Raw genomic sequence first — 55,587 nt, 5'->3', positions numbered from 1 at the left:
GACTACGGCATGGATCTGCGCCGGCTCAACGACGGCAGCATCGACGCCGCCTACGTCGGCAGCACCATGGCACCGGAGGCGGTGGCCGCCGAGCACGGCTGGCAGGTGCTGGCCTGGGTCGGCGACCACTTCCAGATCCCCACCGTGGGCGTGGCCGTCGACCCCACCTACATCTCACCGGACGACCCTGCGGTCCAGGCCGTCGTACGAGCCCACCGGCGCGCCCTTCAGATGATCCACGACGACCCCGACACCACGGTGCGCCACATGCAGACGTTTCTCGGCGGACAGACCGCGGAAGAGGCCCGAGCCCACTACGACACGTTCATCGCGCCGTACTTCACCACGGACGGCCAGGCCGACCTCGCTGTCGGCGACAAGGCGATCACCGCGGTCGCCGCCGAACTCGGCGTCCCTGCCACCGTCACCGCGGCCGAGTTCTACCGCACCGCGGCCACTGCCTAGGCATCAGGAGTCGAGTCGTAGGGTGCGAAGCCCTGGGCCCGCGGGCCGATGGTGTCACTCCGGTGACCGCGACCGCGGCGTGGTTCTTCTCAGGTATGGGTTTCCTCCCTCCGAGCCGCCGTCGATCAGGGCCCTCCCGCCTCCGCGGTCTTCCACCGGCGACCAGCACAACGGTCACGGACTACGCCGAGCCCGCCTCGGAAGTGCCCACGCCGGTCGTGCGGAAACTGGCCCGGAACGCACCAGGTGTCACACCCAGCTGCCGTAGAAACGCTCTGCGAAGCGACTGCGGTGAGCCGAACCCCGTGCGCCGGGCTAGCACAGCCATGGGGTCATCACAGGTCTCCAGCAGCGCCTGGGCTTCGAGCTCTCGGCGACCGCGTCCAGGACCCGGCGGGGTATCTCTTGGCGGCTGTGCGGGGCACGGGAGCGGACGCTGAACTGGGACGGGCCACCCGGTCGTTGCATGAAGACGACCATGTCCTTGGCGACCGCCCGAGCGACCTCCGCGCCGTAGTGATCTTCGACGAGCGCCAGCAACAGGTCGATACCGGCGCTGACGCCCGCCGATGTCATCATCCGCCCGTCCCGCACGAAGATGGCGCCCGGCTGGGCCTCCACGGACGGAAAACGCAGAGCCAGCTGCTGCGAGTTCCGCCAGCACGGCACGACGGCAGAAGTCCGGCCGCGGCCAGCAGAAACGCTCCCGTGCACACCGTTGCCGTACAACGGGCCTTCTCATTCAGCTGCCGGACGGCATCCAGGAGGGCGTCGTCCTTGATCAGCGTCTCCCAATCCGGACCGCCCGGGGTCACCAGAACGTCGCACGACTCACGTACCTCATCGACACGCAGGTCAGCGCTGAGGCGGGTCCCGGCGGAGGTGACCACCTCCGCCCCGTCCTCGGACGCGAGCTGCACCCGATAGCGCCCGCCGAACTCGTTGGCCGACGCGAACGCCTCGATGGGACCGGTCACATCGAGCAGCCGCACGCCCGGGAAGACCAACACGGTCACGGTGAGCGGGCCCGTTCCTGGGCGCTCGTTGACCACGACCGGCTTGTTCCCTGCTGGGAGGTGTGTTCTACGGCCAGGAGCTCGTCGGGTTCCAGGTCGAGAGCGACCAGCGTATGCACGGCCGTGCGTACTTGCCCCATGGTGGCTGCGGCGTGGATGCTCTGTCCGGCGGCTTCGCCGATCACCATCGCGGTACGGGCGCCGGGCAGGGACAGGGCATCGAAGCAGCCGCCGGCTCCCTGAGTGCCCGGCATGAGCAGATGGGCGGTTTGAATGCCCGTTCGTGGAGCCTGACACGGAGCCAGCAAATGCCGCTGAATGGTTGCGGCGGCGGTGTGCTCGCGGCGAATCGACGGACGTTGTCGAGACACACTGCCGTGTGAGCCGCCGCTTCCATGCCCAGAGCGCATGTGGCCACCGCAACACCAGTGAGGCTCGGGCCGCGGAGAAGGAGCCGCTGGCACGCTTCCGCAGTGGGAGAAGGCGTCGCTGACAGCGCAGGTACGCCACACCGGTCACCCCGCTCAGGGGCACGGTGCGGCGCAACCCGGGTGCGAAGCGCCCGCTGAGCGGGCGTCAACATGCGCCAGAGACGAGGTCGGTTGATCTGGCCGAACAGGCTAATCCAGACGGGATACCTGATAGTGGCCGATGGACCAGTCGTCCCCTGTGCGGACAACGAGGACGGAGAGTTTCACGTCCAGCGGGGGCCGGTCCGTGAACGAGAACTCGACGGCGAGGTAGCCGAGGACGAGGTCGTCGGCGTGCCGCCTGGTCTCGAGGATCCGGTATGCCGCCTTCATGCCGAGGGGCTGGGAGCCGTAGTAGTCGGCGACGCCCTGGCGTCCGACGCTGTAGGGGTGCAGCCCCTGGAAGACGGCGTCCTCGGTGAAGAGGGCGGCGACGCGGTCGGGCTGGTGCGCGTCGACCGCGGCCTTCCACTGGTCGAGCACTCCGCTCAGGATCTCCGCGTCGTCGGTCGTGGCGGTCATGTCCACTCCTTGGTCCAAGACTCGGTGTACGGTCAGTGTCCGGCGCTCATGCCTCCGTCGACATGGAGGATCTCGCCGGTGACGAAGGGCGCCTTCTCCAGGTGGAGCACGGCGTCGACGATGTCGCTCACTTCACCCATCCGGCCGACCGGGTGCAGGGCGGCGAGGAACTCATGGGTCTCCTCGGGGTGCATGGGGGTCTTGATGGTGCCCGGCGACACCGCGTTGGTGCGGATGCCACGGCGGGCGTACTCGATGGCGAGGGACTTGGTCGCGGACTGCAGGCCGCCCTTGGTCAGAGCGGCAAGCACCGAGGGCACCCTGGAGTCAGCGCTGTCCACCAGGCTGGTGGTGATGTTGACGATGTGACCGCCGCCCTGGGCGAGCATCTGCTCGACCGCCAGCTGAGTGATACGGAAGAAACCGTTCAGGTTCACGCCGATCACGGCCGCATAGTCGTCGAGGGTGTAGTCGGTGAAGGGCTTGGCGACGAAGACGCCCGCGTTGTTCACCAGAGTGTCGACCCGGCCGAACCGCTCCACCGCGGCGGAGATGACACGGCCGGCGGTGGAGTGATCCGCGACGTCCCCCTGGACGGTGACGACCTCCGCGTCGTCCGAGGGTGCGATGGTGCGGGAGGTGGCGACGACCGCGTACCCGAGTGCGCGGTAGCCGTCCACCAGTCCGGCGCCGATGCCCTGTGACGCGCCGGTGATGACGGCGACCTTCTGCTGCGCAATGCTCACGGTGATCTTCACTTTCGAGGTGGGAGGACTGTTCCGGACCGGTGGAAGAAGCACTAGCCGACCGGTCGACTATTCGACGATAGGCAGCCGTGCGCCCGTGAGGCAACGGTTGGCGGCCCCTCCGCTGGGACTCGATTCCTCCCGTCTGGGAGGCCGTGGCTCTCAGTGCAGGTGAGGACGTCGCAGGTAGAGGACCACGGATTGCGTCGGCACCCGACGGATTGCGTCGGCACCCGACGGATCGCGTCGGGACCGACGGGTTGCGTCGGTGCCGGGGAACGGCGGCTTCCGTCGGCGGGGACTCGGTCTCTACTGGCGGTACGGGTCGTCGGCGGGCAGCCAGGCGTCGGCGGCGTGTATGCCGAGGTCTACGACGCCGTCACACAGGGCGTCCATGGCAGCGATGACCGCCGCGCGTGCCTCGTCCTCGCGTCGGACGAGGGACCAGGTCCAGTAGACCTCGGGGGCGACGACGGGGCGTCGCACCAGGTCGGCCGGGAGCGCGCAGGTCTGACCCTTGGGCGAGTTGATGATCGGACGGTCGCTGCGGCGGACGTGGTCGAAGAAGGCCGGGCCGGTGATGCCGCCGTCCGATATGGGCACGGCTCGGGCTCCGGTGTCACGGGCGAGTTCTTCGGCGTAGACGTTCCAGGACGACCAGGACGTGATGTCGTCGTCGAGGAGAACCGCGGTGTCCCGGGCCCGCACGGGGCTAGTGTCGTCTCCCTTGGCGACGGCATAGAGCCGATCGGCGCCGAGGATCCGGGCGTTCAGGCGGTGCCGTTCCACGTCCTCGGCCCGTACCCAGCACACCGCGAGATCGAGGCTGCCGTCGGCCACCCGGGCTGCCTGGGTGTGGGAGGGGGCGACCCAGGCGTCGATGTGGATCTGAGCCACCGCGGAGGTACGAACGGTCAGATCTCCGGGCAGCCAGTTGACGTAGCCGAGCCGGACCGGTTCGGAGCCGGACAGCCGGCCGGCGCGGCGCTGGAGGTCATCCGCCCGTTCCAGCAGAGCGCGGGTGTGCGGGAGCAGTTCCGCACCGGCCGGAGTGAGGGACACCGAGCGGCGATCGCGCTCGAAGAGGCGCACCCCGAGGTCGCGTTCGAGGGCCTTGATCTGCTGGGAGAGGGAAGGGCCCGCGATCAGAAGCCGCGCGGCGGCCCGGCCGAAGTTCAGCTCCTCGGCCACCGCGATGAAATACCTCAGTTGGCGCAGCTCCACGCCCGTCATGCTACGCGCGCTGGGAGGTGTCACCTATCAGCAAGGAGGGAGCCGGTCGTGGCAACGTCCCTGGTGGCAGGGCCAGGATGGAGGCACGAAGGCGAGGACGGGGCACCGAACGGCCCTACGACGCGGATCCAGTGACTCCGGCGTGGATCCGAGAGGAGCGAGGAGATGCCAGAGTTCCTGGTGCAGATCACCACCACCGTCCCCGAGGGCGTCGGTGCGGACGAGGTCGGGCGCCGCCGAGCCGCCGAGGCCGTCCGCGCGGCGGAACTGGCCGCTTCCGGCCATCTGTACCGGCTGTGGCGTCCGGTCGGCGAGCTGCGCAGCATCGGCATCTGGCGGGCCGCCGACGAAGCCGAGCTGCACGAGAAGATACTCGGCACACTGCCGCTCCGGTCCTGGATGACCTTCACCGTCACCGCACTGGTGCCCCACCCCAACGACCCGGGCACGGTCGGCGCGACGCAGTGACCGGCGCCTGTGCCGGGGCCATCGCCGTCACCCATGGCTGCGGCACCGAGGCCTTCATCAACCAAGATCTGCACCGCGTCAGAGGGATATCCACATGAGTTCGCCGGACCTGGGCCTGTCGTCCGTTCGTCCGCACCGCACGCTGCACTCGCCGCGCGGCCACGCGGCCCAGGCCGCCGCGGCGCTGGCGGCAGGCATGGGCGTCGGCCGCTTCGTCTACACCCCGATCCTGCCGCTGATGCACGCACAGGCAGGGCTGTCCGCGAGTTCCAGTGCGAACCTGGCCACCGCCAACTATGTCGGATATCTGATCGGCGCGCTGGCGGGCATCCTCGTCCCGGCACTGGTCCGCTCCCGTCTGCTCCTTCGCGTCTCCCTGGTGGTGCTGACCGCCACTCTGGCGGGGATGCCCACCGTCCACAGCACCGGCGCGTGGCTTGCGCTCCGGCTGCTCGCCGGGATCACCAGCGCCCTGATCTTCGTCATCGCGGTCAACTCCCTCCTCGGCCACCTCAGGCAGCACCCCGCCCACCTGACCGGCTGGGCCTTCGGAGGCGTCGGCGCCGGGATCGCCCTGTCCGGTCTGGTCGTCCTCTTCCTGCGCGCGTTCGGCGACTGGCGCGCCGCCTGGTGGGCCTCGGCCGTGCTCTGCGCGCTCATGACCGTCGCCTGCTGGACCTTGCGTCCGGAGGAAACGCCCGCACCCTCCGGCGGCGGGGCGGGCTCGCATCCCAGGACACGGGTACACCGCTGGTTCAGCGCTCTGTTCGTCAGCTACACGCTGGAGGGCATCGGGTACATCGTCGCCGGCACCTTCCTCGTCGCCGCGATCGGACAAGGCTCCCCGGGCTGGGTCGGCAGTGGCGCCTGGGTGCTGGCCGGACTGGCCGCCGTGCCGTCCTCGGCGCTGTGGGCATGGTTCGGGCATCGCTGGTCCCGCCCCGGCCTGCTGCTCACCGCGCTGGTCATCCAGGCCGTCGGCATCGCCCTGCCCGCCGTCGTCGGCGGGGTGCCGGCCGCACTGGTCTCCGCGATCCTGTTCGGCGCGACGTTCATCGGCATCAGCACCCTCACCCTTGCCGCGGGCGCTCATCTGCGGTTCCCGCGGTCGGTCGCGCTGCTGACCGCCGGCTACTCGGTCGGCCAGATCCTCGGCCCGCTGGCCGTCACCCCCTTGCTCCACCACGGCTACCACCAGGCTCTGATCCTGGCCTCGGCGGTGGTCCTGGCCGGCGCGGTCGCCGCCGCCGTGCTCCGCGTCGGCTTCCCCCACGCGATGCCGGTCGTGGACCAGAGCCCTGCGGCACGGTCTGCCGGGCAGGTAGGGCAGTCCGCACCGGTGTACGCCTGCCCCGTGCCGGACGAGGACGAGGCCTGAGGAGACCGGCCCTCCCGGGCCGCCGCAGCCGCCGGGAGCAGTCGCGCAGGCGAAGATCGGGCCTCAGACGTCGGCCACGGCCTCCTGCGTCGGCCGTCCGCCGAGGAGGGCCAGGCAGTTGGGCCACAGGGGGCCGAGCCGGTCCGTGTCGTTGTACAGCTTGGCGAACATCACCTGGCCTTCCAGTTGGGCCACGACGGCGCGCGCCGCCTCACGGGTGTCGGCCACGGCGGCCTCGCCGCGTTCACGGGCCTCGGCGATGACGGACTCCACCATGTCGACCTGTGCGTCGAAGATCTCCTGCAGCCGCTCGCGGACCGCCTCGGTCTGGTTGCTCAGCTCCAGAGTGAGGTTCCCGAACAGACAGCCCGCCACGGTGCCGCAGCCCAGCTGGACGGCACGCTGGCCGGCCTCCGTCTCCTCGAACAGCCGCCGCAACCGCCACAGCGGCTCCGCGTCACCGGTCAGGGCTTGTGTCCAGTCGCGCTTCTGGGCCGCCCAGTGTTCGTCGACGACCGCGAGTGCGAGGGCCTCCTTGGACTCGAAGAAGTAGTAGAAACTCCCCTTCGGCACCCCGGCGGCCTTGCAGATCTCGGCCACGCCGAGCGCCGAGTACCCGCGCTCCTCGATCAGCGAGCGGGCGGCGTCCAGGATCTTCCGCCTGGCGTCAGAGGTGCGTCCCATGACATCAGCGTACGAAATAACCGACCGGTCGGCTACCTTCAGCGAGCGAACCTCGGGCGGCCGTAGGACGCCGATGCGGGAAGAGGCTCTCGGCCCGGTCAGCGCGCGAACAGAAGCACAACGGTCTCGGTTCGTCCCCACAATCACCCTCCTCCCGTCTGTCGAACTGGGCACTGGTCGGTTCCGCACGAGGAACCGCTACGCGGATAGGCCGTGTCGCGCGCGGAGGTCGATCGCATCCGCTGGCGGCCACGTCCTGGGGCGAGTGCCGCACCGCAGACCTCTCAGCCGACGTGGCGCGGTCGACTCAGCGGCTTTCTACCGGTTACGAACGCGCGACGCAGACGCTGCTTGAGGAACGGACACCAGAGTCGGTGCTGCGAGCGTTGGCTCATGGCACGCGGATGGGCAACGAGAGTCAGTTCATCGTGCACGAGGCGATCCGCAAGGCGCCGCCCGTCCACGAGGACGGCGAGGCCCTGTGGGAGCGCGCCACCGCGGACTACCGTGACGCGCTGCACACGACCGCCCGCCATATGCACACCCTGACTCCACCGCCCTCCTACCCGGTGGAGGAGGAGACAGCCGACCTGCTCTGGCACTGGTTCGGCCCCACCGGCTGGCGCACCCTGGTGGTCGAGAGCGGCTGGTCCTGGGACCGTGCCGAGGACGTCCTGTATCGCACGGCGGTCGCCGCACTGCGCTGACACCGCTTGCGGGGCGGCGGCGAGACGGGGGCGACACGTCGCCTGTCCGGCACCAGGTCGACATCGTCTGACGTTGGCCGGGCGTCGGCTCCGCGCCGCCCGCGCTTCAACGGCGGAACTCATCAGTGAGGTGCGGCCGAGGCTCATGCAGTCCTGGACGCCGGCCCTGCGCGGTTTCGGTGCTCGGCGGGCCGACGGCCGCCATGAGTATCGAGGGTCTGCGTCCGGCGTGCGATCCACCACGGCTACGTGGCTGGTCAGCCGGCTCCTCACCCGCCTTGTCGGCCGATCATAGATCGAGGACGACCTCGGTGGTCGGCTTGCTGCAGCAGACCAGGACGGTCCCGGCCTCGGGGAGTTCGAGGGGTGGGGTGGTGTAGGTGATGTCGCCTGCGACGAGGTGGGTGATGCAGGTGTGGCACACGCCGGTGCGGCAGGACCAGCGGGTGGGGATGTCGCAGGCTTCGGCAAGATCGAGGAGGGACGCGTGGGCGGGTGACCACGGGGTCGTGATGCCGCTGCGGGCGAAGGTGATGAGGGGGCCGGTGCCCGGTGGACCGGATGGTTGGTGCGGCCGCACCACGGCGGTGGGGGTGACGCCGGGGTTGATGGCCGGGAGAGCGCTGAACTGTTCCGTATGGATCCGCTCGGGGCGCAGACCATGATCGCGCAGGAAGCCACCGACGTCGTCCATGAAGGCGGGTGGTCCGCACAGGTAGGCGTCGGCGTCGGTGGGGATGCCCATGGCCGTGAGTGATCGTGCGGTCGGGCGGCCCTGGGTGATGTAGAGCTCGCCGGGATGCGGGGTTTCGGAGGTGTAGTAGATGTGCTCGTGGGCGTTGGGGAGTTGCGCCAGAAGGGCGTGGCTCTCCTCCGCGAAAGGGTGGTGGGCGCGGTCGTGGGCGGTGTGGATCCACCAGACAGGGCGTGCGTCTGTTGTGGCGGCGAGTCGGTGGAGCATGGCGAGCACGGGGGTGGCACCGATCCCTGCGGAGATCAGGAGGATCGGGCGGGTGCTTTCTTGGAGTACGAATGTTCCGCGGGGGCTGGCGATGTCCACGAGGTCCCCGGGGCGGAGCGTGGCATGGATGTAGCTGCTGACTTTCCCGTGGGGCTCGTGCTTGACGCTGATGCGGTAGGTGTCGGCTGTGCGTGCGGAGGAGAGTGAGTAGCTGCGCACTGCGGGGGTGGCATCGCCGACGGCGAGGCGGATGGACAGGTACTGGCCCGGACGGGCTTCGGGCAAGGGTGTGCCATCAGTGGCGGCGAGGTAGATCGACGAGACGGTGGGGGTCTCAGGGACGATGCGGGCGATGCGCATGGTCTTGAACCCCGGCCATTGCGGCTCTTGTCTGGGCTGCTGGCAGCTGGCGCGTTCGCCCGGCCATCCCGGTTCCTGTTTAGGCTGCTGGGCGGCGGCGAGTTCGCGGAAGGACTGCTGCCATCCGGGGCTGAGAGCGGGGATGTTCAGTGCTTTACGCAGCTTCGCGGGGTCGCGACCGGGGAGGTAGAGCAGCGCGTCGATCTCGGCAACGCTGAGTTGTTCGGGACCTTTGCGGATGAGGCTGATCTCATCGCCGGCTTCGACGCGCCCCTCGGTGAGGACGCGCAGGTAAAAGCCGGGTCGGTGGTGGGCGACCAGCAAGGAGGCCATGGTCGGTTCGCCCAGGCGCATGCCGACCCGGTAGCAGGTGACGCGGGGCTGGGAGACTTCGAATTCCGCTTCGCCGATGCGGTACCGGTCACCGATGCATACTTCGTCGTCGGGCAGGCCGTCGACCGTGAAGTTCTCCCCGAAGATCCCGAAGGTCAGGTCGTCGCGTCCGAGCTGTTTTTGCCAGTACTGGTAGGACTGCAGCTGGTAGACGAGGACGGCTCGCATTTCGCCGCCGTGCCCGGCCAGATCTCCTTGACCGTCTCCGTCGACGTTCAGCCGCCGGACCATGCGGCAGCCCTGGACAGGGGCCTTCCAGGCTCCGGTGTGCACGGTCCTTCCCTGCCAGGGCACATCCTTGGGCAGTCCTACGTTGACGGACAACAGCGTCGCCATGGTGGACCTCCTGCGCGATGGTAGCCGGGACAGCCCCCTCATGACGCTGTGCCTCGCAGAGAAGCGCGCTCAGCCGCACATCGGTCCCATCGTATGCGTGCCTTCTGACGGCAGGCCGTCAGAAGGCGGACCTGTCACTCCGTGTCGATGCATGCGGCTCGCCCTGCGAACGCTCAATCGCGCCTGACGCCCGTCCAAGTGGCGGACTGGGAGCCCTTGCCTCCCAGCAGGGAGTAATCAGGTCGTAGTCTCGGTACGACTCGAAGGCGCACGATGAGCCCAGGCAAATCCGACGGTTCGCGGCCCGACCCCTGCTACGACCGGCTCGCCGACCGCTTCGGAGCATTCACCGACCAGCGCTCGACGGAGTACTGGCCGCTGCGCCGCGCACGGCCCGGAGCCACCCGATGAACCACAAACGCCCCGGACGGGGCCCGACCACCGTGACGGTATGTCTCCACCCGGGGTGCGGCTCTCCGATGTGACCGGTCCCATCGAGGTGTTCGCTGCGGCCAACGAGTTCGGCGGTCAGTGTCAGGTGCGGATCGCGTCCGAGGGGTACGGACGTGATCACCTCCGCCGGGACCCGCCTCGGCGCCGATGTGCGGGTCGATGATGTACAGAAGCCATGCGACGTCCTGCTGATCCCGGGGGTCCGGACTGGGAAACGCTGATCAAGGACGTCGCAGTCGATCTCGCCCGCTGTAGGTCACGGGCTGGATTCGCCGCAGAAGCCGCGCCCAGGTGCCGTCCGCCGACCACAGCCGGTGGCGTGGAAAACGAGCAGATCAAGTGACGTCACACGATCGGCCGGACGGCTCCTGGGTGTCCAGTGCCGAACCGAGGTGCTGGCGCATCAGCGCCTGCGCGGTCGTCTCGGCGGCGGCGAACCTGGAGCGTCCTGCGTCGGTCAGGGTGGCCTCGACCGTCCTGCGGTCTCCGGCACGACGATGGCGATCAATCAGTCCGGCAGCCTGCAGCCCCCTGAGGAGGTAGGACATCCGGTCCCCCGATTCCTGGAGGAACGCCGCCAGCTTGGCAACGGGCACAGATCCGCTCGCGGCCTCGGCGAGCGCGCCGAGAATGAGGTAGTCATGGAGCGACAGTCCGTGCCGCACCCGCAACTCACCATGCACGAGACCCAAGGTCCGCAGGACCCCTGGAAACTGCCACCGCGTGGTGTCCGACAAATCGTAGTCGATCATATTCCTTCCCAGGGGTCGGTTATCCGGCCGCAAGCCCGCGGCCGCAGCATCACAACCAGATTCCATACGACGTCGATCCCGGGCCGGACGGACACGAAGCCCTCGGATCAGGACGGCGTCACCCGCCCGCACTCCGAATATGCGACGACGGCAGGCAGCAGGCCGCCACCCGTCCGATGTCCTGATGTGAGGCCCTCGTGGCGCGCCCGGCCATCCGTCTCCGCACTCCCGGCGTCCTAGTGTCGTCAGTGCGACGCGGTCGAACTGGTCGGTCTCCGCAACGGTTGCGAAGTCCTCGAACACCTGACACGCAGGCGGACGACCGCCGTAGCCGCGTCCGCCATCCCAAGGCTTCACAGAGGAAAGAAGGCGTTCGCGCCATGGCGTCGCAATCAGACACCGCTCGAGCAGCGTCTCACGGGCTGGACTTCGGGCTCAACGAATGGGTCGTGGACGAGCAGCGACGGCGTTACCTCCAGGACCCCGGCTCGGTCGACCAGACGTGGAGGAACTTCTTCGCCACTCTGGTGTCCCCGGCCGCCGCGGCCTCCCTGACCGCCTCAGCCCAACACCACAAGGGCACCGACGAGGCGGCGCTCAAGGCGGTCCGGGTCGCCGCGCTCATCCACGCCTATCGCGTGCGCGGGCATCTGATGGCCGGAACGGACCCGCTCATGGCCCGGCCAGCCGCAGCACATCCGGAGCTCGACATCGCCGCGTTCGGACTTGACGACGCGGACCGGGCGGAGGACTTCGCCGTGGACGGGTTCGCCGGGCGCGCCACGATGACACTCGACGAAGTGCTGGGCGCATTGCGGGAGTTCTACTGCCGCACCGCCGGGTTCGAGTACATGCACATCCAGGACGCCCGGGAACGCCGCTGGATCCAGCAGCGCGTCGAGGGCCCGCAGCGCCGCCCGGACCGTGCCGGACAGCTGCGGATCCTCTACCGGTTGGGGGCCGCGGAGGCCTTCGAGACGTTCCTGCAGACCAAGTACGTGGGCCAGAAGCGGTACTCGCTCGAAGGCGGCGAGTCGGCCATCGTGCTGCTCGACGCCCTGTTGCTCCGCGCCATCGAAGACGGTGTCCAAGAAGCCGTCATCGGGATGGCGCACCGCGGCCGGCTCAACGTCCTGGCCAACATCATCGGCAAGTCCTACGGCCAGATATTCGACGAGTTCGAGGACGCGGTGGACATCCGCTCGGTCCAGGGCTCGGGGGACGTGAAGTACCACCTCGGCGCGGAGGGCACCTACCGTGCCCTGGACGGCGGCACCATCGCCGTCTCGGTCGTGGCGAACCCCTCGCACCTGGAGATCGTGGGGCCGGTGACCCAGGGCGTGGTGCGCGCCAAGCAGGACCTGGCCGGGGACCAGGGCGAGCCCTTCCCCGTACTGCCGGTCGTCCTCCACGGCGACGCGGCCTTCGCCGGCCAGGGCGTGGTCGCCGAGACCCTGAACATGTCGCAACTGCCGGGCTACCGCACGGGCGGGACGGTCCACGTGGTCGTCAACAACCAGGTCGGCTTCACCACCCTGCCCGCCAACGGCCGTTCGAGCACGTACGCCACCCATGTGGCACGGATGGTGGAGGCCCCGATCTTCCACGTCAACGGCGACGACCCGGAAGCCGTCGACCGCGTCGCACGGATGGCCTTCGACTACCGCCAGACGTTCCACAAGGACGTCGTGGTCGATCTGGTCTGCTACCGGCGCCACGGGCACAGCGAGGTCGACGACCCGTCCATCACGCAGCCGATGATGTACGAACGCATCGACGCCAAGGCTTCGGTGCGCACGCTGTACGCCGCGGCCCTCATACGCCGCGGGGACATCGGCGAGCGGCAGGCGGACAGTGCCCGCCGCAACTACCAGGATCACCTCGAACGGGCCTTCGCCGAGACCCGGGCTCTGCCCGCTCCCGCACCGGCCGAAGACCTTCCTTGCGCCGACGCCGGACAGGCGGCCACCCAGCGCACGGCGACCGCGATCGACGAGGCGAGGGCCCGTCAGGTCATCGCGTCGCAGACCGACCTGCCGCAGGGCTTCACCGTGCACCCGCGTGTCCTGCCGCAGCTCCACCGGCGCACGGCGACGCTCGACACCGGCACCGTCGACTGGGCCACCGCGGAGACACTGGCGATCGGTTCGCTGCTGCTGGAGGGCGTCCCGGTACGGCTGGCCGGACAGGACTCCCGGCGCGGCACCTTCGGCCAGCGCCACGCCGTACTGACCGACCGGCGCACCGGCGCGGAGCACACGCCGCTGAACTCCCTCAGCCCGCAGGCCGCGAGCTTCGCACCGTACGACTCGATGCTGTCCGAACTGGCAGCGCTGGCCTTCGAGTACGGCTATGCGCAGGCCCGTCCGGAAGCCCTGGTGCTGTGGGAGGCCCAGTTCGGTGACTTCGCCAACGGCGCGCAGACGGTCGTCGACGAGTACATCGCCTCGTCCGAGCAGAAGTGGGGCCAGCGCTCCGCAGTGACCATGCTGCTGCCTCACGGCCTGGAGGGCCAGGGCCCCGACCACTCCTCCGCCCGAATCGAACGCTTCCTGCAATTGTGCGCGCAGGACAACATGACCGTGGCCATGCCCTCCCTGCCGGGCAACTACTTCCATCTGCTCAGGCAGCAGGCGCTGGACGGCCGCAGGCCACTGGTGGTCTTCACCCCGAAGTCGATGCTGCGGTCGAAGGCGGCCGTCTCCGCCCTGCCCGAGTTCACCCAGGGCGGCTTCCGCCCGGTCCTGCCGGACGACACGACGGACCCGGCCCGTGTCTCGCGCGTGCTGCTGTGCTCGGGCAAGGTCTTCTACGACCTCGACGCCCACCGGCACGCCGCGGGCTCGACCGACACGGCGATCGTCCGCGTGGAGCGCCTCTACCCGTTCCCCGACGAGGAACTCGCGGCGGAACTCGCCCGCTTCCCCGCGGCCGCGGACGTGCGGTGGGTGCAGGAGGAGCCGGAGAACCAGGGTGCGTGGTCGTTCGTCGCGCCGCGTCTGCACCGGCTGACCCGGCGCGCCGTGGAGTGCGTGAGCCGGCCCGAGGCGCCCGCGCCCGCGGCCGGCTCGGCCCGCCGGCACGGCGTGGAGCAGAAGGCTCTCGTGACATCGGCCTTCCAGTGATCAGCGGCTCGCGCGGTGCGCATCGGCTGCCCACCGCGCGTATCCGTCGACACCACGGCAGCATCGAGGAGGAGCAGCGGCATGAGCCTGCTGACGCGCATCAACCAGCCCGCGGACTTGAGGGATCTGAGCCATCCAGAGCTGGTCCGGCTGGCCCGGGAGATCCGCGACTTCCTGGTCCGCCACGTCGCGGCCACGGGAGGCCATCTGGGGCCCAACCTCGGCGTCGTGGAACTGACCCTGGCACTGCACCGGGTCTTCGACTCCCCGCGCGACCGGCTGCTGTGGGACGTCGGGCACCAGGCGTACGTCCACAAGATCGTGACGGGGCGGGCCGGTGAGTTCTCCGGCCTGCGGCAGCGTGGCGGGCTTTCCGGATACCCGAGCCGGGAGGAGTCCACGCACGACCACATCGAGCACTCCCACGCATCGGTCGCCCTGTCGTACGCCGATGGCATGGCCAAGGCCGCACAGCTCACAGGAGAGTCGGACCGGCACATCGTCGCCGTCGTCGGCGACGGAGCGCTCACCGGAGGGCTGGCCTGGGAGGCCCTCAACAACATCGCGGCGGCACCGGACCGGCCGGTGGTGATCGTCGTCATCTGACCGAACTGGGCGATCAACGGCACAAATACACAGCTGCCCGGCTTCGGGACCTGGCCCAACACCGCAGCCTCACCCTGCTGACCTCCACCCAGGACATGGACCACAGCCATACCGGTCCTGGCCGAATGGCTCACCGAACCCGGCTCTCACGATGAGCGGCGCCCCGATGCCGCCCTTCCCGAGCACGGACGTACCGCTCCCGGGTCCCCGCCGCCCGGACACCGCGCGGCCGTCTCCGCCGCGGTGGCCAATCTCAACGCGGGCGCACTCGCGTTCGTGATGGGCACCGGCATCGTCTCCACGGCCCTGTACGTCAACGGCGCCGACACCGCCTCCGCCGTACTGCTGTGGGTGGCCCTGGCCGGTTATGCCGTACTGGTGCCCGCCTACGGCTGGCGGCTGCTGCGCCGGCGCGAGCGGTTCGTCGCGGATCTCCTCGGGCCGCGTGCCTTCGCGTTCCTCCCCGGCCGGTGCAGCCGGAAGGCCTCATGACGTCCGTATGGATCTTCATGGGGCGGCGGCGATCGCCGTACTCGCCGGAGTCCGGCTGATCGCACTCCATCCAGGCACCACGATGTTGTCGCGCCCGCTCGTCATCGGGACGTCCGTCGTCCTGTGGGCGTTCTCAAGCTGGCTGATTCCGCTCCTGCTGGCTCTGGGCGTTTGGCGGCACGCGCTGCGCCGTATCCCGCTGCGCTACGAGCTCGGCTGGTGGAACCTCGTCTTCCCGGTCGGCACGTATGCGGTCACCACGCATGAGCTGGGACGCGCGACCGCAACCTCGTGGATGACGAGCGTGGGCCGCTGGGAGGTCTGGATCGCCGTGGTGTTCTGGGCTGTCGTGTTCGCCGCCATGGTGGCAGCCAGACTCCGGGCCCGCCCCACGACCGCGCACGGATCCGCCGGTGCGGGGCAGACGGCCCGCCCGCAGAGCAAGGCCTCGACGGCAACCGGGGCGCTGCCATAGGCACGTGTTGCGGTGCGGCGCGAACCCGGCTGCCCGTCGGCAGACAGCCGGGTTCGCGCGACACGTCCGTGTCATGCGGAGCGTTACACGGGCCCTGTCAGCGGCGAGCGCGCTCACGCTGCCGGACAGCATGGCGCAGGGAGTGCCAAGCGACCACCGCCCAGGCAGCGACGAGCAGGGCGTACAGGACGACGGCGATCCAGACGAACAGCTGCGAGCCGGTACGAGCAGCGAGCGCGCTCGTGCCGGTGACGCACGCACCGAGGGGGAAGATGAAGGACCACCAGGTGGCTGCGAAGGGCAGCCCTCTGCGGATTTCCCGTACGGTCAGCGCCGTGGCCAGTACCAGCCACAGCAGGGCGAAGCCCCAGATCCCGAGCCCACCCAGGAGCGCTACGACACCACTCCCGCGCGCGTACGGGGCGGGCAGCGCGCTCGGCGACGCCGTGGCCAGCGTCCCCAGCGCTGTCACCGCCTGATCCAGCGCCCCCACGCCGATCCACACCGTGGGCACCACCGCACCGCCGGGCGCGTCATGATGCACCAGGCGGCTGTACACCATGGCCAGCACCAGCAGGACCGCGACCAACCCGAGCCCGAGCATCGAATAGCAGCACAGCAGCAGGGCCAGCCGCACCTGCCCGGCCGGCGCCCGCGGGATGAGCAGCGCGCCCGTCGCGGCGGAGACCAGCGGCGGCACCACCGGTAGCAGCCAGCCGCCGAACGCCGCGTCCGGCGTGAAACGGTGCCGCGTGACCATCAGATACGGCACCGTGCAGGCGGTGGCAAGACCCAGCACCGTACCGGCCGACCACAGCACCCAGTCCGCATCCACCGCCGCACGCTCCCCGATCAGCCGCCGGCCGAGCAGCAGCGTCCCGGCCCCGACGGTGAGCAGAGCCATCGGCGGCGCCCCGAAGAACTGGGCCAGTACCGGATCACCGGCATGCACCCGCAGCGCCCGCTGCCCGGTATAGCTGACGGCAAGCACGATCAGCAGCAGCGCGGTCCCCGCCCAGACCACCGTGGCGGCCTCGCCGAGTCCGGGGAAACCGCGCGGCAGGGTGGCGGCCGCGACGGTGACGATCCCGCTGCCCATGACGGCGGCGAACCAGCCGGGACCGAGCCGGCCACGCTCCTTGCCGTTCGCCTCGTCCGGCTGGTCACGTACAAGCACGGATGATCTCGGGGCCGAGCCGACCGCGGACGCTCTCGGGGCCGGGCCGACCTGGGACGGGACCGCTCGGCTGGTACTGGGGTGGGGTGTCACGACGCGGAGTGCCCTCTCTTGGGGTGTCGGATTCGTCACCGTCCACGACCAGCCACGGTGACGGGCAGGCCGACTGGCCGGACCACACCCAGCAGCTCAGGGACGCGGCCGAGACCGTCGGCCCATTGGCGCCCTCGACGCTATGGCGAAGCGCGGCTTCCGCCACAGAACAGCACGCGCCATGACGCCCTCACACCAGGACATCGAGCACCGTGCAGGCCCGTTGCCGGGTGCCGGCCCGATGCCCCGATGTCCTTGTCCGAGCGTGTTGTGGCCACACCTGTGGCCATGACGAGACGGCAAGCGACCGCTGAACACGGGCGAGGCGCCGAAGCCCGGTGCCTCGTTCCACACCACGGAAGGCAGCAGCATGCCGCAGGGACGCGGACGACAATCGGCACGGGAGCGGCAGAGCATCGCCGGGCGGATGATGGTGTCCTCCGATGTGGGCCCCAGTCCGTCCGGGAGGCGCACGATGAAGGACAGGCCGTCAGGCAGGAAGCCGCTCCTGGTGACCGTGCTGGTCTTCCCCGGCGTACGGCTGCTCGACGTCACCGGACCGATCGAGGTGTTCACGACAGCCAACGAATTCGGCGGCCGCTACCGCGTACGCACGGTCTCCCCTGACGGCGCCGACGTGGTCACCGCAGCCGGCACCGGACTGCGCGTCGACCTCGCTGCCGCGCAGGTACAGGCGGCCAGCGATGTGGTCGTCATCCCCGGCGGCCCGGAGTGGCCCTCCCTCATCAAGGACGACGCGCTGCTGGACGCCATGAGAGGGCTCGACGCACGCGGCTGCCGCACGGCGTCCATCTGCACCGGCGCCTTCCTCCTCGCCGCGGCCGGACTGCTCGACGGACGCAAGGCGACAACGCACTGGCGCTTCGCCGACCAGCTCGCCCTGCGCTACCCGAAGGTGACCGTGGAAGCGGACGCCCTGTTCGTACGCGACGGCCACATCATGACCTCCGCAGGCGTCACCTCGGGCATCGATCTCTCGCTCGCCCTGGTCGAGGAGCACCTCGGCGCCGACGTCGCCCGCGCCGTGGCCAAGGACATGGTCGTGTTCATGCAGCGGCCGGGCGGCCAGTCCCAGTTCAGTGTCCGCACCCACACCCCGCGCGCGAGACAGGAGATGCTGCGCCGGGTCCTGGACGCGGTCGCCGAGGACCCGTCCGCCCCGCACACCCTTGCCGCCATGGCGCGCCGGGCAGGTGTGAGCACCCGCCACATGACACGCCTGTTCCACGACGAGATGCACACGACCCCGGCCCGCTACGTCGAGCAGGTCCGCATGGAGGCCGCCCAGGCGATGCTGGAAGACAGCGACGACCCCATGGCCACGGTGGCCCGGCGCACCGGCTTCGGGTCACCGGAGTCCCTGCGTCGTGCCTTCACGCGCAACCTCGGCATCACGCCGGGAGCCTACCGGGCACGCTTCCGCACCACGCACACCGGAGTCGACGGCAAGGGCGCCTGAGCCCTGGAGGTATCCGGCGAGCACGGACAATCGCCGAAATCCGACAGGCCGGCCGTGCCGGACGAGGCCAGTCAGGCCTCCTCGACAGTCTGTCCCAAGCACCGGCTCTGCGAGCGCGGCCCGCCACGCGGACGCGCTGAAAGGACCGGCGAAGTACCGCGTCTCGTGCACGAACTGCTGGTCGGCGAATTCCATGACCTCGCCAAGTACGAAGGCGGCACCGTCGTAGATGGTGACGCATTCGCTCACCCATACATGCGCGTGGCCGGTGACGCGCAGGAGGGTGAAGCGCCGGTCGGCCGGATGCCCGCCGCGTTGTCTCGCGGCCCCGGAAACGTTCGCCCGACTGCGGATAGTCCAGCATCGCGTCCGCAGCCTGGATCGCGTGCTCAGCCTCGATGTCACCTCGTCCGGAAGCGTGTTCCTTCCTCCACCGGCCTGGTGGGCGTTCCGCTCGAAGGTCCGTATCCGAGTGCCTCACGGCAGTTTCTCGGGCCATGGGGCGACGCAAGGAGAGCGCTGGGACGGTGGGGGCGTCGGATCCGGCGTCCCGGAATCTCGACAGGAGGCAGCGGCTTGGCAGAGAACCGGACGGTCCCGGGCGTGGCCGGGACCGATCACGAGCAGTTGCGGGCGTTCGATGAGCCGGCGGCTACGTCGGCAGGGCGGTCCGCCATGCGCGAGCACTTCTTCGACCGGCCCGCCCTCGAGGTGGCTCCCGAACTCCTGGGGGCTCTCGTGGTCTCGCGCTCGCAGCGCGGCGTGACGGCGGTGCGTATCACCGAGGTGGAGGCGTACGAGGGGCCCGATGACCCGGCCTCGCACGCGTTCCGGGGCCCGAACCGGACCAATCGAGCGGAGTTCGGGGCCCCGGGGACCTTCTATGTGTACCGGACGCACGCGGTGCATCGGTGCCTGAACGCCGTCTGCGGGCCCGGGCGGCGTCCCGCTTCGGTGCTGCTCCGCACCGGCACCGTCGTGGAGGGAGCAGACGTCGCGCAAGAACGCCGGGGGCCTGGGGTACGGGCGCGCGATCTGACGCGCGGCCCGGCCAACCTCGCGCGAGCGTTGGGCATCGCCGATCTGCATCATGACGGACAGTCAGCATGCCACGCAGCGGCGGAGTTGTTCCTCGCGGAACCCGCCGGGGGCGTCTCGTCCGCGCGGGTCGGCCGAGGGCCGCGGACGGGGGTGGGCGGTCCTGCTGCTTTGTACCCCTGGCGCTTCTGGATGCTGGGCGAGTCGAGCGTCAGCGCCTATCGGGCGCACCCAGGGTCCCGCCAACGGAGGCGGGCGAAGGGCTGACCCTCCCGCCGGCCTGGAACATCACGAGTGCCGACGCCGCTCCCCGGAGGCGGCGGCACCCGGAGGTGCTTCAGCCTCGCTCCGGTACCGGCGCCGGGGTCTGCGACGAACCCGCAGCGAAGACCGAATGTGCGCCTTCGCCGTCCTTATCCGCGGCCACGCACACCTGGCGCCTGCGAGTTGAAAACCTCAGGAAATGTCCGTTGGGCCGGGCCCGCTTGCTGCCTCTCCTCCTGAGACGGCGTCCGCGGGGACGGCGGCCCGACCGTATAGAAGGCGATCAGTGATGACTCCGATCAGTCCCACTCCCGAACCGGATCCGCGCAGGTGGCGCGCGCTCGGGATCATCTGCCTCGTGCAGGTGATGCTGCTCCTCGATGTGACCGTGGTCAATGTCGCGCTTCCCCCCATCCAGCACGATCTCGGCTTCACGACCACGGGCCTGGCATGGGTCGTCAACGGCTACACCGTCACCTACGGTGGGCTGCTGATGCTTGGCGGACGCCTGGGTGATCTGCTCGGCCGCAGACGCCTCTTCCTGATCGGCTTGGCGATCTTCGCGCTGGCGTCGGCGAGCGCGGGAGTGGCCCAGCAAGCCGGTGTACTGATCGCCGGCCGCTTCGTACAGGGCGTCGGTGCGGCACTCGTCAGCCCGGCAGCCCTGTCCCTGGTGACGCTACTGTTCACACAGCGGCAGGAAAGGGCACGGGCCATGGCCATCTGGAGCGGGCTGGCCGGAGTTGGGGTAGCCCTGGGAGTCGTGCTCTCGGGCATCCTGACCACCATCGCCTCCTGGCGTTGGATATTCTTCATCAATCTGCCCATCGCCGCGTTCGCGTTTTTCGCCACTTTCAAGCTCGTCTCCGAAAGCCGGGCCACCAAGCGCGGTCGCCCTGACGTCCTCGGCGCCGTCACGGTCACCCTCGGTCTGCTCCTGGTCGTGTTCGGCCTCCTGGAGAAGGACAGTCACGTATGGTTCTCGTTCCCCGTCCTGGGTTGCGTCGGGATCGGTGTGCTCTGCCTGATCGGCTTCGTGCTGGTGGAGGCTCACGTGGCCCAGCCCCTGGTGCCCCTCGCATTCCTGCGCTCACGTAACCGGAGCATCGCCAACATCGTGCGCATCTGCTACTACGTCGGGTTCGCCACCCTTTTCTTCTCACTGAGCCTGTATGTCCAGCGCATACTGCACTTTTCCGCGCTGGCGACCGGATTCGCCTTTGTACCGTTCGGGTTGGTCATTCTCTTCAGCGCCACCGTGATGGCACCACGTCTCCTTCCCCGGTTCGGTCTGCGGGCCCTGAACGGAGGAGGGCTTGCGGTCACCACGGTCGGCTACGTCCTCCTTGCCGGCCTCAGCAGCCACGGCACCTATGTGGCCGACGTACTGCCCGGACTGATCCTCGTGCCGCTGGGAGGCGGCCTCGTCCTCGTCGGATCCACTGTCGCCGGAGTGGACGGCGCCACCGGTGAGGACGCGGGCATCGCCACCAGCATGAACAATGCCTCCATGCAGATCGGCAGCGCCATCGGTCTGGCTGCCCTGGTCTCACTGGGCACCGGCCACGCCGCCGTGCTGCGGCGTGCGGGCGCCGACCAGGTGACCGCCGCCGCGCACGGTTACGCCTTCAGCTTCACCATCGCCGCCGGCGTGACGGCCTTCGGTGCGTTCCTCGGCTTCGCCGGACTCCACCCGACACCGGCCGAGACTCCGACGGCGAGGACCAACGCCAAGGAGCGCGTGGTCTGACGTGCCGCCGGCGGCGAAAGCGAGAGTCCGCGGCCGCGGCGGGCCTGGCGGAACGGTGCTGCCGCTGCGCGTCAGGGGACATAGCGAGCCTGCTCGAAGAGGCCGAGTGTGCACCAGCTGTTCGTGCGACGGCGGCATTGCCGGGTCTGAGCTTCCATCGGCCGCCTCCACTGCCCCTCCCGTGGACGCCTCAGGCCGGTCATCCGGCATGACCCTGTGCTTCTCGAACTCCGCTCCGCCATAGCCATCCCCCGGCTCGACCGCCCGGCAGGCGGGTCTCCACCAGAACACGCCGGGCGCGCACACGACCAGTACTGCTCACTTCACAGCGCAGGCAGGACCCCAGACATGACCACAAACGACCATCTCGACTACTTCAAGCCGCAACTCGTCGTCATCCCGTGCGGCAGCCGCAAACTGGGCTCGCCCGCGCGCTCCGCAGACATGTACGTAGGCTCCTACCACCGGGCATGCCGCAAGGCGGCCGACGCACTGGAACCTGACCTGCTGCTCATTCTTTCCGCACGCCACGGGCTCCTCGACCTCGACGACGTCATCGAGCCGTACGACACACCTCATGGCGCAGCCGACGCGGTAACGAGCCAGGTCCTTCTGGAACAGGCAACCGTGCGTGACATCGTGGGCCTTGACCCGGTGGTGGCCCTCGGCGGTGCACGACACATCGGCCTCGTGCGCTCCGTCTGGCCGCACGTCCACACGCCGTTGGCCGGAGCACGCGGTATGGGTGAGCAAATGGCCCGGCTTGCAGCATTGCGCGAGGGACGGGGAATGCCTCTGACATGACGCTTCGCGCGGCGACCGCGCGTTTTGAAACCGCCAGTTACCCCCGGCCTGCCTCCGAACCGCCAACTGCCGCAATCAGCTCTTCACCCCGGGGTGGTGTCAATGATCCGCCGTGTCGGCGTCGCAACGTCGTGATCGGTAAGGGCGGCCAAGGCGGCAGCGGGAGTACGGGCGCCCGGCCGGTCCTCGGGAGCCTTCGTCAAGAGTGCGACGGTCAGGTCATCAAGCCGGGCAGGGGTGTCCGGGCGCACCCTGACTTTGCTCGGATGGCATGTACGCGGGTGCGCCGACCACTTGGCCGCTCGCCGCCGGCGCCGGATGGAGGTGGTGCTCCATACTTCCGGATGCTCTCCGCCTTCGAGTGAGCCTGTTGTGCCGACTGCTTGTCAGTCGCCGACCGGTACCGGATCTTGTAGGGGTGGGGGCACTTCGGCCACCGGGACCGCGGATGCTCGCACTTCTTGAAGAACGAGCCCATCCGACGGACCAACGAATCCCGCGCCACGGCCGACCGACTCCTCGCGACTGATGCTGACCTCTTGCTGACCAGGAGCACTACGACCAGCCCCCTCCCCCTCCGAGAGAGGACCCGCCGGAGGCATGTCTTCTCTACGGCCGGCATCTCCGGCCGGACGTGCGCTACCTCGACGGCTCCCCCTACTGCACCGGCCTTTGGGCTCTAGGGGTGTCCGATGGGTCAGCGAGCCTGCCGTGCCTGGTCAGTTGACTGCGCTGACTGAGTTGACTGGCTCGACTCAGTGAAGGCTCATCAGGGGCGGCAGTCGCGTGCCCGACGGCGAAGGCGGCTGCCGGCCCTTCGTGGCCCCCGCCATGAGCACGCAAGTCCGGGGGGCCGGTGTGCCCACGCACCTTCGTGAACCATCGGGCTGCGTGCCGCGTCCTCCTGATGCGCGGCCGGTGCCGGGCGGGCACTGTGCGAGGGAGAGCAGGGACGGATGACGGGTGAAACGATCGGTATCGGGCTGGCCGTATTGGTGGGCCTGGTGATGCTGTGGGCCGGTGCCCGGGAGGCACGGCTGCAGATGCGGCTGAGCCGCTACGGGGTGCACGCCGAGGGGGTGGTGGTGGACCAGGAGCATGAGCCGGGGGACGATTATTCGACGCCCGTCGTCGAGTTCACCGACCGGCAGGGGCGGCCCGTCACGTTCCGGCCCGCCGCGGTGGCACCGAGGCTGGCCCTCGGAACCCATGTGCCGGTCGTCTACCTGCCCGAAAGGCCGGAAAGCGCAAGGGTATTCACCCGGCAGTACCGCCTGTCTCCGATCGTCGGCCTGTTCGCCGGAGGCATGATCTTCCTCGGCGTCGTGGTTGGATTCGTGCTCACACGCTGAGCTTATTCTCCCTCCTCGCTCTCACTACTGAATTGAATTCCTTGATGTCGGCTTTGCGGGGCCAAGCTGCGTCACTCAACCCTGGGGGGGCGGATGCCGTTCGCGGGTCATGTCCCCTCATCCCGGCCGACCATGGGCGCCCGCTTCGAGGGCTGCGCGAAGGAGGGCCAGGGTTGAGGCGATGCGGGCCAGGTCGTCGGGGGGAACCGCCGCGGTCAGTGAGATGAGCTCGCTTTCGACAATGGGGCGGGAAGCGGACAACTGCTCCTCACCCGCGGATGTGAGGCGGAGGACGGACGAGCGGCGGTCCTGGGGGTGCGCGACCCGCAGGCACCAGCCCGCAGCCACCAGCCGGTCGACCGCCTTGCTAACGGCCCCCACGGTGATCGCCAGTTCGCCGACGATGTCGAGCACGCGGCACTCCGGCACGCGGTCGATGATCTCCAAAAGCTCGAACTGTCCCAGTCCCAGCCCCTGTTCGGCGCGCAACCGGGCGTTCACCGCGTTGTAGAGCCGGGTCTCAACGCGGACCAGATCGGTGAAGATCCGGGTGATGTGGCTCACATTCACCTTCCAATAGATTCCCGGGAATCATCTTCCTTGGAATCCAGTTGAGGTCAGACAGATGGATTCCCAGGAATCCATCCTCGCACCCCGACCCCTGGAGGCCCCGCATGTCCCGACAGCAGCGCGACGCCCTGGACGCCATACTCCGTTCCGCCCCTCGCAGCGAGAGGCGGCCCACTCCCGAGGAGCAGCGCAGCGCTTTCGCCGCAGCTCTCACCCGCCCCGCGCCGGAGGGCGTGGTCACCCGCAGGACCATCCTGGGCGGGCGGCCGACCCTGGAGCTGGAGTCGGCCGAAGCCTCCGGCCCCGGCCGACTGCTCTACCTGCACGGCGGCGGCTACGTCATCGGCTCACCGGACACCCACGCAGGGCTGGTCGGCGAACTGGCCCGCCGCGCCGGGCTGCGCGCGACGTCGGTGGACTACCGGCTGGCGCCCGAGCACCCTTTCCCCGCGGCTGTCGACGACGGGCTCGCGGCCTACCGCGAGCTGCTGGCGTCGGGAACCGACCCACGGGACCTCGTCATGGCCGGTGACTCCGCCGGTGGCGGATTGAGCATCGCCACGCTGCTCGCCGCCCGGGAGGCCGGGCTGCCGCAACCAGCCGCCGTGGTCGTCTTCTCCCCCTGGGGCGACCTCACCCTCGCTGGAGGAAGCATCCGTTCCAAGGAGAGCGCCGACCCCATTTTCACAGAGGCCGACGTGCGCGCCTACGCCGATCTCTACGTCGGCGCAGGCAACAGGGCGCATCCCCTGGCCAGCCCGGTGTTCGCCGACCTCACCGGACTGCCCCCGCTCCTCGTGCAGGTCGGGGCGAACGAGGTGCTCCTCGACGACGCGGTCCGGCTGGCCGGCCGCGCGGGCGCCGACGGCGTCGAGGTCACGCTCGAAGTCGGCCCCGGCCTCCCCCACGTCTTCCAACACCACTACGGCCGCCTCGACGAGGCGGACGCCGCACTCGACCGCGCCGCACGCTTCCTCACCGCCCACCTGAGCGCCGGGCGCCCGGGCGCCGACCATCTCGAACCGGTCCACTGACACCAACCCCGACGGCCTCCATGTGATGTCGGCGACGGCCGCAGGAGCACCATCGCCGACATCACAGTGCGCATCATCTGAATCCAGACTTCGTGGACTGCGGCATGGTTAGGATCCCGCACGTTCTGGTGTCTGTGGTACGAGCGGGTCATGATGGGCGCATGACGTTGGCCGCGCGCCTTCACGCAACTGGCTACTTGGCCCGACCTGTTGGAGGCGGAGCCGAGCTGCGGCATTGGCCGGGCACTTGCCTCAGTACACGACGAGATCGCCCACTTCCATTCCGACCGGGACGTTGACCTGCGCCTCACGGCGCGAACCATCCGGCGGTTCGAGGAGCACCTCACAGGAGTCCGCGCCGTCCGACTGGTGCCGGGCTCGCACTGGGTGACGCTGCGCCTTGACCTGGCGGTGGACATCGAGCTGCTGATGACCCTGGTCAGCCTCGCCTCCAGGCTCATCAGTCGTGGCCAGTTCGCGACGACTGTCCGGCAGCCGAGTGCAATGAACGCACTCGGCGACCAGCTTCGCCACCGCCTCTGGGGTCGGTGAGCTCGTCGAAGCCCCCCTCGTGCGAACCGAGGCGCTGAATTCGTTGAACCATTCCATGCCGGGCGCAGACGCTGGACTGCACCGAAGCCCTGTCGGCAGACGGCCGCCGACTTCACCTGCGAGAGGTGCGAGGAAGCACCGTCTTGCGAAGTGCGCCCGGAGATCAGTCGCCAGGCCGGAACCGGAGCGCCGACCAGGTGTCGTCGATGGCGATCTGCCGCACGGGCCGCACGCCCCGCTCGGAAAGCGCGGCAGCCAACGTGTCGCGGTTCAGATCCGTGCCGAGCTTCCCGCCCTTCGGGTAGGCCACCCAGGCGAGGGCATCGCGCTGCGCGGCGGCGAGCGCCGCCTGCGCATCCGCCCCGAGAAGATCACCCGAGGTGGTCACGAAGACGAGCACCGCATCGGCCGAAGCGGCGTCATCCGTGGCCTCCTCCACCTCCAGATGGACGTCGTTGGGCTTGCCCAGCACTACGACACTCTGACCGGGCTTGATCTGCAGCTTGCTCATGACGGACACCTCCCTCATCCTGCCACCCTCAGACGCGGCCCGCCCACCGCAGCAGCCAAGCGTTCTCGCCTGTGAGTTGCCCCCGACTCGGCGCGGCGCAGTCGACGGCTGCACCGCGCCGTTGCCGACCTCGATGGCGCCGTACGAGGTCTCCGACTACGGCCGCACCCAGGCCACTTCGCCCACGCGCAGGGCGCCATGGGCGGCGGTGGCGGTGACCGAGCCCTCGGCGCGCGCTCCGGCTGCGCCAATCGGGTCCGCACCGGAAGCCACCTGCTTCGCCCGAGAGTACGGCGGAGCCACCGGGCGGTCTGTCGGCACCGCCACCGACGTTCCGGCGCGGCAGACGATCTCACCGACAACAAAATTTTTCTTGACAGGTATATCTGTCGGGTGGACCCTGGAACGGTGCTGGACGTCGCTGTGATCGAAGAACCCGCCGCGGCCGAGGCATCCTTGGACCCGATACGGTCCCGGATCCTCGCCGCCCTGGCCGAGCCCGGCTCTGCCGCCATGCTGGCCACTCGCCTGGAGCTCCCCCGGCAGAAGGTCAACTACCACCTGAAGGAACTGGAGCGTCACGGCCTGGTAGAACTCGTCGAGGAGCGGCGCAAGGGCAACGTCACCGAACGGATCTACCGCGCCACCGCCGCCTCCTACGTGATCTCCCCCACCGCTCTGGCCGCCGTCAGGCCGGACCCCTCCCGCTCGCCCGACCAGCTCTCCGCCCACTGGCTGCTGGCCCTGGGAGCCCGGCTGGTGCAGGAGGTCGGGTCTCTGCTGACCGGCGCCTCCCGAGCCCGGAAGCGGGTCGCCACCTTCGGCATCGACACGGAGGTCCGCTTCGCCTCCGCGGCCGACCGCACGGCATTCGCCGACGAACTGACGCAGGCCGTCGCGGCCCTCGTCAGCCGGTACCACGACGAGAGCGCCCCGGGCGGTCGCAGCCACCGTGTCGTCGTCGGACTCCACCAGATCCCTGCCAGGCAGCCGGGGGACGGGGGCGAGCGGAGCGAAACAGAGCAGTCCGGGGGCACCGACACGACTGAACCCGATGCAGGACAGGACGACTGACGATGACACACCCGTTCGAGATCGAGCTGGAGACGACGCTGCCGGCGAGCCCGGAACAGGTCTGGGAGGCCGTCGCCACCGGACCGGGGATCGACTCCTGGTTCATGGGGCGCAATGACGTGGAACCACGCGAGGGCGGCGTCGCCGGCATGGAGACCGGCGGCCACCGCGAGGAGGCCGTAGTCACCGCCTACGAACCCGGCAAGCGCTTCGCCATGCGCACGGCCACCGGCGCGGACGGCCGCTTCATGGCCTTCGAGTACCTGATCGAAGGCCGGGACAAGGGCAGCACCGTGCTCCGCGTCGTCCACAGCGGCCTGCTCGGCGACAACTGGGAGGACGAGTACGACGCGCTGCGCCGCGGCTGGCCCTTCCATCTGCACACGCTGGGCGAGTACCTGACGCACTTCAGGGGCCGCACCGGCGTTCCCGTCTTCGCCGTGGCCATGCCCGGCGAGCGCCCGGCAACGGACGTATGGGCGGCACTGACCAGCGCTCTGTCACTGCCGACCTCCCTCGCCGTGGGCACGCCGGTGCACGCGGAGCCGGCGGCCCTGCCGCCCCTGGACGGCGAGGTGGTCTGGGCGGACGACGAGCGCTTCGAGATCCGCACCGGGGACGGGATCTACACCTTCCACCACGGCACCAGCGGCGGACCTGTGCTGATGTTCCATCACCTCTTCGGGCCGGACACGGACGGCGCCGAGGCCGCCTGGCAGCAGTGGCTGACCCGGCTCCTCGACTGACGCCCGCACCCAGCTCCTCCGCGCCGACGGGCACTCCGATCCCTCACTCCAGACGTCGAACAACCCACACGAGAAGCCGAGGAATCACGCATGCGTACCCTGATCAGCACCGCCTTCATCTCGCTCGACGGCGTCGTGGAGGCCCCAGGCGGCGAGCCGGGCTACCGCAACTCCGGCTGGACCTTCAAGGACGTCGAGTTCGTCCCCGAGGCATTCGAGATCAAGGAACGAGAGCAGCAGGAAGCCACCGCCATCCTGATGGGCCGGGTCAGCTACGAGGCGTTCAGCCCGGTGTGGCCGGACATGGCGGAGTTCGCCCACTACAAGACGATGCCGAAGTACGTCGTCTCCACCACCCTCACCGAGGACAAGCTGGTCTCCAACTGGGGCGAGACCACCATCCTGCGCTCACTCGACGAGGTCGCCGACCTCAAGAAGACCGAAGGAGGCCCGATCATCGTCCACGGCAGCGCCACCCTGAACCACAGCCTCTCGGACGCCGGCCTGATCGACCGCTACCACCTGCTCGTCTACCCGCTGCTGCTCGGCGCCGGCAAGCGTCTGTTCAGCACCACGGACAGGGACACCCAGAAGCTGAAGCTGGTCGAGCACGAGGTCTACTCCAACGGCCTGCAGAAGCAGGTGTTCGACGTGGTCCGCTGACCAGCTCCGCCGCCCGCTCCCAGGGGCAGTTCCGGTTTTGGTAGTCGAACGCCAGATGTTCGACGCCGCCGGCTGCCACCTGCTGCGCAAGCGTGTCCTCAAGTCCTGATCGACCGGCGGGCACAGCGGAAGCCGATGGCGACAGGGACGGCGGCCGTGCGAGAGTACGTTGCTCCAGCTAACGACGAAAAAGCCGAAGCTGGACGAACTGGGACTGCTTTTCCGTCCGCCGGACGACCCACGAGCCGCGAAGTGGGCCATGGCCTACTGGATCGCCGAACAGATCGCCGACGGATCCCTCGATCCTCCCACCGGGACGCACCTCATCTGGGCGGACATCGCGTATGACCTCGGGTATCCCGAAGACCTGCAGCCACTCGTCCACTGCGCTCTCAACCTGGCCGCCTGGGAGGAATCCTGGGGCATTTCCGTCGAGGAACTCAACCGGGAAGCCATCGAGGCAGCGAAGCAACTCCTGAACAGGAAAAAGCCGGAAACCCCCGAAGGCCGACCGCCGGCGCGCCGCGCTGGCGTGGTCCGTCCCCCATCCCCGTAAACGGTGCGCTCAACACGCTCTTGGACGACGAGGACGCGGCCATCGCCACCGTCGACACCGTCCGGCTGCGGGAACAGGTGCGGCAGGCGACGGAACTGGCACTCAGGCCATGGTGGAGTTGAGGAGCGGGCGCGGCCCCCTGGCGGCGGGCCCGCTCTGCTTCGTCGCCGTCGCTTCTGTGACAGCGCCACACCCGTCGCTCGTCACGGCTGCCGTTCAAGACGGTCATCTGCTCGGGCGACACAAGGGCGCCTGTCGGCCGTGCGGCCTCCAACCGTCGAGCCGCCTGCGCACGTTCAGCTTTCACGACAGGGCGGCTCGACGGTGACGCCTGGGTGCCGGACGGATGCCGGCGAGGGGGCGCTGTCTAGTAGATGCTGACGCCGTAGGCGTTGAGCGCCTCGGGCACCGGCTGGTAGAACGTCGTGCCGCCGGTGGTGCAGTCACCGCTGCCGCCGGAGGTGATGCCGAGTGCCTTCGTCCCGTCGTAGAGGGGGCCGCCGGAGTCACCGGGCTCGGCGCAGACGGTGGTCTGGATCATGCCGTTGACCGTGCCGCCGCCCTGGTAGCGGACGCTGACGTTGAGCGCGGTCACCGTGCCGCTGTGGGTGCCGGAGGTCGAACCGGTGCGCTTGACCGCCTCGCCGACGTAGGCGTTCGCCGCGCTGTAGCCGCCGGGGTGGCTCAGAGCGGTGTTGTCGTAGCGGACCAGGGCGTAGTCGTTGCCGGGGAAGTCGTAGCCGATGGTCGGACCGATGAGAGTGGTGTGGGCCTGGTTGGTGTACCAGGTCTTGGCGACCTTGCCGCAGTGGCCCGCGGTGAGGAAGTAGTACGTACTGCCGCTGACCACGTTGAAACCGAGCGAACAGCGGTACTGCCCACCGTAGATGGCGTCACCGGCGCCCAGCAGCGGCCGGAAGACGCCGTCGGTGTGTCGGACCTGCACGGCACCCGGATCGCCGTCGGCGGCCTTCTCGATGCGGGCGATTGCGGCCTTGGTGACCGTGCTGTCGGCGGTGACGACGACGCGTCCGGACTCCCGGTCCACGTACCAGGCGGTGCCGTCGACACCGGCCCGGGCGATGTTGTTCGAAACGCGGGCCAGCTGCGCCGTGCCGCGGACCGGGGAGTTTGCGGCACCGGCGGTGGGAACTCCCGCCAGGGTGGCGGCGACGAGACCTGCGGCGACGGCGAGCAGACGGGTGCGTTTGGTTCTCACTGATCCTCCTCTTGGGAAGCGCAAGGCCCTACGGGGTGGGGGCCCGTGAGACGAGCCAGAACGGCGTGTTCCTGACATGCACCGATCAGTGAGAATGCCGCCGGAGAGCCCCGCGCACAAGAGATTCACAGCAATGGAATCCCGGCACCGATGGAGGCCGCCGCGCATTTCCCCACCTCGACCACCCGCCGAGCCGGTCGCTGAGCGGCAGGAAGACCGAGCAAGCGGTCGGCTGTGGCCTGGGAAGGATGAGGCCCTTCCCGGCCAGAGTGAAGGCGAGTTCGCCGGCGCGGGCGGGACCGCACGCGCCTCCGTCCGCGCTGCCGACCCGCACGGGTCGCGTACTGTTGCGTGCACCGCCCAGCATCGCCGTTTCAGGTGCCTCTTCAGGGGCTTCGAGACCGCGCTCAGGGCAGCAAGTACGCAGCAGTGCGGGGGCGTTTCGATGGCGGAGCCGTCGACAGTAGCGCGGATCACCGTATGGGCGCTGCCTGGGCGCGCCGACACGAAGCCGACCGGTCCGGCGGTCATGGCAGCGAAGGCGGATCTGCAAATGGCGGACCGAGCGGCCAGTCAACCAGGGCCGGCTACACCTGACCGGTGGCGTCCAACGCGCCCTCGATCCAGCGGGCGTAGCCACGGGAGTTCTCGCCGGCATCCTCGATGAAACCTTCCGCCAAGCCGACGGTTCCGCATTGTGTGCACGTGTAGTTGCTCATCCGGTGAGTTTGAAGTTCTCCCCTCTCTTCGCAAGCTCAGGGAGGGGATTCCCGTCTACCTTTCGGCGACGGGCTTGACGGTTTTACCCGCCCTACGACCGCGCCTTCCGGCGGCCGGGATCTCCATGATGACGTGGCCGATCCGATACAGGTGCAGGATGTTCCGGGCCGCGTTCCAGTCGGCGTTTCCGGTCCATCCACACTCGGTGTTCTTGCACGCGAACAGCTCTTGGGTCTCTCGGCTGCCTGGCGTGATGAAGCCGCACGCTGAGCATCGCTGGGAGGTGTACGGGGCCGGTACCTTGACCAGCTCGCCGCCGCACCGGGCGAGCTTGTACGTCAGCATCGTGACCGTCCGCCCCCACGCCTCTTGTGTGAGGGAGCGGTTCGTACCGGCCTTGGTCTTGGCCCCGTTGCGCAGGTAGTTGCCTTCGTTGTCGGGGTCGGGCTTCGGCTTGGGCGCTTTGGTCATGCCAAGGATGTTGAGCTGTTCGACCACGACCGTGCCGTAGGTGCGGGCGAGGTAGGTGGTCGTCTGGTGCTGCCAGTCCAAGGCTCGTCGCGTGGCTTTTGCTCTAAGCTGCTTGATCTGGTCGTAGGTGTGCTGCAAGCGGCGGGAGGTCTTCTCCCCCTTCTTGCGGAAAGACTTCTGGTGTGCGGCCTGCCGCTCCAGCGTGAGGAGCTTGGCCTTCTCCTTCTCGGTGAGCCACTTGTCCCGGTCAGCGGTCTGGTCCGGGAGACGGGGCGGACGTCCGTGGTCCTGGTGGTCCTCGTTGGACAGGGCGAGGGGGATGTTCACTCCGGCGTCGATGGCGACCTCCGGCCCCTGGTGGGGCTGGGGCCTGGCCTCCAGGGTCTGCACGCGGAATGCGATGTGCCAGCCCAAAGCGTCCTTGACCAGCCGGGCGCCGGTGATCCGGTTCTCCTTGGTTGCTTTCTTGCCCACGGGCAGGTCTTTGGTCCAGCGGAAGCGAACCCGGCCCACCTTGGGGATGTTGACCATGCCCCAGCGGCGGTGGACGCGGACGATGTTCAGGTCCCGACCCTGCGGGATGTCCACGGACATCGCGGAGCGGAAGCGGCTCTTGTAGTTCGGCTCGCCGGCGCGGCCTTCCCAGCAGTTCTTCCAGCTCTGCACGTACGTCTTCAAGACGGCCTGCGCGGCCTGCGCGGCCTGCGCGGCCTGCGCGGGCAGCTTGCCGAGGTAATCGAGATCCTTGCGCCCCTGCCGTATCGCTTCGTCGGCGGCGGCAAGGGTGCGCTTGCCCTTGGGGAGCATCGTCCACCAGGAGTGCAGGCAGTTCCACATCGTGCGGGCCGCGTGCGCCTGGTCGTCCAGGAGTCGGATTTCGGCAGGGATGAGTGCCAGTCGGGCACGGTGCCCGAACTGCCGTTTCACCAGGCCGAGTTCACTCACAGCGATCACCATACTACGGTTGGTCTATGTCACCGCGCTGGAACCCTCATCCTGACGTCAGGACCGGACGCCACGTCGTCCACAACCTTCACGTCCACTTGGTGTTCGTCACCAAGTAGCGGCGTAAGGCGTTCACCGACGAGATGCTGACGCGCTGCGAAGAGATCATGCGAGAGGTGTGCACCGACTTCGAAGCCGAGCTGAAGCAGTTCAACGGCGAACAGGACCATTCCACCTGCTCGTGCACTGCCCTCCCAAGGTGCAGCTCTCCAAGCTGGTCAACTCCCTCAAGGGCGTCTCTGCCCGGCTGCTGCGCAGGGAGTACGACGCGCACGTGCGCCGGTACCTGTGGGGCGGACACTTCTGGTCCGGCTCGTACGTCGCCGGAAGCTGCGGCGGGGCGCCGCTGACCGTCGTACAGCAGTACATCGAGCGGCAACAGCGCCCCGTGAGCTGAGGTAAACAGTGCCGCCCCGTGCTCACGTGCGGGTCAGAGCGGGCTTGAGATGGCCTTCACCACCGCCCTGAAGGGCGGCGCACTGGCCAAGATCAAAGGTAGAAAACGGTGCGCACGCGGTACGTGATGGAGCCGTCTCGTCCTCAACTGGCTTCCGCTGCGGCATACGCGAAGTCGTACACGGCGAAGTCGGTGATCCGTTGGTAGCCGATGCGCTGGTAGAGGGCGTTGCTGGTGGGATTGGCCGCGTTCGTGAACAGCACGACATCCGTGGCGCCTGCGGCCAGCGCGCCCCGGCTCACCTCGACCGTCACGGCGCCCGCGTAGCCGCGACCGCGCAGGTGGGCCGGCGTGTAGACGGGGTCGACCCGGACCTGGCCGGCGACCATCGGGTTCACGCCCGCCATGGAGACGGGCGTGCCGTCCGGGGTCTCCCAGAACGTATAGCGTTTCTCGGCGAAGCGTGTACCGGCCCAGGAAGCGGCGTCAATGGCGACGACCTCCCCGACGTCCGCGGCGAACTCACGGCACCAGTGCATGAGGTGCTCGTGGTCCTGCTCGCCCACGAGTCGACCCCGGCCCGCTGGGACCGGCTTCGGCGGGTTGAGCGTGCCGAGGCGGTACAGGTGGAGCCGAACGCGGAGTGTCGGCGTTGCGCCTGTATGCCGCTGCCAGGCCTCGGCGAAAGCGGTGGCGGTGCTGTGGTCCGCGCTGACGAAGGGAAGGGAGTGCCCGAGGGCGACCAGGTGGGCGGCGAGGGTGTCGGCCTGCTCGGGGGTGAGAGAGGTGAGGCTCAGGCCGCGGGGCGGGAATCGGTAGAAGATGGCGCAGACCTCGCCCGCTCGCTCCAGCCGGCCGAAGACGGGGACTCCGCCGCCGTATGCGGCCGCCCCGAGTGTGCGCAGTTTCTCGGTAACCGACAGTGGCATGGTGTGCAGGGCGGGGCGCGAGCGCAGGAATTCTCCGGCTCGGGCGAGAAAGTCGTCGACGTTTTCGGTGAGGTGCCAGTCATCCGAGCGCATGCTTCAGCATCCCGGATGGACTCGACCGCTGGAAGGCGAACGCCCGGAGATGAGTCATCGTCATGCCACGGGCAAGCTGCCAATCGCCTGTGGTCGCACGGGAGTTGGTGGGCGGCACGTGGGTATCGGCCAGTTGGCGCTGTTGTCCGGCGACGCCGAACTGGCCGTCCTCGCCGTGCTGCCGTATCTGGTGACGGCGGAGCAGACACCGGCAGTCCTGGCTCTGCCCGGGTCAGCCGGGCCGCAGGTCGTGCGGACGGCCGTGCGGACTGGTCGAACCGGGGTCGAACCGGCGGTGGCCGGTGCCGCGCTCCATCCCGCACCACCGCCCCGACGTGATCGAACCCATCGGCTACGGCTGGTGCCACAGCCCGGCCGGCGGTACCCAGGTCTTCCGGCTACCACGGCACATCACGACCTCCGAATCCCCGAACACCAGGCCCCGTACGACTTCGCCCACGACCTCGTCGTAACGATTGTCGCCAAGGCAGCACTTCAGCACCGGCCCGTACTCGGGGGTGCCGTCACTGCTTGGCGCCGAAGTCCTGCGTCCACCACGGGCCGCCCGCACCCTTGTCGACACCCACGCCGATGTCCTTGAACGAGCAGTTGAGGATGTTCGCCCTGTGACCGGGACTGTTCATCCAGGACTCCATGACGGCTGCGGCAGTCTGCTGGCCTTCGGCGATGTTCTCGCCGTACGTGGACCAGCGATAGCCGACGGCCGTGATGCGCTGTCCGGGGTCGGCGCCGTCTGGGTTGGTGTGGTCGAAGAAGTGACGAGTGGCCATGTCGTCGGAGTGACTCTGGGCCGCCTTCTGCAGTTGCGGATCCTCGGTGAGGGGGCCGCAGCCGACGCCTGCCCGCTCCTTGTTCACCAGCGCGACCACCTGGCCGACGACGTCCGTCCGGTCCGGTGCCTCCGCGGTGCGCGCCGGGGTCGCGGTCGGTCGGGTGGTGGGCTGCCGGTCGGTGGGCCCGCTCTCCCTCCCGCGGCCCGTTGCCTTCGCAGCCCGTGACTTCTTCGGCTTCACCGGGGACGGTGAGGGGGAGGCCGACGGCGAGACACCAGCGGTACTGGGCGTGGCGAGGTCCGGTACGGGGGCCGCCGCTCTTCGCTCCGCGCTCGCGCTGTCGCGGCCGGTTCCGGAATCCGTACCGAAGTACCACAGACCACCACCGACCACGCAGGCCGCAACGACGGCCCCGCCGGCCGCCCGGCGCCGCATGCGCCGACGCCGACGGGACTGGCGGCGCGAGCCGGTCCCGCCCCGTATGCCACGTCGCGCAGCGCCCGGGCCCGATCCGGTGTCGCCCTCGGTGACCCCCAGCGCTGCGGCAGAACCCGCCGGGACAGCAGTCCCCGAAGCGGCAGACACCTTGGCGAGCAACGCAGTCGACACCGCGATCAGCGCCAGACCGGCCAGCAGTCCTTCTGCGGGCATCAGACCGCTCCACAGTCCGCTGCAGCGGGTACAGCCGCGGGCGTGCCGGGCTATTCGCTTACGCCACAGAGCCGAGGGCCTGCCGTCCCAGGAAGCCAGCACGGTGCGGAGTTCCTCGCATCGTGGCCGTGCGTCGAGCGCTCGTACGACCACGCGGGCCGCCTCGAGCTGCGCCTTCATGCGCTGTACGCGGACCGCTGTGTGCTGGGGCGAGAGGTCCAAAGCCGCAGCCACTTCGGCCCGGGTGAGCTCGCCCGCACACTCCAGCCACCACAGCGACAGCAGTCCCCGGTCATCGGGCTCCAGCCAGCGCGTCGCCTTCGCTGTCTCCTGGCGTTGTCCGGCGAGCTGGAGTTGGACCACCGTCAGGTCAACGAAGTCAGCGCCCGGATCGGCCAGATCCTCGGCTTCCTCCATCGTGCCCGGGGCGAAGCGCCGGTTCTGCCAGTGGGCTCGGACCTGGTTCATCGCGATCGCCACGAGCCAGGCGCGAAAGCGCTCGGGAGTACGCAGTTCGCCGAGCCCGTCCAGGGCGCGCAACATGGTCTCCTGTACCACGTCGTCGACGTCCACCGAGCCGTTCAGAGCCCGGCCCACAATGTTGTAGACCAGCGGGAGGTAGGCGTTGACCAGCGCGTCCTGGGCTTGGGTGTCGCCCTCCCTGGCGGCCGTGACCAGTACCGCTGTCTCCACCGCGTCCTGCGTACTCATGCACATGCTTCCTGTCATCGAGGCCGAACGATTGTGTCCGATACCTGGGAGATCACTCGATGCGCCCCGGATAACAGTTCTTCGAGAGTGAGTTTCAGTTCGGCTGTCGTCGAAGACCACACGTCCGCATACTCCTGCGGCCGTACCGAGTGGACGGCAGGGGGTCGGGGCTGATGACGACGCCCGTCCGGCCGGACGGCCTTCAACTGCGGGCCGCTGTCCTCAGAAGTCCGACATCAGCGGCGTTGGTGTCGGGCTTTCCATCGCCACCTGTGTCAGGAGGATCGCGACCATGCCCTGGACGGGAGGGCATGTGCAGTCGTCCCCGTGCCTGGCCGCTACGGCCCTGGATGGGCCCAGGAAGAGGCGCCCGCGCGCTGTCCGGCCGTGAGGTGGTTGGTGATCATCCGGGGGCCTGAGTCCCGCAGCGAGGATCGTCAGACGCCCTCAGCCCGTGTCGAACCAGCCTCGCGGCCGGCCGTCGATGCAAGGTCGACGAACAGCGGCATTCTGTGCAGCGGCGGAGGCTCTCCCGGCAGGCCGAGTCGCTGCCAGGCCAGCCGGGCCGACACCTTCAGCACCCGTCGCGCCCGCACTATGAGCATGACGGCGAGGGGCAGCTCGACCAGTACGGCTGAGGCGGCACTCCACCACACATCCGCTCTTCCCCAGTCCAAGGAGACATCGAACCAGGCATCGCATATCAGCAGTGTGGCGGCCACGTACGACAGCGGGACCATGGCCTGCCGTCTCAGCCACACCGCCGCTCCCGCACCGGCCAACGACACCAGCAGCATGACATCGAAGCCGACCCACACCATGGGCCAGTACCGGGCCTCGAAGCGATCCGGCAATGACACCCCGAGGTACACGGTCCAAGGCACGAGCAAGACCACGCACACGCCGAGCTGCCGTAGAACCCGCCGGTAGCGGCGGCGCAGCGCGGCACTGTCCAGTGAGAAGGCGCCGGCCGTCATACCGGCGGGGGCAGTGGGGTCCCCCTGCTCGCTCATCTTCCCCTGTTCCTTCCGGCAGCTGATGGCCCCGCGAACCGCCGCTGTTGGTGCACCGCCCTCATGGTCGCGTCCCACATGGGAAAGCATGTACACGCCAGCAAGAAGTCCCTCCTTCGCTCTCACGGTATGCGGCAAGAGCCGTGGCCGTCTGTGTGCCAGCCCTCACTCCTGCCGCGAAGGGCGCGGCTCGCGGCGCAGGTGACAGCGTGATCTCACGCTGTTCGCGGTGCCCGCGAGGGTGCTGAGCGCCGCCCGGCCCGGGCCGCCGCGATCGGCGGCGGGCGCGGACGCCACCTCACTGACAAGTGCGACTGGGGCTGGTATGACCGTTTTGTCCTCACGCCGCACTAGGGCCTGTGTGATGTTGTGATCAGGTAGTTGCCTTCAGGAGGTCGTTGATCCAGATCGTCGAGGCACGGAGGTGGAGGCCGGCGAGGTAGCTCTCGGGCGTCTTGTCGTATCGAGTCGCGATTCCCCGCCATGCCTTCAACTTGTTGATGAGCCACTCAACGGTGTTCCGCTCCTTGTAAAGATCGCCGTCGTGGCATGTGGTACGGCCGCCCCGGCGGCCTTTCTTCTTCCGGTTGGCGGCCTGGTCCTTCTTCTCCGGGATGACTGCCTTGATGTTGCGTTTCCGCAGGTAAGAGCGGTTAGTCAGTACGAGTGACAGCGGACGGCACTTGCGGTCAGCCGCGAGATGAATCTTGCTCGTCAGTCCACCACGGGATCTGCCGAGCAGGGCTTGGTTCAAGCGGAGCTTGCGCCGTCGCCTGATACGCCGTCGCTCTTCCTGCTCGGGGTGGCGAAGATCTTGAACCACCCGCAGGCGTCGCCATCGCAGGCCCACGTGTGGAGTGAACAGCCGGGCTTGCGTTCCACGCAATGTGATGGCTTGGAGTGCTGATCCCGCGCGAGTGGAGACGGGATTGGCCGCCTCGAGACCTTTCCTGGTCACGGCCGCGAGCCTGCAGGACTCCGTCGCCGGCACCCACCTGGTCGACCAAGTGGCCGTCGCCCACCCCACCATCCGCAAGGTCTGGGTGGACGGCGGCTACCGCCAGCACCTCGTTGAGCACGCCGCCGCCCTCGGCATCGACATGGAAATCGTCCGTCTCACCCCCGGGAGCAGGGGATTCACCCCCGTGCGCAGCACACTGGTGAGCTGGGCGAACACGCCGTCCTTCTGCCACTTGGGCTCACTGACCGCAGAGGAGAGAGTTCGAGTCTTCGGCATCGGCCCACTGCCGCCGGCGCGAGCGGTGATCGCCGAAACGGCTGCTGCCCCCGCGTCCGGCGCCTCCACCGGCTGCCTCCTTGCGTCGGCGCGGAGCTGGGCGTAGGTGTGCCTGCTCCGACGTCGCCAGCGCCGGGCCGCTCGCGGAGGTGGTGATGGTGGTGGTCATCGGGCTCTCCTTCGATCAGCGGGCTTGGACGGTGAACGGCACAGTGATCACTTCACCGTCGGCAAGCCGGAACTGCGCCCACAGCCTGTAGGTCCCGGCGGTGGGGAACTCCGCGTGCACGTCGAGTTCGGGGCCAAAGGCCTGGCCGGGCAGGGCGAAGATCGGGCGACCGTCGGCGTCGGTGGCCGCAGCGTGTTCGTGGGCGAAGGTCTGCCCATCGGCACGCATGACCACGATGTGCCCGGCGGCGGCGAGGTAGGGCTGCAGGTCGTCAACCGGGCGGCCCGTAGCGGCGTCGCTGAAGGTGTAGTGCAGGTCGCTGCGCCCGCCCGCCTCGGCGTCGCCATCGAGTCTCACACGGACGCCGTCCACGACGGCGCTGCGCGGGCCCGCGGTGAGGGGCACCGGCACGGGGGCGGAGCCAGCAACGGTGAGCACCTGCCGGGAGTGGACGTCGGCCATCTGGCCCTGTCGACGGAACTCGGTGTTGACGATGTACTGCCCGGCGGTGGGGAAGGTAATGTCCACCGCGAGCTGCCCCGGCCGGCCAGTCGGCTGCGGATGCACGTGGGCGAACGTGCCGAGGTCGGCGCGGGTGGCGATCAGGTGCATCCACGCCTCGTGGCTGCGGGTCAGGTCCTGCACCGGCTGCCCTGTCCTGCTGTCCACGACGGTGACAACCAGCCGGGTCGGCACGCCGACCCGAGTACGTGCAGGCAGGTGGAGGTGGACATCGAGCCCTGCCTCAGCGGCGTCGATCGTCGGGATGTCAGCGGTCATCATCACGCTCATCGCCGGGCGCATCGGCATACCAGTGCCCTGCACCCAGGCAAGCTGGCCGTTCATGCCGCGCTCGGCGAAGTCCATGCGGCTGACTGCAGTCAGTCCCGTGCCCAGGGCCAGGGCGACGACCGCAATGCCGGTGAGGTAGGCGTACTGGCTGGCCCTAGCTTGCAGCGGCGGGTGCAGGATCTCCTGAGCCCCGGCCGGACGGCGGAAGCGGCGCAGCCGCAGCGCGTTGGTGACTACGCTGACCGAGCTCATCGCCATCGCCGCACTGGCCAGCACTGGGTCTAGCAGCAGGCCGTTCCACCAGTACAGCGCCCCGGCGGCGACCGGGATGAGCAGCAGGTTGTAGCCGAATGCCCAGCCCAGACCCTGCTTCATCGTCGCCACGGTGCGCCGCGACAGCGCGATCGCCGAGACGATCCCGCGAAGGTCGCCACCGACCAGGGTGATGTCGGACGCGGCGATCGCAACGTCGGCGCCGGTGCCGAGCGCCACGCCGATCGCGGCTTCGCTGAGGGCGCCGGCGTCATTGATACCGTCTCCGCAGAAGGCGACGACGTCCCCCTGCTCCTGCAGTTCGCGCACCTTCGCCGCCTTCTCGGCCGGCAGCACTTCGGCGAGCACATGCTCGATGCCGACTTGCTCAGCGATCGCCGCGGCGGTGGCGGCATGGTCGCCGGTGAGCATCCACACCTGCAGGCCCAGCGCCTTCAGCTGGGCAACCGCCTCGGCCGACTCCGGCTTGACCGTGTCGGCCACGGTGAGCACGGCGGTCGCGGCCCCGTCGACCGCGACGAACATCGGCGTGCGACCGGCCGTGGCCGCAGTGGCGGCGGTGGGCTCCAGCGCGGCGACGTCGACGCCGCGGGCGGCCATCAGCGCGGCGTTTCCCACGAGCACGCGCCTCTCGCTGACGACGGCGTCGATGCCGTGCCCGGGAACGGCGTCGAAGGAGTGCAGCGCTGGCAGGTCGAGGGAGCGAGCGGTGGCGGCGGTGACGATGGCCTCGCCGACCGGGTGTTCACTGCCGGTTTCGGCGGCCGCCACGAGAGCCAGGATGTCGTCCTCGGTCCAGCCACCGGTGGTGGTGATGTCGGTCAGGGTCGGCTTGCCCCGGGTGATCGTGCCGGTCTTGTCAAGCACCACGGCGGTGACGCCTCGCGCGGTCTCCAGCGTGTCCCCGTTGCCGATGAGGATGCCCAGCTCTGCGGCGCGGCCGGTGCCGACCATCACCGCCGTTGGCGTGGCCAGACCGAGTGCGCAGGGGCAGGCGATGATCAGCACCGCGATCGTGGTGCTGATCGCCGTCGTCAGCCGCCCGGTATCCGGGCCAAGCATCGCCCACGCGACGAAGGTGGCCGCGGCCAGGCCGAGCACGATAGGAACGAACCAGGCCGAGACCCGGTCGGCGAGGCTCTGCAGCGGCACCTTCGCGCCCTGTGCGTTCTCGACCAACTGGATGATCTGCGCCAGCGCGCTGTCTGCGCCGACCGCGGTAACCCGCAGCACCACCGTACCGGTGTGGTTGATCGTGGCGCCGATGACCTGATCGCCGACGGCCTTGTCCACCGGCAGGCTCTCGCCGGTCAGCATGCTCTCGTCGACCGCTGTGGCGCCTTCGGTGACGACGCCGTCGACCGGGATCTTCTCGCCGGGCCGGACCCGCACCAGGTCGCCGACGACGACCTGCTCGACCGGGACGTCGACCGCGGCACCGCCGCGCAGCACGCGGGCGGTCTTCGGAGCCAGCCCGACCAGGGCGTTGATCGCTGCGGCGGTCTGCTTCTTCGCCTTCGCCTCCATCCAACGGCCGGCGAGGACGAGGGCTAGGATGACCAGCGAGGTCTCGAAGTACACGTGCAGTGGCAGGCCCCACCGCTCGGCGGTCGCGGGCCAGAGGGTGACGAACGCGCTGTAGGCGTAGGCGACCCCGGTGCCGAGCGCCACGAGGGTGTTCATGTTCGTGCTGCGATGCCGCGCGGCGGCCCAGGCGGCTCGGTAGACGTCCCGACCGGCCCAGAACTGCACAACCGTGGCGATCACGAGGATGGCTGGCATCAGCCAGTCCATCGCGTCGAGGTAGAGCGGCACATACATGAGCACCATCAGCCCGAGGCCAATGGCGAGGGTGACCTGCCATTTGCGCTTGAGCGACGTCAGGTGGGTCTCGCTTGCCCGCTCGTCGCCCTCTGCTGCGTTCGCGGCGGCAATCGCCTGCCCGGCGGCAGACCGTGTGTCGCTGCGAGGGGTCGCGGTGTAGCCGGCCCGGTTGACCGCTATGGCCAGCTCCCGCAGCCCCACTTGCGTTGGGTCGAAGCGGACGGTGGCGACCTCGGTGGCCAGGTTGACCACCGCGTCTGCCACCCCGTCGATGCGGCGAAGCGCCTTCTCCACCCGGCCGACGCACGAGGCACACGTCATGCCGCCGATGTCGAGCGTGCAGTCGGCGGTTGCCGCGGCCGCGGTCGATGCGGTGCTGGTCATTGCTGTCTCCTGTTCGGGCGGGGTACGTGGGCTACGGCTGATGGCCGCTGGTGGCCAAGTCGGCGTACGCGCGGGGAGGCCAGGCGGCGGGATCTTGGGTCGGAGGGTGGCACCGAGGTGGTGGTAGAACCGCTGCGCGTCGACGTTGTCGACCTCGAGCCCCAGCGGATGAGGAGTCGCCCGGGTGTGGCCAGTGCGGCGAGAGCCGTCATGAGTTGTCGCCCGACGCCGGCGTCGCGGTGCACGGGGCGGACGGAGAGGTCGTCGAGGTTGAGCACGTCGCCGCCGTCCACAGGTGCAGCCGGCGGACGGAGGAGACGTAGCCGAGCGCCTGGCCGCTACGCTCGGCCAGCAGGACGTGCACCTCGGGGCGTCCGAGCAGGGCGCGCCACTGCTCATCGGTGACATGTACCTGCGCCGTCTGATCCTCGTGGGCGGCGATCTCGCAGAGCATCGCGGCCACGTCGACGGCGTCGTCCGGCGTGGCCCGGCGGATCGGGACCTGGGTCATTGTGGGCGTCCTCTCATTGAGTGAGGTGGGCGGGAGCGGGGAGGACGGCCCCCGCCGCCGCGGTCGGGTTCGCGCGATGCCCAGGTGCCACCGACGTCGCCGGGCCGGGGTCGATGCCTCAGCAGTGCGCGTACTCGTGCGGGCGCAGCAGCATGGCCACGGCCATCGCCGGGAGCATGAGCAAGTGGCCCCACAGCATCAGGGCGCTGGCGTCGATGATCTTGAGCGCCAGCGGCACGAACAGCGCCAGGAAGGGCAGGTACATGGCCGCACCCATCTCGGCGATGGGCCGCCAACGGTGGCCGCGGACCTTCATCCACGCGGACATGGCCACCGTCATGTTTGTCGCCATGATCAGCCCGCTGGAGTAAGGGCTGTGCATCAGTCCGGCGGCGCCGAGGGCGTCGAGGACGAACATCCACACTGGGTGCAGGACCGCCATGCCGACGACCATGGCCACGACCATCTCGGCGAAGTGGAGGGCGAATTTCTTGGCGCTCAGGCGGTGGCCGTTGTGCGCCGCGGCATTGGTGGGCGTGGGGACCGCGGTGGGGGTGGCGGATTGGCTGTGCACGGCTTGTCTCCAAAGATGGGTACGGGTCACGGGACGAGGGCGTAGCCGGCCTCGTCGACTGCGGCGGCGATGTCGGCGCGGTCGACGGGCTGGGAGGCGGTGACAGTGACGCTGCCGGTGGCCAGGTCGATGGTGACGGAGTCGACGCCGACGACACTCGAGATCTCCTCGGTGACGGAGCGGACGCAATGCGCACAGGTCATGCCGGTGACCTCGAAGGTGGTTGAGCCGATGAACGTGCGGGGGGTGCCGGAGAGCAAGGGAACTCCTTGAGGTGGTAGTGGCGGTGCGGTCAGAGACAAGAGTCGACCCGGCGCTGGGTGCATCTCACCGGGAAAATCGCCGGGATCGGCCACGTCAGTGGTCCTAATCGCGGGACCGTTCCCGGTGGCGCCCGTGCCGGGCTTGCCACCGGGCACGGCGAGGTGAGATGGGTGGCCGCAAGCCTTCAATCGCTGAGTCCGTCGACAGGCCGGGCGCGGGGGTCGGGCGGCGGCGGGCATGGGCATGCTCTTGGGCGGGGCGGCTAGGCCGCCTAGCCGCCGGGGCGTGGTCGTTCTGAGCGTTCTCAGCTGTTGAGACCGGGGTCGACGTCGCGGTAAGCCGCCCCAGATAAGGCGGCCACCGCGTTCCGCGGCTGGTCGAAGGCAGGGTCTCGGATCGGCCCCAGGTGCTACGCAGGGCGTCGTGGCTGGGGCCGATCGTCGGCTACGCGTCGGCACGGTCCGGTGATGTCGAAGGTGACCAGAGCCCCGCCCAGGCCTTCACCGGTCGAGCGACGAGGCCTCCGAACCCTGCATCCGCCAGGCGACCACGGCCAGCCAGATCATCCACGACACGTCCAGGACGAAGGCCAGCACGATTGCGATCGACTCCGCCCGAGAGAAGCCCACAGAGCCGACAACCCAGCCCTGCACCAGGTAGCTAAGGCCGGAAAGCCCCATCAGGTGGACTATCGGCCGCGGGATCCAAGCCGTCCGCACGGCGGCGAGCGCGAACAGGAGCACGGCAAGGCCCAGGGCGAAGTCCTGGTAGCTCCTCACGCCCCACTCAAGCCAGCGGATGGCCTCGGCGCTCGCGAAGCGCGCCGCCTTCTCGGCAGCCGGGGCGCTCGCCCAGGCATTCACGGCCTGCTTCAGGGCGACCCCGTCCACTGCCTGGAGGACGCCGTACAACGCCAGCGTCACCGCCGCGGCCGCGGCACCGAACCGACCCGCCCATCTCGCCGTTCTGCTGTGACCATCCAGAGCGAAGAACAAGGCGAGCAGCCCTGCGAGGAGGATCGCCATCCCCGCGAATTGGCCGAGGTGCACGAGTGTCCAGACCCTGCTGTCGGCGTAATCGGCGAACACGGCGTGGTGGTCATTTGCGTCCCCACCCGTGTGGAACTGGGTGACCACGATGTAGAGGAGTTGTCCCACGAGAAGCAGCATGGCGGACAGTCGCAGCGACGTGCGACGCGCCAGGGGTTCGGCGGGTGCGGGGGTTGCGCCCAGAGAGGGCAATGTGCTGGGCACGGCAGGCCTCCGGGTGGCGTGCGGGATGGACGGTGTCATGGGATGAGGACGGGGCCGGCCTCGTCGACGGCGGCGGAGTTGTCGGCGTGATCCACGGGGCGAGAGGCGGTGACGGTGACGGTCGTGGAGGACAGGTCAGCGGTGACGCAGCCGACGTTGTGGACGCCGGCGATCTGCTCGGTGACCGCGTGCTGGCAGTGTGCGCAGGCCATGCCCTCGACCGTGAAGGTGGTCGAGCCGATGAAGGTTCTGGTCGGCACAGGGAACTCCTTGGGGTGCTAGTGGTGCCGGTCAGGTAGAAGAGTCGGCCCGGGAGTAGCTGCGTCTCACCGGGGAAATCGCCGGGTTTTCCGCCGGGCTCGGTGGAAGGACGCCAACGGTGACGGCGAAGGCCCGGTCGTAGTCACATCGCTCATCACGTCCACGGCGATGTTCGATGGCGATGGCGATGGCGATGGCGCCGAGCATCGGCCCGAGACGGGCGCCGACGAATAGGAAAGCCGGGCAGCACGTCGGCGGCGTCGGAGGTCCCGCCCGGCGCCGGAGACCAGCAGCACGCCTACGGCCGTGACGACCAGGCCGCTCACATGGCTCCTCCTCGGACGCGGGGTGATGGTCTGCCAGGCTCACCACTCGCCTGATCACGCACCCGGTGATGTTGCCGGGTCTTCCTCCGGGACCGCGTTAGGTACCGTTGGGTTCGTGCTGGTCGGACGGGATCCCGAACGCGCGGCGATCGCCGCGCTGCTCGACGCCGCGCGCGCTGGCAACGGGGGCGCGCTGGTGGTGCGTGGCGTCGCCGGGGTCGGCAAGTCGACGTTGCTGGACGACGCGCTGGCAGCCGCGCGGGATCTGCGAGTTCTGCGTACCTCCGGTGTGGAGTCCGAATCGCCGCTGGCCTTCGCCGCGCTGCAACGGCTGCTGTGGCCGTTGCGCACCCAAATCGCCGCCCTGCCGGCACCGCAGGCCGCAGCGCTGCGCGCAGCGATGGGTGAGGCCGAGGGCGAGGGTGACCGCTTCCTGGCGTTCCTCGGCACGCTGAATCTGCTCGCCGATGCTGCCGAAGAGGCGCCGCTGCTGGTCGTCGTCGACGACGCGCACTGGCTCGACGACGCGTCGGCCGCGGCGCTGCTGTTCGCCGCCCGTCGGCTGCAGGCCGAGCGCGTGGCGCTGCTGTTCGCCGCCCGCGACGGCGACGCCCGGCGCTTCGACGCCGGGGACCTGCCCACCATCGTGCTCGGCGGCGTGACCGGCGCCGACGCCGGCGCGCTTCTGTCCGCCCGCGCCGGGACCGACATCGATCCAGCGGTGTGCGACCAGCTGGTCGCGGGTACCGGCGGCAACCCGCTCGCGCTGGTCGAGCTGGCCGGGGTGCTCACCGCTGACCAATTGGCCGGCCGGGCGCCGCTGCTCACCCCGTTGCCGCTGACCGGCGGCGTGGAGCGCGCCTTCCTCAGCCGCTACCGCCGCCTCGACGAGGCCGCGCAGCGGTTTCTGCTGGTCGCCGCGACCGACGACACCGCCCGGCTGACCGTGGTCCGCGACGCCGCCGAGCGCCTCGATGCTGCTGATGCCGCCCTGGATGCAGTGGAACGATCCGGGTTGCTGCGCGTGGACGGCGATGCTGTCGCCTTTTACCACCCGCTGGTGCGTTCGGCGGTCTACCGGGCGGCCACCAGCGCGCAGCGCCGAGCCGCGCACCGTGTGCTCGCGGACGTGCTGACCGAAGACCCCGAGCGGCGGGCCTGGCACCTGGCCGCCGCCGTCGACCGGCCCGACGTGGACGTCGTCGCCGCTCTCGACGGGGTAGCTGAGCGCGCCGCGGCCCGCGGTGGCCACGAGGCTGCGGCCGCCTCGTGGGCCCGCGCCGCAGAGCTCACCTCGAGTCGTGAGGCCCGCGGTCGACGGCTGTACCTGGCCGCGTCCTCGGCCTGGCTGGGTGCGCACCCGTCGCGCGCCTCAACACTCGCCCAGGCCGCCGCGGCAGACGTGACTGATCCGCTGCTGCGGGCGCAACTGCTCGCGCTGCAGGGGAAGATCGAGTGGAACACCCGCTCGCTGAGCGACGGCTACGACCTCATCCTGCAGGCCGCCGAGGTCGCCGCCGACGCCGACGCGGCGCTGGCTGCTCAGCTGGCGATGCTCGCCGCGTCGCTCGCGGCGTTCGGCGCCCGGTCCCCGCGCGCGGTGAACCCGACCGCGCTGGTGGCAAAGCCCGCGCCAGATGCGCCGCCCCGGGTGCGGGCTGCCTGGGCCCTGCTGCACGGCTTCGGGGCTGTGGCCCGCAGCCACTGGGAGGCCGCCGCGGAGTCCTTCCGGAGCGCGTTCATCCTCACCGACGCCGACCCGGTCGACGACTACGTGCTGCAGCCCAACCTGGGCATCGCCGCGATGCTGATCGACGACGACGAGCGCGGACTGCGGTTGCATGAGCAGCAGCTGACCGCCGCCCGCCGCGTGGGCGCGCTGAACATGGTCGCGTACGCCCTCACTCGCGGCGTCCACTTCCAGATCGCGACCGGCGCCTGGGCGAAGGCCGCCGGTGCCGCCGCCGAGGCGCTGCCACTGACCGTCGGCACCGGTCACCCCGGGCTGACCGCGCTGCCCACCGCGCAACTCGCCCTGGTCGCGGCGCTGCGCGGAGACGACGCCGCCGACCGCCACCTGGACAGGGTCACCGAGATTCGGGACAAGCACCCGGTCGGCATTACCGACGGCCTCGTCGCCGATCTGACGTACTGGGCCCGCGGGTTGCGCGCGGCCACGCAGCCGGTGACCGCGCTGCACTACCTCAAGCAGATCGAAGGGCCTGTGTGGCGCCGCCTAGCCGCCCTCGACCTGTTCGATGCCGCCGTCCGCAGCGACCGCCCCGACCTCGCCCGCACCTGGCTGGCCGAGCTGGAGCAGTTCGCCGCGGGCACCGGCCTGCCGGCTGCGACCGCCGTTGTCGAGCACGGCCGCGCCCTGCTCGTCCGCGACGGCGACGCCGAGAACCACTTCCAGCGGGCACTCGCCACGCACGCCAACTCGCTGCGGCTGCCCAACCGGGCCCGCACCCACCTGGCATTCGGCGAGTACCTGCGCCGCGCCCGCCGCCGGGTCGACGCCCGCGAGCACCTACGCACCGCGCTGGCGCTGTTCGAGGACCTCGGCGCCGCCCCGTGGGCCGAGCGGGCCGCGCAGGAACTGCGCGCCTCCGGGGAGACTGCCCGCCGCCGCGACGCCACCACCGCCACCGAGCTCACCCCGCAGGAACGCCAGGTCGCCGCCCTGGTCCGGCAGGGCCTATCGAACCGGGACGTGGCCGCACAGCTGTTCGTCAGTTCACGTACGGTCGACTTTCACTTGAGGAACTGTTACTCAAAGTTGGGCGTCAGCTCCCGAGCCGAGCTCACCGCTCTTCCGCTCGACCTGTGACCGGCATGGCCTTGCACCCGGAGACCGCCCGGAACTCGAGCCTTCGTCTCTTGAGGGATGAGGGCGTCAAAGATGACCTCCGCGAGCATTCCGGGGCGGCCACATGCGCCGATCGCGCCTGGTCGTCGGTGCGGCCACGACGATGGCCTGCACGTCGACCGAGTCCTCGTCGTCGCGCAGCGCCCGGGCCTTGTGGGCGCGAGGGCCCGTGTGAGGTCGTGATCAATCTGGGTTCTGGTCCCGTGCGGGGACGAGGCCTGGTAGGACGCTGGGTGTGACACGTAGGCAACTCACCGACGAGCAGTGGGAGTTCATTGAGCCGTACCTGCCGATAGGCGAGTACGGTCCGTACCCCGAGCGGCTGCGGGAACAGTTCGAGGGGGTGATCCGGCGGTTCCGGCCCAGCGCCCAGGGGCGCGAGATGCCCTCCGAGTTCGGACCGTGCGCGACCGTCTACGGGCGCTTTCGCGTCTGGCGGGACGCCGGGGTCTTCTCCGCTCTTCTGGAAGGCGTGATCGCCGAGGCCGCCCGCCGGGGACAGGCGGACTTATCCCTGGTCAGCGTGGACTCCACCACTGCCCGCGCCACCACGACGCGGCCGGGATGCACATCGGCAAGGACGTCATGGAGGCCCTTGAGGAAGCCGCCGCCGAGCAGAAGCAGGCCCGGCAAAAAGGGGCGGCCCGCCAGAGCAGAACGGACAGGACGGCAGGGACGACCCCGAGCAGGAAGAGCGACGGCGTATCAGGCGACGGCGCAAGCTCCGCTTGAACCAAGCCCTGCTCGGCAGATCCCGTGGTGGACTGACGAGCAAGATTCATCTCGCGGCTGACCGCAAGTGCCGTCCGCTGTCACTCGTACTGACCGCAGGACAGGCCGCCGACAGCCCGCAGTTCGTCCCCGTGCTGCAGAAGATACGGGTCCGTCTGCCTGTCGGCCGGCCTCGAACCCGGCCCGACGCTGTCGCCGCGGACCAAGAGACATCGACCGTGGCCACCGGGTACGACAAACTCGCGGTCCGCTACGAGGCTACCGTCCTCGTTGCCGCCATCAACGAGTGGTTGTGACGTACTGGTCCGACGACAACTCGAACACCCGTACCCGCCGACCGCAGGTGGGATTGACGGTCTCACGGACCGGATGCATCCCCAGTTTGGTCATGATCCGTTCGGAGGCGTCGTTGCCCACTTGAGCGATGCTGACGATCCGCTCCAGCCCTCGCTCTTCGAACCCGAACCGTACAGCGGCCACAGCGGCCTCGGTGGCCAAGCCCTGCCCCCAGTGGGAACGTCCCAGCCGCCAGCCGACCTCAACCGCCGGCAGTACCTCCGGCAAGAAGTGGGGCACCGAAAGGCCGGTGAACCCTGCCAGCTCGCCAGTGGACCGGATCTCCACGGCGAACAGGCCGAAGCCCTGTGACTCCCACTCGCTCTCCCATGCCTGGATCCCGCTGCGAGTCTGCTGTTCGTCACGGACGCTGCCGTCACGGATCCACCGCATGACCTCGGGGTCGGCATTGACGGCAGCCATGGGCGCAACGTCTTCCTCGCGCCAGCGACGCAGGATCAAACGGGGAGTCTCAAGCGTGACCATCCAATCATTCTGGATCACAAAATGGGCTCTGTGCCACGAGGTCGGCTTTGGTTTTCGGCTGTTGTGATCGCGCCGCCGGTCGCCGATGAGTTCGACCGCCGTGCGGGGTCTACACCTGAACACCGCAAGCTCCGCGCACGACAGTGAGGGACCCATGAGCGCCAACGCACTACCGCCCGTCGTCGACGCCGAGACCTGGCAACGACAGCTCGATGCCGTGCGCGCCCGGGAGAAGGCCGCGACCCGGGAACTGGACGCGATCGCCGCCCAGCGTCGCCGCCTGCCCATGGTCCGGATGCCTGAGTGCACCCTTGAGGGTGAGAAGGGGCCGGTCCGGCTGGTGGACGTCTTCGAAGGCAGCACGCAACTGATCGTTTACAACCACATGTGGTTCCCCGGCAAGCAGTGGCAGTGCCCGGGCTGCACCGGCTTCACGTCGCAGTTCACCCGACTGGAGTTCCTGGACGCATATGATGCCCGGTTCGTCATCGTCACCCAGGGGCCGATCGAGGAAGCACTCGCTTACAAGCGGCGAGTCGGAAACCGCATGACCTGGTACTCCACGGCGAACAGCCCGTTCGGCAGCGACGTCGGCGCGCCGCCCGGCGGCGGATTCGCCGTCAACGTCTTCCTGCGTGACGGCGACACCGTCTACAGGACCTGGCACACCAACGGTCGTGGCGTCGAGCAGCTCAGTCACACGTTCTCGCTCATCGACCTGTTGCCCTACGGGCGACAGGAGGAATGGCAGGACTCGCCCGACGGCTGGCCACAGGATCCGACCTACAGCCGGTGGAGCTCCTCCGAAGAGATCGCGGCACTCTACGGCCCGGGACAGCACACGTAGGACTGACGTTCAGTCATGGGCAGAGTGCCGGGCCGTGTGGGCGGAGGCAGTCGAAGACCGTCCCCGCCGGCCTGCTGCGCGTGGGCGAGGAGCGTGGCGAACAACTCACGTATCTCCGGCGCCAGTTGTTCGACTTCGGGCCCCCATGGAACCGTCCAATGCCGTGACGGCTTCGGTCAGATCGGTCAGATCCTGCTTCGCGCCGGTCTCGGCGGTCATCTCGGTGAGGAAGGCGAAGTGGTGGGAAAATGGCGGTGGACGGTGCCCGGTCCCGCCCCGGCCGGACGGGCGATCTCGTCCAGCGGGACCGCGATGCCCTAGGCGGCCGACCCTGTTCGGTACGGACGCCGTCTTCGAGATGCCGCCCTACCTGTCGCCGGGACTGCCCGCGCAGGAAACGGACGGGACGGGACGCCTTCCGGACCCAGAACTCGTCGTCCGGCGAATGCAAGCGGTTCCGGCTGGCGCTGGCGAAGGGCTGGATCGAGTCCGTGGCCGACCTCAAGCGCTTCCGCGCCCTGCGGTACATCCCTTACACGGTCGGCCGCATGGTGATCCACTCCGGCCACACACTGCACCAGGTCGCGCCCAGCTCCCGTGTCGAGCCCGACCACGAACGGCTCACCCTCCAGGGGCACGGGGTGTGGTGCGACGGCCGGTGGCTGCTGTACTGGTGGCGGCGGCCGGCGCCGCCAGGAACGGCCGTCCGCGAGGAGGAGGACAGCACCGGGCGTCGCTGCGATCCGGTCCTGGCCCTGTGCACGGACCAGGGCGACATGGTTGCCCACCGGGCAGTCGGTGGTCCGTGCCCCGGGGCACAGCCCACGGGAAAGGGCAGCGGCAGCCTGCGGCTCACGCCTCGCTCACCCGTTCGGCGGTGGGAAACCGCGGGAAGGAAGCCGACGGCCACGACGTCGGGACAGGCACCGGCGGGAGGCGTTCGGGCAGGCATCACCAGGCGCATCGGCCGGTGAACGAACGGACGACCGCCGGGACAGCAGGCCGGCAGCCTCTGGTCCCCCGCTCCGGCAGGCTGCGTACGGCGCGGGTGGTGTCGGACAATGGTCAGTACTGGGCCCCGGCCCGATTCCGGCGGGCCGGGGCTCCAGATCATTCACTCGACGCCGGGCTAGTAGCCCCAGTGGTTCCGCACCACGCGGAAGCTGGCTACCACGCCGTCATGGACGTGGACGCCACGGGTGGGACACACGCGCACGCCGTCGCTCTGGCTGTGGGGTCCGACGACAGCGACGGGAGCGCCGTTGTCGCAGACCGCCCCGCGGAAGACCTCGACGGTCTTGTGCGTGTCGTTGCGGATGTTCAGGGTCTTGGCACCCAGTCCGCTGACCACGGTGATGCAGTCACCCGGGTGGGCGGAGTACGACCGCTCGTTGATCTCGATCCGGCCCCAGTCGCCTTCACGGCGCTCACGGCCCTCACGGCCCTCACGGCCCTCGTTGCCCTTGCCCTGCCCGGACATGCCGTCGGACGGAGCCGCTGCGGCGACGACCGGGGCCGACTGGGGCACCGGGGCGGAGGCCGCCGACGCGTAGGTGATGCCGGTCGCGACCAGAGCTGCGGCGGCCGCAGCTCCAGCGGTGACCACGGTGGAACGGGGGACCTTCATATCGCTTCTCCTGTCTGCTGTCTCAGAGATACCGGCTCGTCAGCCGGCCGTGATCAAAATTACCTACAGCGGGCATATCAGTCATATTGAATGACTGTCCTCGGGCGCCGATCGGGGTATTTCTGGCGTCGCATGCCGCCGTTTCAGGGGCGCGAGTGGACGTCAAGCACCTGAGAAACAAAGGGGATTGATGCGGCATTAGCCCTTTCGGTTGATCCTCTGATGCCCACTCACCATGAAGACCACAGCGTGTCGCTACAGAAGGGGAGACCGCGTCGTGCTATTGGGCAGGCCGCTTGCGACCGGACCTCGATCCAGTTGACGCAACCATTTGATTGCCATACTATCGCAATCAGATGGTTGCTATACCTCTGGAGGCAGACATGGCATTCCCTGATCGAATCGAGCGGACCATCGAGATCGCGCACCCGCCGGCCAAGGTGTGGGCGGCGCTCACCACGGCCGAAGGGCTGAGCGCCTGGTTCGGCAACGAGGCCGCGATCGATCTGCGCCCGGGCGGCTCGGCCTGGATGAAATGGGACGGTGGCCACACCGCCGCCATGCGGGTGGAACGGGTGGAGGAGCCGACGGTGTTCGGCTACACGTGGCGAATGGCCGAACTGCCCGACGACGATCCGCGCCGCACCTATGTGGAGTTCACGCTCGAACCGGTCGGCACCGGCACCCGGCTCACCGTGGTCGAGACCGGCTTCGCCCAGCTCCCGGACGAGATCTACCGCAAGGAGTTCGACGGCCACACCGAGGGTTGGGCGCGCGAACTGGGCGAACTGGTCGACTACCTCGATGCCGCAGCCTGACATCGAAGCGATCGCCGAACAGGTCTTCGCCGCCCTGGCCGACCCCAGCCGGCGCGCCATCCTGGCCGCGCTGGCCTCAGGGGGACCGGCCACGGCCACGGACCTGGCCGGCCGGCTGCCGATCACCCGGCAGGCGATCGCCAAACACCTGGCCCTGCTGGCCGATGCCGGCCTGGTCACGGCCGAACCGGGTGAGCGGCGCCGGGTGCGGTACCGGCTGCGGTCCGCACCGATGCAGGTGGCGCAGCAGTTCCTGGCCGCGCTGGCTCGCGACTGGGACAGCCCGCTCGGCGCCCTGAAAGATCACCTCGACGAGCAGGCGCGCGGATCCGCATGACGAGGACCGCCGCCTGACACACCGGAGGGAGAACCGACGGTGAACGTGGGCGTCCGGCGCCCGACCGCGCCGGCGATGGTGCTGGGGCTGACGCTCGGGCTCGCCGCGGTAAGCTGGGTGGCCGCGGTCCGGCTGATGCTCGGCATGGACATGGGGGTCGCGACCGGGCCCGGGCCGTTCGGGTTCTTCGCCGCGACATGGATGACGATGATGGCGGCGATGATGCTGCCGGGCGCGGCCCCGGCGGTCGCCGGGCACGTCCGCCTGGTCGGCAGGGTGCGTGGCGCCCTGCCGTTCGCAGGGGCATACCTCGCCGTCTGGGCGCTCGTCGGTGTCGTGGCGTACGCGCTGGACCGGCCGCACGGATCGCCGGCCGCCGGCGCCGTGGTGATCGCCGCGAGTGCCTACGAGCTCACGCCGGTCAAGCGGTGTTTCCGGCGACGCTGCCACGAGGTCGCAGGTTCCGGGCTGAGGCTCGGGCTGTACTGCGCCGGATCGAGCATCGGGCTGACGGCGATGCTGGTGGCGCTGGGCGTGATGAGCGTGGTGTGGATGTCGTTGGTCGCCGCCCTCGTCTCCGCCCAGAAGCTCCTGCCCGCAAAGACCGCGATCGATGTACCGCTGGCCCTGGCGATCGTCGGGCTCGGACTCTTGATCGTCGTCGCCCCCTCCGTGGTTCCGGGGCTCACGCCACCGCCGATGTAGCGACGCGAGGCAGGACAAGGCAGAACAAGGCAAAGAAGACAGGCAATGACCAGCCACAGGACAGGGACACGCGAGGAGTGGCTCGCCGCGAGGCTGGAGCTGCTCCAGGCGGAGAAGGAGCTGACCCGGCGCGGCGACGAGCTGGCCCGGAGGCGGCAGGAGCTGCCCTGGGTCCGGGTCGACAAGGACTACCGCTTCGAGACCGGCGAGGGGACGGCGTCGCTCGCCGACCTGTTCCGGGGACGCTCGCAGCTGCTCGTCTACCACTTCATGTTCGGGCCCGACTACACCGCCGGATGCCCGTCCTGCTCGGCGATCGCCGACGGCTTCAACGGCTCCGTGGTCCATCTCGCCCACCACGACGTCATGTTCTGGGCGGCGTCGCGAGCCCCGCTCGCCCAGCTCCACGCCTACCGGCAGCGCATGGGCTGGACTTTGCCGTGGGCGTCGTCCCACGGCAGTGACTTCAACTTCGACTTCGGGGTGGCGCACACCAAGGAGGAGTGGGAAGCGGGACTCGTCGCCTACAACTTCGGCGAGGAGGACATGCGGCCGGCGACGGACGACGAGCAGAGTTCCCGCGACGCCTTCAGCCGGTCGATCGTCGGCACGGACTGGGAGACCTACCGGCGGGAAGGACCCGGCGTGAGCGCGTTCGCGCTGCAGGACGGCGAGGTCTACCACACCTATTCGGCGTACGCGCGCGGGCTGGACGCCCTGTGGGGCATGTACCAGTGGCTCGACCGTGCGCCGCTCGGCCGCAACGAGACCGGCTTCTGGTGGCGCCGCCACGACGAGTACGACAACCAGTGAGCCTACAGCGACCTGATCAGGCCGCTGCGGTGGGCGAAGACGACGAGTTGAGCGCGGTCACGGGCGCCGACCTTGGCCATGGCGCGGTTGACGTGGGTCTTGACCGTTGCGGGGCTGAGCACGAGCCGGCCGGCGATGTCGTCGTTGGACAGCCCGGTCGCCACCAGCGCGGTGATCTGCCGTTCGCGGTCGGTGAGCGCCTCCAGCCCGCGGCGGGCCGCCTCGTCCAAGGGACCCGGGACGGCGGGGGTGGCGAGGAAGCGGCTGATGAGGGTTCTGGTCGCGGCGGGTGACAGCAGTGCGTCGCCGCGGCTGACCGTGCGGATGGCCTGCACCAGCTCCTCTGCGTCGGCCCCCTTCCCCAGGAAGCCGCTGGCACCGGCACGAAGCGCTTCGAAGACGTACTCGTCGATCTCGAAGGTGGTCAGGATCAGCACCTTCACCCCGGCGAGGTCCTCGTCCCCGGTGATCAGGCGGGTCGCCGCGAGACCGTCCAGGACGGGCATACGGATGTCCATGAGGACCAGGTCGGCCTGGGCGGCTCTGGCCAGCCGCACCGCCTCGCGCCCGTCACCGGCCTCGCCCACCACCTCCAGGTCCGGCGCCGGCTCGATCAGGGCCTTGAAGCCGGTGCGCACCACGGGCTGGTCGTCGGCGATGACTACGCGGATGGTCACGGGGCGGGCTCCGGGGCGAGATCGAGGGGCTGGCAGGGCAGGTCGGCGGTCACCTGGAAGGTACCGTCCGGGCGCGGCCCCGCGGCGAAACGGCCGCCGAGGGCGAGGACCCTCTCGCGCATGCCGACGATGCCGTGCCGGTCGCCCGACAGACGCCCGCTGT

55 protein-coding genes and 5 pseudogenes (2 of these 60 only partly in view) are annotated in these 55,587 nt (G+C 69.4%); 30 read left to right on the top strand and 30 right to left on the bottom strand.

The window, feature by feature from the left end:
- Positions 1-465: the 3' portion of an ABC transporter substrate-binding protein gene (locus tag ACZ418_RS19775; RefSeq protein ID WP_468364256.1), read on the top strand. Its footprint begins 411 nt before the window's first position; only the last 465 of its 876 coding nucleotides appear in the window; its start codon lies beyond the left edge, outside the window; its stop codon occupies positions 463-465.
- Positions 466-646: 181 nt separating this feature from the next.
- Here ACZ418_RS19775 and ACZ418_RS19770 read toward each other — a convergent pair whose 3' ends face one another.
- The 7 genes from ACZ418_RS19770 to ACZ418_RS19740 form a co-directional block, all read right to left on the bottom strand.
- Positions 647-793 (bottom strand): hypothetical protein, encoded by a 147-nt coding sequence (locus tag ACZ418_RS19770; protein ID WP_468364254.1) that lies wholly within the window; start codon positions 791-793, stop codon positions 647-649.
- Positions 781-1,044 (bottom strand): hypothetical protein, encoded by a 264-nt coding sequence (locus tag ACZ418_RS19765; RefSeq protein ID WP_468364251.1) that lies wholly within the window; start codon positions 1,042-1,044, stop codon positions 781-783. Before ACZ418_RS19765 ends, ACZ418_RS19770 begins: the two co-directional genes overlap by 13 nt.
- Entirely contained in the window at positions 1,041-1,481 is a 441-nt protein-coding gene (locus ACZ418_RS19760; protein WP_468364249.1) for a DJ-1/PfpI family protein, read from the bottom strand. The genes ACZ418_RS19765 and ACZ418_RS19760 overlap by 4 nt, the downstream gene beginning before the upstream one ends.
- On the bottom strand, positions 1,478-1,735 hold the full coding sequence (locus ACZ418_RS19755; protein ID WP_468364246.1) for a SpoIIE family protein phosphatase: 258 nt from the start codon (positions 1,733-1,735) through the stop codon (positions 1,478-1,480). The genes ACZ418_RS19760 and ACZ418_RS19755 overlap by 4 nt, the downstream gene beginning before the upstream one ends.
- Positions 1,736-2,101: 366 nt before the next feature.
- Entirely contained in the window at positions 2,102-2,473 is a 372-nt protein-coding gene (locus ACZ418_RS19750; RefSeq protein WP_055704903.1) for a YybH family protein, read from the bottom strand.
- Positions 2,474-2,505: 32 nt separating this feature from the next.
- Positions 2,506-3,219, bottom strand: coding sequence for an SDR family NAD(P)-dependent oxidoreductase (locus tag ACZ418_RS19745; protein ID WP_468364243.1), 714 nt, complete (start codon positions 3,217-3,219; stop codon positions 2,506-2,508).
- Between the two features lie 309 nt (positions 3,220-3,528).
- A complete protein-coding gene (locus tag ACZ418_RS19740) occupies positions 3,529-4,452 on the bottom strand; it encodes a LysR family transcriptional regulator (protein WP_468364241.1) in 924 nt (307 codons plus the stop codon).
- A 165-nt stretch (positions 4,453-4,617) separates the two neighbouring features.
- Here ACZ418_RS19740 and ACZ418_RS19735 point away from each other — a divergent pair, with 165 nt between their 5' ends.
- Both ACZ418_RS19735 and ACZ418_RS19730 read left to right on the top strand, forming a co-directional pair.
- Positions 4,618-4,920 carry a muconolactone Delta-isomerase family protein gene (locus ACZ418_RS19735; RefSeq protein WP_468364238.1) on the top strand — a complete coding sequence of 101 codons (303 nt, stop codon included), beginning with the start codon at positions 4,618-4,620 and terminating at the stop codon, positions 4,918-4,920.
- A 94-nt stretch (positions 4,921-5,014) separates the two neighbouring features.
- Positions 5,015-6,298: a YbfB/YjiJ family MFS transporter gene (locus ACZ418_RS19730; RefSeq protein ID WP_468364236.1), complete on the top strand. Its 1,284-nt coding sequence runs from the start codon at positions 5,015-5,017 to the stop codon at positions 6,296-6,298.
- 63 nt (positions 6,299-6,361) lie between these two features.
- Here the strand turns inward: ACZ418_RS19730 and ACZ418_RS19725 are convergent, their stop codons facing one another.
- Complete coding sequence (locus ACZ418_RS19725) at positions 6,362-6,982, bottom strand: TetR/AcrR family transcriptional regulator (protein WP_468364234.1); 621 nt, start codon at positions 6,980-6,982, stop codon at positions 6,362-6,364.
- A 404-nt stretch (positions 6,983-7,386) separates the two neighbouring features.
- Here ACZ418_RS19725 and ACZ418_RS19720 point away from each other — a divergent pair, with 404 nt between their 5' ends.
- Entirely contained in the window at positions 7,387-7,689 is a 303-nt protein-coding gene (locus ACZ418_RS19720; RefSeq protein ID WP_468364232.1) for a hypothetical protein, read from the top strand.
- Between the two features lie 289 nt (positions 7,690-7,978).
- On the opposite strand, the gene ACZ418_RS19715 is transcribed toward ACZ418_RS19720, so the two are convergent.
- Positions 7,979-9,739 carry an MOSC domain-containing protein gene (locus tag ACZ418_RS19715; protein WP_468364229.1) on the bottom strand — a complete coding sequence of 587 codons (1,761 nt, stop codon included), beginning with the start codon at positions 9,737-9,739 and terminating at the stop codon, positions 7,979-7,981.
- Positions 9,740-10,012: 273 nt separating this feature from the next.
- Here ACZ418_RS19715 and ACZ418_RS19710 point away from each other — a divergent pair, with 273 nt between their 5' ends.
- The gene (locus ACZ418_RS19710) at positions 10,013-10,150 is read left to right on the top strand and encodes a hypothetical protein (protein WP_468364227.1); all 138 of its coding nucleotides are present in this window, start codon (positions 10,013-10,015) and stop codon (positions 10,148-10,150) included.
- A 377-nt stretch (positions 10,151-10,527) separates the two neighbouring features.
- Here the strand turns inward: ACZ418_RS19710 and ACZ418_RS19705 are convergent, their stop codons facing one another.
- A complete protein-coding gene (locus tag ACZ418_RS19705; RefSeq protein ID WP_468364224.1) occupies positions 10,528-10,944 on the bottom strand; it encodes a MarR family winged helix-turn-helix transcriptional regulator in 417 nt (138 codons plus the stop codon).
- Positions 10,945-11,324: 380 nt separating this feature from the next.
- Between ACZ418_RS19705 and ACZ418_RS19700 the strand changes: the two genes are divergently transcribed.
- The 4 genes and pseudogenes from ACZ418_RS19700 (at position 11,325) to ACZ418_RS19685 (ending at position 15,642) form a co-directional block, all read left to right on the top strand.
- A complete protein-coding gene (locus tag ACZ418_RS19700) occupies positions 11,325-14,069 on the top strand; it encodes a multifunctional oxoglutarate decarboxylase/oxoglutarate dehydrogenase thiamine pyrophosphate-binding subunit/dihydrolipoyllysine-residue succinyltransferase subunit (protein ID WP_468364221.1) in 2,745 nt (914 codons plus the stop codon).
- An 81-nt stretch (positions 14,070-14,150) separates the two neighbouring features.
- A pseudogene (locus tag ACZ418_RS19695) lies at positions 14,151-14,669 on the top strand (1-deoxy-D-xylulose-5-phosphate synthase N-terminal domain-containing protein); the annotation flags it as partial.
- 249 nt (positions 14,670-14,918) lie between these two features.
- Complete coding sequence (locus ACZ418_RS19690) at positions 14,919-15,167, top strand: SLAC1 family transporter (protein ID WP_468364219.1); 249 nt, start codon at positions 14,919-14,921, stop codon at positions 15,165-15,167.
- Between the two features lie 7 nt (positions 15,168-15,174).
- A complete protein-coding gene (locus ACZ418_RS19685) occupies positions 15,175-15,642 on the top strand; it encodes an SLAC1 family transporter (RefSeq protein ID WP_468364217.1) in 468 nt (155 codons plus the stop codon).
- A 97-nt stretch (positions 15,643-15,739) separates the two neighbouring features.
- Here ACZ418_RS19685 and ACZ418_RS19680 read toward each other — a convergent pair whose 3' ends face one another.
- Positions 15,740-16,819 (bottom strand): TDT family transporter, encoded by a 1,080-nt coding sequence (locus tag ACZ418_RS19680; protein ID WP_468364214.1) that lies wholly within the window; start codon positions 16,817-16,819, stop codon positions 15,740-15,742.
- Positions 16,820-17,387: 568 nt separating this feature from the next.
- On the opposite strand from ACZ418_RS19680, the gene ACZ418_RS19675 reads away from it, so the two are divergent.
- From ACZ418_RS19675 to ACZ418_RS19655, 5 genes are all read left to right on the top strand, one after another.
- Positions 17,388-18,392 carry a GlxA family transcriptional regulator gene (locus ACZ418_RS19675; RefSeq protein WP_107100545.1) on the top strand — a complete coding sequence of 335 codons (1,005 nt, stop codon included), beginning with the start codon at positions 17,388-17,390 and terminating at the stop codon, positions 18,390-18,392.
- A gap of 576 nt (positions 18,393-18,968) precedes the next feature.
- Positions 18,969-19,697 carry a DNA-3-methyladenine glycosylase gene (locus tag ACZ418_RS19670; RefSeq protein ID WP_468364210.1) on the top strand — a complete coding sequence of 243 codons (729 nt, stop codon included), beginning with the start codon at positions 18,969-18,971 and terminating at the stop codon, positions 19,695-19,697.
- Between the two features lie 355 nt (positions 19,698-20,052).
- Positions 20,053-21,444, top strand: coding sequence for an MFS transporter (locus tag ACZ418_RS19665; RefSeq protein ID WP_468364209.1), 1,392 nt, complete (start codon positions 20,053-20,055; stop codon positions 21,442-21,444).
- A 348-nt stretch (positions 21,445-21,792) separates the two neighbouring features.
- A complete protein-coding gene (locus ACZ418_RS19660) occupies positions 21,793-22,248 on the top strand; it encodes a DUF6884 domain-containing protein (protein WP_468364207.1) in 456 nt (151 codons plus the stop codon).
- Between the two features lie 956 nt (positions 22,249-23,204).
- Positions 23,205-23,600 (top strand): DUF3592 domain-containing protein, encoded by a 396-nt coding sequence (locus tag ACZ418_RS19655; protein WP_468364204.1) that lies wholly within the window; start codon positions 23,205-23,207, stop codon positions 23,598-23,600.
- A gap of 117 nt (positions 23,601-23,717) precedes the next feature.
- Here the strand turns inward: ACZ418_RS19655 and ACZ418_RS19650 are convergent, their stop codons facing one another.
- Positions 23,718-24,164: a MarR family winged helix-turn-helix transcriptional regulator gene (locus tag ACZ418_RS19650; RefSeq protein ID WP_468364202.1), complete on the bottom strand. Its 447-nt coding sequence runs from the start codon at positions 24,162-24,164 to the stop codon at positions 23,718-23,720.
- Positions 24,165-24,274: 110 nt separating this feature from the next.
- On the opposite strand from ACZ418_RS19650, the gene ACZ418_RS19645 reads away from it, so the two are divergent.
- Both ACZ418_RS19645 and ACZ418_RS19640 read left to right on the top strand, forming a co-directional pair.
- The gene (locus tag ACZ418_RS19645; protein ID WP_468364200.1) at positions 24,275-25,204 is read left to right on the top strand and encodes an alpha/beta hydrolase; all 930 of its coding nucleotides are present in this window, start codon (positions 24,275-24,277) and stop codon (positions 25,202-25,204) included.
- Positions 25,205-25,414: 210 nt separating this feature from the next.
- Positions 25,415-25,756 (top strand): luciferase domain-containing protein, encoded by a 342-nt coding sequence (locus ACZ418_RS19640; RefSeq protein WP_468364197.1) that lies wholly within the window; start codon positions 25,415-25,417, stop codon positions 25,754-25,756.
- A 163-nt stretch (positions 25,757-25,919) separates the two neighbouring features.
- Here the strand turns inward: ACZ418_RS19640 and ACZ418_RS19635 are convergent, their stop codons facing one another.
- Positions 25,920-26,267 (bottom strand): hypothetical protein, encoded by a 348-nt coding sequence (locus tag ACZ418_RS19635; protein ID WP_468364195.1) that lies wholly within the window; start codon positions 26,265-26,267, stop codon positions 25,920-25,922.
- Positions 26,268-26,675: 408 nt separating this feature from the next.
- Between ACZ418_RS19635 and ACZ418_RS19630 the strand changes: the two genes are divergently transcribed.
- The 4 genes from ACZ418_RS19630 (at position 26,676) to ACZ418_RS19615 (ending at position 29,306) form a co-directional block, all read left to right on the top strand.
- Positions 26,676-27,341, top strand: a complete 666-nt coding sequence (locus tag ACZ418_RS19630; RefSeq protein WP_468364193.1) for an ArsR/SmtB family transcription factor — start codon at positions 26,676-26,678, stop codon at positions 27,339-27,341.
- A gap of 2 nt (positions 27,342-27,343) precedes the next feature.
- Complete coding sequence (locus ACZ418_RS19625; protein WP_468364190.1) at positions 27,344-28,087, top strand: SRPBCC family protein; 744 nt, start codon at positions 27,344-27,346, stop codon at positions 28,085-28,087.
- Positions 28,088-28,177: 90 nt separating this feature from the next.
- Positions 28,178-28,750 carry a dihydrofolate reductase family protein gene (locus ACZ418_RS19620; RefSeq protein WP_468364187.1) on the top strand — a complete coding sequence of 191 codons (573 nt, stop codon included), beginning with the start codon at positions 28,178-28,180 and terminating at the stop codon, positions 28,748-28,750.
- A gap of 259 nt (positions 28,751-29,009) precedes the next feature.
- Positions 29,010-29,306 carry a hypothetical protein gene (locus ACZ418_RS19615; RefSeq protein WP_468364185.1) on the top strand — a complete coding sequence of 99 codons (297 nt, stop codon included), beginning with the start codon at positions 29,010-29,012 and terminating at the stop codon, positions 29,304-29,306.
- A 367-nt stretch (positions 29,307-29,673) separates the two neighbouring features.
- Here the strand turns inward: ACZ418_RS19615 and ACZ418_RS19610 are convergent, their stop codons facing one another.
- From ACZ418_RS19610 to ACZ418_RS19600, 3 genes are all read right to left on the bottom strand, one after another.
- Complete coding sequence (locus ACZ418_RS19610; RefSeq protein WP_468364182.1) at positions 29,674-30,525, bottom strand: S1 family peptidase; 852 nt, start codon at positions 30,523-30,525, stop codon at positions 29,674-29,676.
- Positions 30,526-31,112: 587 nt separating this feature from the next.
- On the bottom strand, positions 31,113-31,244 hold the full coding sequence (locus ACZ418_RS19605; RefSeq protein ID WP_468364415.1) for a hypothetical protein: 132 nt from the start codon (positions 31,242-31,244) through the stop codon (positions 31,113-31,115).
- A gap of 55 nt (positions 31,245-31,299) precedes the next feature.
- Positions 31,300-32,661: an RNA-guided endonuclease InsQ/TnpB family protein gene (locus ACZ418_RS19600; protein WP_468364179.1), complete on the bottom strand. Its 1,362-nt coding sequence runs from the start codon at positions 32,659-32,661 to the stop codon at positions 31,300-31,302.
- Positions 32,662-32,804: 143 nt separating this feature from the next.
- Between ACZ418_RS19600 and tnpA the strand changes: the two are divergent.
- Positions 32,805-33,118: pseudogene (gene tnpA / locus ACZ418_RS19595) on the top strand (IS200/IS605 family transposase).
- A 143-nt stretch (positions 33,119-33,261) separates the two neighbouring features.
- Here tnpA and ACZ418_RS19590 read toward each other — a convergent pair.
- From ACZ418_RS19590 to ACZ418_RS19575, 4 genes and pseudogenes are all read right to left on the bottom strand, one after another.
- A complete protein-coding gene (locus tag ACZ418_RS19590) occupies positions 33,262-34,140 on the bottom strand; it encodes a GNAT family N-acetyltransferase (protein WP_468364177.1) in 879 nt (292 codons plus the stop codon).
- 524 nt (positions 34,141-34,664) lie between these two features.
- The gene (locus tag ACZ418_RS19585) at positions 34,665-36,296 is read right to left on the bottom strand and encodes a sigma-70 family RNA polymerase sigma factor (RefSeq protein WP_468364174.1); all 1,632 of its coding nucleotides are present in this window, start codon (positions 36,294-36,296) and stop codon (positions 34,665-34,667) included.
- Between the two features lie 437 nt (positions 36,297-36,733).
- Entirely contained in the window at positions 36,734-37,309 is a 576-nt protein-coding gene (locus ACZ418_RS19580) for a hypothetical protein (RefSeq protein ID WP_468364172.1), read from the bottom strand.
- 373 nt (positions 37,310-37,682) lie between these two features.
- Positions 37,683-38,105 (bottom strand): annotated as a pseudogene (locus ACZ418_RS19575) (transposase family protein); the annotation flags it as partial.
- Positions 38,106-38,259: 154 nt separating this feature from the next.
- Here ACZ418_RS19575 and ACZ418_RS19570 point away from each other — a divergent pair.
- Positions 38,260-38,457 (top strand): annotated as a pseudogene (locus ACZ418_RS19570) (IS5 family transposase); the annotation flags it as partial.
- 273 nt (positions 38,458-38,730) lie between these two features.
- Here the strand turns inward: ACZ418_RS19570 and ACZ418_RS19565 are convergent.
- From ACZ418_RS19565 to ACZ418_RS19540, 6 genes are all read right to left on the bottom strand, one after another.
- A complete protein-coding gene (locus ACZ418_RS19565; RefSeq protein ID WP_468364169.1) occupies positions 38,731-41,988 on the bottom strand; it encodes a heavy metal translocating P-type ATPase in 3,258 nt (1,085 codons plus the stop codon).
- Between the two features lie 208 nt (positions 41,989-42,196).
- The gene (locus ACZ418_RS19560; protein ID WP_468364167.1) at positions 42,197-42,499 is read right to left on the bottom strand and encodes a GNAT family N-acetyltransferase; all 303 of its coding nucleotides are present in this window, start codon (positions 42,497-42,499) and stop codon (positions 42,197-42,199) included.
- Positions 42,500-42,617: 118 nt separating this feature from the next.
- A complete protein-coding gene (locus tag ACZ418_RS19555) occupies positions 42,618-43,073 on the bottom strand; it encodes a hypothetical protein (RefSeq protein WP_468364165.1) in 456 nt (151 codons plus the stop codon).
- Between the two features lie 26 nt (positions 43,074-43,099).
- Positions 43,100-43,333 carry a heavy-metal-associated domain-containing protein gene (locus tag ACZ418_RS19550; protein ID WP_468364162.1) on the bottom strand — a complete coding sequence of 78 codons (234 nt, stop codon included), beginning with the start codon at positions 43,331-43,333 and terminating at the stop codon, positions 43,100-43,102.
- 504 nt (positions 43,334-43,837) lie between these two features.
- A complete protein-coding gene (locus ACZ418_RS19545; protein ID WP_468364160.1) occupies positions 43,838-44,494 on the bottom strand; it encodes a DUF4386 family protein in 657 nt (218 codons plus the stop codon).
- 131 nt (positions 44,495-44,625) lie between these two features.
- Positions 44,626-44,850 (bottom strand): heavy-metal-associated domain-containing protein, encoded by a 225-nt coding sequence (locus tag ACZ418_RS19540; protein WP_468364157.1) that lies wholly within the window; start codon positions 44,848-44,850, stop codon positions 44,626-44,628.
- Positions 44,851-45,292: 442 nt separating this feature from the next.
- Between ACZ418_RS19540 and ACZ418_RS19535 the strand changes: the two genes are divergently transcribed.
- Both ACZ418_RS19535 and ACZ418_RS19530 read left to right on the top strand, forming a co-directional pair.
- Positions 45,293-48,007 carry an AAA family ATPase gene (locus tag ACZ418_RS19535; protein WP_468364155.1) on the top strand — a complete coding sequence of 905 codons (2,715 nt, stop codon included), beginning with the start codon at positions 45,293-45,295 and terminating at the stop codon, positions 48,005-48,007.
- Between the two features lie 274 nt (positions 48,008-48,281).
- Positions 48,282-49,074 (top strand): annotated as a pseudogene (locus tag ACZ418_RS19530) (transposase).
- Here the strand turns inward: ACZ418_RS19530 and ACZ418_RS19525 are convergent.
- The gene (locus tag ACZ418_RS19525) at positions 49,058-49,600 is read right to left on the bottom strand and encodes a GNAT family N-acetyltransferase (protein WP_468364153.1); all 543 of its coding nucleotides are present in this window, start codon (positions 49,598-49,600) and stop codon (positions 49,058-49,060) included. The pseudogene ACZ418_RS19530 and the gene ACZ418_RS19525 overlap by 17 nt on opposite strands.
- Before the next feature lie 154 nt (positions 49,601-49,754).
- Between ACZ418_RS19525 and ACZ418_RS19520 the strand changes: the two genes are divergently transcribed.
- Together ACZ418_RS19520 and ACZ418_RS19515 are read left to right on the top strand one after the other, a co-directional pair.
- Positions 49,755-50,447: a DUF899 domain-containing protein gene (locus tag ACZ418_RS19520; protein WP_468364151.1), complete on the top strand. Its 693-nt coding sequence runs from the start codon at positions 49,755-49,757 to the stop codon at positions 50,445-50,447.
- Between the two features lie 491 nt (positions 50,448-50,938).
- Positions 50,939-51,421, top strand: a complete 483-nt coding sequence (locus ACZ418_RS19515; protein WP_468364148.1) for a hypothetical protein — start codon at positions 50,939-50,941, stop codon at positions 51,419-51,421.
- 155 nt (positions 51,422-51,576) lie between these two features.
- Here ACZ418_RS19515 and ACZ418_RS19510 read toward each other — a convergent pair whose 3' ends face one another.
- Positions 51,577-52,074 carry a hypothetical protein gene (locus tag ACZ418_RS19510; RefSeq protein ID WP_468364145.1) on the bottom strand — a complete coding sequence of 166 codons (498 nt, stop codon included), beginning with the start codon at positions 52,072-52,074 and terminating at the stop codon, positions 51,577-51,579.
- 383 nt (positions 52,075-52,457) lie between these two features.
- Here ACZ418_RS19510 and ACZ418_RS19505 point away from each other — a divergent pair, with 383 nt between their 5' ends.
- Genes ACZ418_RS19505 through ACZ418_RS19490 form a run of 4 tightly spaced genes read left to right on the top strand, consistent with a single transcriptional unit; the run spans position 52,458 to position 54,747 of the window.
- Positions 52,458-52,892, top strand: coding sequence for an SRPBCC domain-containing protein (locus ACZ418_RS19505; RefSeq protein WP_468364143.1), 435 nt, complete (start codon positions 52,458-52,460; stop codon positions 52,890-52,892).
- Complete coding sequence (locus tag ACZ418_RS19500; protein ID WP_468364140.1) at positions 52,879-53,229, top strand: ArsR/SmtB family transcription factor; 351 nt, start codon at positions 52,879-52,881, stop codon at positions 53,227-53,229. The genes ACZ418_RS19505 and ACZ418_RS19500 overlap by 14 nt, the downstream gene beginning before the upstream one ends.
- 39 nt (positions 53,230-53,268) lie before the next feature.
- Complete coding sequence (locus ACZ418_RS19495; RefSeq protein ID WP_468364137.1) at positions 53,269-53,934, top strand: copper chaperone; 666 nt, start codon at positions 53,269-53,271, stop codon at positions 53,932-53,934.
- 45 nt (positions 53,935-53,979) lie between these two features.
- Complete coding sequence (locus tag ACZ418_RS19490; protein ID WP_468364135.1) at positions 53,980-54,747, top strand: DUF899 domain-containing protein; 768 nt, start codon at positions 53,980-53,982, stop codon at positions 54,745-54,747.
- 2 nt (positions 54,748-54,749) lie between these two features.
- Here ACZ418_RS19490 and ACZ418_RS19485 read toward each other — a convergent pair whose 3' ends face one another.
- Positions 54,750-55,424, bottom strand: coding sequence for a response regulator transcription factor (locus tag ACZ418_RS19485; protein ID WP_468364132.1), 675 nt, complete (start codon positions 55,422-55,424; stop codon positions 54,750-54,752).
- Positions 55,421-55,587 carry the 3' end of a sensor histidine kinase gene (locus ACZ418_RS19480; RefSeq protein ID WP_468364130.1) on the bottom strand. 1,063 nt of this gene lie beyond the right edge of the window, so only the last 167 of its 1,230 coding nucleotides appear in the window; its start codon lies beyond the right edge, outside the window; its stop codon occupies positions 55,421-55,423. Before ACZ418_RS19480 ends, ACZ418_RS19485 begins: the two co-directional genes overlap by 4 nt.

This window comes from Streptomyces sp. NPDC030820 (assembly GCF_055572075.1).
The sequence above is the reverse complement of the archived record's forward strand: the minus strand, read 5'-3'. Positions and strand labels throughout refer to the sequence as shown.

Bases quoted from the DNA above. Each gene is read 5' to 3' on its own strand.
- ACZ418_RS19750 (WP_055704903.1), bottom strand. From the start codon at position 2,473: ATGACCGCCACGACCGACGACGCGGAGATCCTGAGCGGAGTGCTCGAC.
- ACZ418_RS19700 (WP_468364221.1), top strand. From the start codon at position 11,325: ATGGCGTCGCAATCAGACACCGCTCGAGCAGCGTCTCACGGGCTGGAC.
- ACZ418_RS19660 (WP_468364207.1), top strand. From the start codon at position 21,793: ATGACCACAAACGACCATCTCGACTACTTCAAGCCGCAACTCGTCGTC.
- ACZ418_RS19565 (WP_468364169.1), bottom strand. From the start codon at position 41,988: ATGACCAGCACCGCATCGACCGCGGCCGCGGCAACCGCCGACTGCACG.
- ACZ418_RS19730 (WP_468364236.1), top strand. From the start codon at position 5,015: ATGAGTTCGCCGGACCTGGGCCTGTCGTCCGTTCGTCCGCACCGCACG.
- ACZ418_RS19765 (WP_468364251.1), bottom strand. From the start codon at position 1,044: ATGATGACATCGGCGGGCGTCAGCGCCGGTATCGACCTGTTGCTGGCG.
- ACZ418_RS19505 (WP_468364143.1), top strand. From the start codon at position 52,458: ATGGCATTCCCTGATCGAATCGAGCGGACCATCGAGATCGCGCACCCG.
- ACZ418_RS19675 (WP_107100545.1), top strand. From the start codon at position 17,388: ATGAAGGACAGGCCGTCAGGCAGGAAGCCGCTCCTGGTGACCGTGCTG.
- ACZ418_RS19770 (WP_468364254.1), bottom strand. From the start codon at position 793: ATGGCTGTGCTAGCCCGGCGCACGGGGTTCGGCTCACCGCAGTCGCTT.
- ACZ418_RS19615 (WP_468364185.1), top strand. From the start codon at position 29,010: ATGGCCTACTGGATCGCCGAACAGATCGCCGACGGATCCCTCGATCCT.
- ACZ418_RS19560 (WP_468364167.1), bottom strand. From the start codon at position 42,499: ATGACCCAGGTCCCGATCCGCCGGGCCACGCCGGACGACGCCGTCGAC.
- ACZ418_RS19645 (WP_468364200.1), top strand. From the start codon at position 24,275: ATGTCCCGACAGCAGCGCGACGCCCTGGACGCCATACTCCGTTCCGCC.
- ACZ418_RS19685 (WP_468364217.1), top strand. From the start codon at position 15,175: ATGGATCTTCATGGGGCGGCGGCGATCGCCGTACTCGCCGGAGTCCGG.
- ACZ418_RS19705 (WP_468364224.1), bottom strand. From the start codon at position 10,944: ATGATCGACTACGATTTGTCGGACACCACGCGGTGGCAGTTTCCAGGG.
- ACZ418_RS19755 (WP_468364246.1), bottom strand. From the start codon at position 1,735: ATGCCGGGCACTCAGGGAGCCGGCGGCTGCTTCGATGCCCTGTCCCTG.
- ACZ418_RS19710 (WP_468364227.1), top strand. From the start codon at position 10,013: ATGAGCCCAGGCAAATCCGACGGTTCGCGGCCCGACCCCTGCTACGAC.
- ACZ418_RS19620 (WP_468364187.1), top strand. From the start codon at position 28,178: ATGCGTACCCTGATCAGCACCGCCTTCATCTCGCTCGACGGCGTCGTG.
- ACZ418_RS19525 (WP_468364153.1), bottom strand. From the start codon at position 49,600: ATGGTCACGCTTGAGACTCCCCGTTTGATCCTGCGTCGCTGGCGCGAG.
- ACZ418_RS19585 (WP_468364174.1), bottom strand. From the start codon at position 36,296: ATGAGTACGCAGGACGCGGTGGAGACAGCGGTACTGGTCACGGCCGCC.
- ACZ418_RS19740 (WP_468364241.1), bottom strand. From the start codon at position 4,452: ATGACGGGCGTGGAGCTGCGCCAACTGAGGTATTTCATCGCGGTGGCC.
- ACZ418_RS19580 (WP_468364172.1), bottom strand. From the start codon at position 37,309: ATGAGCGAGCAGGGGGACCCCACTGCCCCCGCCGGTATGACGGCCGGC.
- ACZ418_RS19490 (WP_468364135.1), top strand. From the start codon at position 53,980: ATGACCAGCCACAGGACAGGGACACGCGAGGAGTGGCTCGCCGCGAGG.
- ACZ418_RS19655 (WP_468364204.1), top strand. From the start codon at position 23,205: ATGACGGGTGAAACGATCGGTATCGGGCTGGCCGTATTGGTGGGCCTG.
- ACZ418_RS19510 (WP_468364145.1), bottom strand. From the start codon at position 52,074: ATGAAGGTCCCCCGTTCCACCGTGGTCACCGCTGGAGCTGCGGCCGCC.
- ACZ418_RS19500 (WP_468364140.1), top strand. From the start codon at position 52,879: ATGCCGCAGCCTGACATCGAAGCGATCGCCGAACAGGTCTTCGCCGCC.
- ACZ418_RS19625 (WP_468364190.1), top strand. From the start codon at position 27,344: ATGACACACCCGTTCGAGATCGAGCTGGAGACGACGCTGCCGGCGAGC.
- ACZ418_RS19520 (WP_468364151.1), top strand. From the start codon at position 49,755: ATGAGCGCCAACGCACTACCGCCCGTCGTCGACGCCGAGACCTGGCAA.
- ACZ418_RS19715 (WP_468364229.1), bottom strand. From the start codon at position 9,739: ATGGCGACGCTGTTGTCCGTCAACGTAGGACTGCCCAAGGATGTGCCC.
- ACZ418_RS19605 (WP_468364415.1), bottom strand. From the start codon at position 31,244: ATGAGCAACTACACGTGCACACAATGCGGAACCGTCGGCTTGGCGGAA.
- ACZ418_RS19735 (WP_468364238.1), top strand. From the start codon at position 4,618: ATGCCAGAGTTCCTGGTGCAGATCACCACCACCGTCCCCGAGGGCGTC.
- ACZ418_RS19635 (WP_468364195.1), bottom strand. From the start codon at position 26,267: ATGAGCAAGCTGCAGATCAAGCCCGGTCAGAGTGTCGTAGTGCTGGGC.
- ACZ418_RS19725 (WP_468364234.1), bottom strand. From the start codon at position 6,982: ATGGGACGCACCTCTGACGCCAGGCGGAAGATCCTGGACGCCGCCCGC.
- ACZ418_RS19720 (WP_468364232.1), top strand. From the start codon at position 7,387: ATGGGCAACGAGAGTCAGTTCATCGTGCACGAGGCGATCCGCAAGGCG.
- ACZ418_RS19590 (WP_468364177.1), bottom strand. From the start codon at position 34,140: ATGCGCTCGGATGACTGGCACCTCACCGAAAACGTCGACGACTTTCTC.